We start from the raw sequence: 51,720 nt of genomic DNA on the forward strand, positions 1-51,720 counted from the left end.
TGCTACCCCTAAGTTAAAATGAACCTTCTGCCTCTTTTTTTCATCCCCCCAAATTAAAAACTTTTGAAATTACCTCTCCATATTATACTTGAAAATTCTGCGCAATCAAATATATTGTTCTTAGATTGTCGTATATAATTTCTGAACTTATCCCGATGAAAAATGTCCTTTGCGCGATGTGGCAGCCGCATGCGAGTCTGCTTGGCGAAATCTATGATTTCGGTTCCTGTCACAACTGGCAGATTGAACTGTGCGGCCGCCGTCTGCCGCCTGGCTGGGCGGGCGACGGGATCATCACCGACTATTTGCAATTGAGCGAACTGCGCATGATCCGTAATTTCGAGCGGACACCGGTCGTTTCGCGAGAACTTCCGCCCGGCGGCAACATCCGGACCGTCGCATGCGACACCTCCCTGATGGCTTCCATGATCTCCGACTATTTTCGCGGCAAGGGGTTCCGGCGTTTCGCCGCCATTGATGCGCGCGAGTGGAGCGGAGTGTTCGACGGCCGCTGGCTTGATCCGGTCGTTGCGTTGCGCGAAGAGCTCAGCCGCCACGGCCTGCCGCTCGAACTCTGTTACTGGAATCCGGAACAACGCTCCGATGAATTGAGCGACTATCAATTGATTATGAAAAAGTTGCGACGATTTTTCCGGACCCTCCCGAAGCCGGTCGCGCTGCTCGTTCCGAACAGCATGTATCTTGCCGTGGTCTACCGCGTGCTCGATGCTCTGAAAATCAAGGTTCCGGAGGAGATCGCCGTACTCTGCAACACCGATAACGCGATGATTACGGAAAAGGCGTCGATTCCGACCACCCGCATCAACGGCGAGCTGCGTGAAGTCGGGCGGAAGATGGCCGAATTGCTGCACGACATGATGAATCACCGTCCCGTGCCCGAACGCACGGTTTACGTGACGCCGGCGGCGATTGTCTCGCGCCGCAGCTCCGATGTTCTGGCGGTGCCGGATGTGAAACTGGCAACGGCGGTTTCGTTTCTGCTGCGCAACTATATGAACTTCATCAGCGTGGAGGATGCGGCCGAGGCGGCCGGAATTTCCACGAGCATGCTGAACCGCCTCTTCCGGAAGCATCTGGACAAAACCCCGATGGCTTTTCTTCAGGAGCTGCGGCTGAACCGGATTCGCGATCTGCTTGACGGCACCGAACTCTCCCTGTCGGAAATTGCCCGCCGGAGCGGTTACGGTTCGAGCATGTCGCTTTCGCTGGCCTTCAAACGGGCCACAGGAACGACCCCCGGCGCCTACCGGCTCGCCCGCCGGAAACATTGAGGGGGGGGCGTACCGGCTTCGCCTTGCAAAAAACATGACGCGATGTTATGTTACCCGGCGTTACTCACAAAGGAGTGTGAATGATGGCACAAAAAATATTGCGCGGTTTTTTCTGGTCGTTTCTGAGTGCGTTTCTCTGGGGAACGACCTATCTGGCAGGGCGCGCGTTGATGCGCGACGGCGGGGAGATCGATCCGGTGACGCTGTCGCTGATCCGGTTTTCCGGAGCGGGGGCGCTGATGCTCGCGGTCGGCGGGATTTCCGGACGGAAGATGTTCGCGTTTTCGCGTCTCGATTTCCTGCGCATGGTCTGCCAGGGGATGATCGGGATGGCGGGGATGAGTCTCTTCATTTTCTGGGGGCAGCAGACCACGTCGGCGGTCAACTCCTCGATGATTATGACGGCGGTTCCGGTGCTGATTCTGCTGGGCGGTCTGCTGACCGGGGAGAAGATCACTCCCGGGCAGTGGATCGGCATGGCGGTCGCGACGGTCGGCTGCGGAATCGTGATCGGCGTGGTGACGCCGGCTGGAGTTCGTTTCGACGCATTCCGTCCCGGTGATCTGCTGACGTTCGGCGCGGCGGTCTGCTGGACGGTCTACACGTTGTGGGGACGCAGGACCGTTCCGCGAGTGGGGGGATACGTCTATACGACCTGGGTGATGCTCGGCGCAGTTCCGCTTCTGGCGCTGCTCGCGCTGCTGCGCCCCGGTTCGGCGGCATTACCGGGGGCGCTGCCGGGGTGGCTGCTGGTCGGTTACATCACGGTGTTCCCGACCGCGGTGGCGTTTTTCGCGTGGAACGAGGCGCAGCGGCTGATCGGGCTTCCGCTCCTGAACATCATGCAGTATCTGACGCCGGTGACGGTACTGGTGCTCTCGTGGCCGCTTCTGGGGGAGGGGTTTTCGCTCTTTCAGCTGGCGGGGGCGGTTCTGGTGCTGCTCGGAGTCGGCCTCGATCCCTCCTTTCTCCCGCACAGAAAACGCCCCCCGGAAAACGAGGAGCACCCGGCCTGAAAACACCGACAGATGCTCCTCTTGTTTCGGGATTTTCTTTTCGTCACTGATAGACGCGGACGTAGTCGATGTAGAAGCTCGCCTCATTGAGTTCCGGCGGAATCTCGCCGGAATATCTCCCGAGCGCATGGTTCAGGATGATGTACTGCGGATTGTCCACGCACCACGGCTCGCCGGGCTTGCGCACCGCCTCGAACGTCTTGCGGTTGTCGATGAACCACTCCACCTTGTTTTCGTCCCAGATGACACTGTATACGTGGAAGCGACCCTCCATCGGTGTGCCGTCCTTCGTCTTGATGTTCCAGTCCTGCACGGCATGGTCTTTGCCGTCGTTGCCCGCTTTGTGCAGCGCCTGCGTGATGCGGTTGTTCGACTTGCCGAAATACTCCATGATGTCGATCTCGCCCTGTTCCGGCCAGCCGCCGGTCACGCCCATCGTCCAGAACGCGGGCCAGCGTCCGCAACCGGCGATGACCTTGATCCGCGCCTCGATCTTGCCGTACTGCCACGCGCCGGAGTAGAACGTGTCAAGCTGTGCGGAGGTGAACTCCGCCTCGGGACGGTTCATCCGCCAGTCCTCGGAGTTCGGATCGTAATATTTGTTTTTCCACTTCTCGCGCCGGGCGGTGATGGTCAGAATCCCGTTTTTGACCGAAATGTTCTCCTTCCGCCCGATCGTGTAGTACTGCGGCTCATAATTGCGCAGGAAACCTTCTTCGCCGCGCCACTTCGTCTCGTCGGGGAAACCGTCTTCGTTGAACTCCTCGCTCCAGACCAGCCGCCAGCGGTGCGGAGAGACCACCTTCTCCGCGAGCAGCGCCTTGACGGTCAGCCCCTTGAACGGGTTTCCGGCAAGCACCTCGACCCCATGCTCTCCTGCCGCGAGCGGAACGGCGGACGCGAGTTTGATCCGCAGGAAACGCCCGGGAGTGCGCGCGGTTCCCGGCAGATCGAGCGATGGAATCTCTTTCCCGTCGATCTGCAGCTTCACGCTGCTGCGCTCCACGGCGGCCATGTCGAAGTAGAGATTGTACTTCCCCTCCGCCGGAATCTTCAGCGTCGTCCGGAACACCTGCGCGGCGTCTTCCCATTTGAAATCGGTTCCCGGGATGCTGACTGCCGCATAGTCGAGTTTCCCGTATTCCACGGCGGGCAGGACAATCGCCGCCACCCCCGAGAAGAGCAGAAGAGTCAAAATACGTTTCACCATGAAAAATCCTCAAGTTTGATCGTTGTATCCATGTCGGTTCAGAACTGGAGCGTTCACTTCTGATAGCGCCAGTGCAGGTCGTTTTGAACCCATTCGTCAAATTCACCCGTACCGCTGATGGTTTCGACGTGTCCGTCTCCCAGAACCAGGTTGGCCATGTTGTCATTGTGCCTCAGGGCGATGCTTCCCTTGCGTCCGAGCGGAGCGGGGCCTTCGCTGAAGTCGAGGTAGGTGTACCAGATATCCCCGTCCTGATGTTCCCCGTGAATCACTTTCCCGGAGGGCGTTTTCATCTGGGTGATTTTGAAACTGCCGAAATCTCCGCCTCCGAGCGCGTTTCTGCCGTAGGAGAATTTCAGCGAGTCATTATTGAGACCGTAAATACGGGAAGGGCAGTGGTAGAGACTCTTCCAAGCCCAGCCGCCGCCTTCCTGATGGGCGTTGTAAGGTTCCAGAAACGCACCCCACCAGTGATCCCAGCTCGTAAGACTCCACGACTCCATGATCTTCGGCAGAAAATCGTTGTTGTCGTTGCAGTACATGAGATTCATCAGCCCGAGCTGCTTCAAATTGGAGGTGCAGTTGCTCGACTTTGCCCGTTCCCGCGCCTGGTTCAGCGCCGGCAGCAGCATCGACGCCAGAATCGCGATGATCGCAATCACCACGAGGAGCTCGATCAAGGTGAATTTCCGGTACGTTTTTGTTTCGAATCGCTCGAACCGTCTGTTCATGAAAATCTCCTTCTTTTTTTCAGAAACTACAGGCGCTTCTGCCGGTTGTTCCTGATTTCAACCATTGTCGTCAGCAGCGGAATTCTGTAGGAATCATAGGATTCCGTTTTTGAAACCATCTTAATTATACCAGAGAATACGGAAATTTGGAATTGATAAAAACTCCAATTTCTTGATAAATTCTCCCGATGTCCCGGTGGATGGAGCGGCTCAGCGTTCCGGCGTAATCTGGCGCCGGTAGGCCGCAGGGGTCATTCCGCAGGCTTTGCGAAAGGCGCGGTAGAAGTTTTCGAGGCTGGAAAAACCGCAGCGCACTGCAACCTCTTTGATCGGGAGATCGCACTCCGCCAGATTCATGCGCGCCCGATGGACACGCTGCTGAAGCAGATATTGATGGGGAGAGATTTCAAAATATTTCCGGAACAGCGCGTATAAACTGGATTCGCTCATGCCCGCCTCGTTCGCCAGCCGGGCGATGTCCCACTCCCGTTCCGGTTCCTCCATGAGCCGCATCTGGATCGTCTTCAGAGCAGGGGGAAGGCTGCTCGTCTCCGGCTGCCGTCCGCAGGAGACCCCCCAGACCAGCCGCCAGTAGAGCATCCGCCCGAAGAGCTTCCGGTCAAGGCCGTCCGCGTGAGCCTGGTAGAACATCTCCCGGCAGAACGAATTGAACTCCTCCCGGTCGTTCCAGCGATTGACCCGCGGCACACAGCGGGGCGTGTTTTCCGTCAGAAACGAGACGACGAAACAGCGATAAGGATCCTTCTGCACCGGACGGCAGACCGTGCATTCGCCCTCCCTGTGCCAGAAAATGGTTCCGGGACCGTACAGACTCTCTCTGCCGTTCTCTTCGAAAACCACCTTCCCGGCGATCAGCAATTCCAGTCGTTCCTCTCCCGGTTTGATCCAGTAGGGGGTCAGCGGCCGGTCCGGCGCCGCATAGTATCCCATTCCTGCAAAAATCTGTTCCATCGCAATCCGTTTCTTCAGTTGAGGCGGTGTTTCAGGATGAAGTCGATGATCGGGGTCGGATCTTCGAGTCCGTGCGGGTGGTGTTTCCCCGGATGGCGGATCACTTCGATCGTGCCGCCGAGAGCGCGGTAACGCGGTTCGAGCACATCGGTGTTTTCGCAGATCGGGACAACCTCATCCTCCGTCGCGGCCACATGGATGACCGGAATCCCGGCCGCGGCCAGCGGAGCGAGATTGTCGACCGGATTGTGCGGCCAGGCGAGCGCTTCGGCCTCATTTGCGAAGTGGTAGTCATTCAGGAGTTTATGCCAGTCCTCCGGGCTGCCGGGACCGACGCCTCTGCCGCCCGGCCAGCTTTTGAAGTCGCAGACCGGATTGTCCGCGTAAAGGCACGAGACCTTGTCCGTGTTCCGCGCACTCCAGTTGTAGATGTAAAGCCCCCCCCGGCTCAACCCGAAGAGAATTGTGCGCCGTGCAAAGCCGTGCCGTCCGGTCAACTCCCGGTAAAACGCATCCCAGTGTTTCAGCGCGTCGGGACAGCCGAAGGTGTTGCCGACCGTGATGAACACAAGGTAAAATCCCCGTTCCAGCATCGCGAGCTCAAAGGTCGGAAACGCTTCGAAAAGCTCCGCCTTCCAGATCCACTCCCGACCCGGGCGCGGGGTGTGCGGCTCGACCACCATGCACTCGCAGCCGTCGAAATGGAAACGGTGCAGCACATAACCGTGATAGGACTCCGTTTTTTCCGGAAAAGTCGAACACTCCATCTTCAACGCTCCTTATTTTCAACGGTGCGGCAGAAGTCAGGATCGCACCGTGCGGTTTTTCGGTTTGTTCCGGAAGAGTTTCCGGCAGACGAGGTAGAGATAATAACCGTTTGCGATTGCCGTGATTCCCCAGGTGATCGGATAGGAGAGCATCAGATTTCCCATCGTCGGGTGGACCGGAAAGACCGTGTAGACCCAGACGATCCGCAGAACGCACACTCCGATCAGTGTGATGACCGCCGGCATGACCGAGCGTCCGAGCCCGCGCAGCGCTCCGCTCATCACATCCATGATTCCGCAGAGGAAGTAGGTGGAAAAGAGAATGTTCATCCGCAGCATTCCCCAGTTGATGACCTCCGGCGTGGAGTTGTAGATCGACAGCAGGGCATGCCCGTTCAGGAAGAACCCGTATCCCATGACGATGCAGACGGCCGAGGAGCAGAGCGCGCAGTAGATGATGCTGCGGCGGATCCGGTCATACTGGCCGCCGCCGAGATTCTGTCCGGCGAAGCTCACCACCGTCTGATGAAAGGCGTTCGACCCGATGTAGATGAAGCCTTCCAGACTAACGACGGCCGTATTTCCCGCGATTGCAAGCGAACCGAAGGAGTTGACCGAGGATTGAATCGTGATGTTGGAAAGCGAGAAGAACATCCCCTGAATTCCGGCGGGCAGCCCGATCCAGAGCATCCGCTTCAGGATGACCGGGTCGATCCGGAGGTTGCGCATCCGGAGACGGCATGCATCCCGCGCATTGCGCAGGCAGCGGATCACCAGCGCCGCGGCGATTCCCTGCGACACCACGGTCGCGATCGCGACACCTGCGACGTCCATGCCGCAGACGAGGACGAAAAAGAGATTCAGAACCACGTTGACGATCCCCGCGAAGAGCAGATAGTAGAGCGGACGGCGCGTATCTCCCACGGCGCGCAGCACGGCGCTGCCGAAGTTGTAAAGCATGATGAACGGCATTCCGGCGAAATAGATCCACATGTACAGGCTCGATTTCCCGATGACGTTCTCCGGCGTGGCCATGATTCGCAGAAGCGGGGTGGCCAGACCGATTCCGATCACAGCCAGCACGATTCCGCCGACAATTGCCATGAGGATGGCGGTGTGGACCGTCCGGCTGACGTTTTTGCGGTCTTTCGCACCGAAGAAGTTCGCCACAAGCACGTTCGTTCCGACGGAGAGCCCCATGAACACGTTCACGATGAGCGCGGTGAGCGACGAGGTCGCACCGACCGCGGCCAGCGCCTCGTGCGAGGCAAAGCGCCCGATGACGATGAGGTCCGCGGCGTTGAAGAGCAGCTGAAGCAGCCCCGAGAGCATCAGGGGAACCGAGAAGAGCACAATCTGCCCGAACAGCGGCCCCCGGCACATATCGATCTGGTATTTGTTTGTCGTCTGCGGCATGGCCGGTTATCCTGCGAAACGGAATCCATCCTGCAGAAACCATTTCAAAGGAGATAATATATCTCCCGATGCCGGAAATGCAACGCGATTTTTAAAAAAACTGCCGGACGGCGGCGGGCTTTCTTCCGGCTTTCCCTCTTCCTGAACAGTTCGAGCCGGCCTGATTTTTTGAAAAAAAAACGTTTCGCTATTGACATTGAAACCCTTTTGTGGTATAATATTGATAGAGCGTGAAATCATCATGAGGAACCCGGGGATTCAGGGGGTGGATATGATTGCGAGAAAACAGCATGTGACATTGTCGGATGTGGCCCGTGAGGTCGGGGTTTCCCGGGCTCTCGTCGGGAAGGTTCTCGGGTCGTGTTCCGGGAACATCCGGGTGAGCGCGGAGACCGCGCGGATGATTCGTGAAGCTGCACAACGTCTTCATTATCAGCCGAATCTTTCCGCGCGGGTGTTGAGCGGTCAGCGAAGCGGGCTGATTGGCGTCCTCATTGACGCGCAGCCTCCGCCGGTCACGTTCCGGACGCTCGCCTATATCGATCAGTATGCGACGGAGAATGGATACCGGCTGCTGATCGGGGAGGCGCACGACAGCATCGACAGTCTTTACCGGCATTATACGAACTTCATGCAGTACAATGTCGACGGCGTCATCTGCATGGCTCACGATTATCCCGGGCAGGAGGTGAAACTCCGGGAGTTGTTCCGCAATGCGGAAAACATCGTTTTCGTCGAGAAGACGATTCTGGAGAACGTCTGCTGCGTTGAAGTCGATCGCGTAGCCGCCGTCGAAGCTCTTACGTCGCTTCTGCTCGAGACCCGCAAGCGGGTCGGCATCGTGTTGGAGAATCCGGTGTACCGCAGTGTACGCCAGCGGCAGGAGGGGTATCACCGGGCACTGGCGCGCGCCGGACGGGAAAATGAGGCGTTGACCTGCTATCTCTCCGATGAGGTCGCTTCTCCGGATGAGCAGATGGGTCGGGTGGTGGAAGAGTTTATTCTCCCGGAGAGGCTCGACGCCGTGATTGCCCCGAACGATCTTGCCGCTTCGCATATCGTGCGCAATCTGTTGCGTCGGGGGATCCGGATTCCGGAGGAGGTCGCGGTGGCAGGTTATGACAACGATCCGTTTTCCGAAAGTATTTATCCGAGTCTTACGACCATCGATGACCGGAATGAGGAGATTGGAAGACACGCAGTCGAATTGCTGCTCGAACTGTTTTCCGTGAAGGAGCCCGCTTCCCGGACAATTCGGGTTACTCCCTGCGTCGTTCGACGGGAGTCGAGCTAAAAAATTCTACTGTATTGATAGCGCGCTCTATCAATAAAAAATACTATGGTTTTATGCAAATAAATCGAAAAAATCGAAGAAAGGAAAGAAGAATGCGGTTATCCAATAGCTTTTCAGATTGCCTTTTTTTTCAAAATAAACAGAGAGGTGAACAAATGAACAGAAAAAGTAATTTTACATTGATCGAGCTCCTTGTCGTGATTGCGATCATCGCGATTCTGGCCGGGATGCTGCTGCCGGCGCTGAATAAAGCTCGTGAAAGCGCGCATATGAGTTCGTGCAAAAATAATATCAAACAAATTTCTTTCGGGGTTATCGCTTATACCGGGGATTATAATGACTTTTTGCCGCTTTGCAATCAGTCGAATGATGTGCAAAGCAGTGGCGGGCGTAAGGAAATGTACTGGATCCCGGAGATTTACCCCTATATCGGCGGAACTTATGATTCTACAGTTCCCGATGATTTCAAATTACTCGGAATATTCAACTGTCCGGGCGCAAACGAATCCGAAGTTTGGAAATCTGGAGATATTATCTGGTCTTCCTATTCTTATCCCGGTACATTTGGAGATATGCGTTATTATCCAGGAAATGGGGGATGGTATAAACCGAGGAAGATGACGCGCATCATGCATCCTACGGAACAGGGACTCATTGCCGATCTTGATGCGCGTAAAAGAGGGGCGAGAAACGAAGACTATAATGATATGAACGAAGATTATACGAATATTCCGTTAGAGCGTCATTCTGGCTGGACCAATTTCAGTTATGCTGATGGACATGTTGGAATGGCCAATTTCAGACAGAATGGTACATCTGAAGTCGACAATTATAATAAAGTTTTTCGTCATATTGTTAATCAGTGTGACGTGTGTTCAAAATAACACCTGAGATAGTATAAGGATTTTATTTTCATGCATCATTTCAGTAGGATACTGGTTGCATTTTGTCTCGCGGGAGCGGCGTTCGCCGCGGAGTCGGCGTTCGACGAGTACCGCGCCTGGCCGGCGGGGGACAACGGCGGTGTTGTCTATGAGCAGGATTTCGCCACGGGCGACCTCGCGGTCTTCACCTCCTATCAGGGGTATGAGATCGGGAAGTGGGGTTACAACGGCTCCCCCGGTCTCCGCGCCGAGCGCAAACCCGGCGAGAAATATGGCTTCGTCTCCGTTCCGATTCCGGGGCTGAAGGCGGGTAAGACCTACAAAGTCTCCATGCTCTGCCGCGGCGAGAACATCGAGGGCGAACCGCACGGATTCTGCATCGAGTTCTCCAGAAACGGGCAGTATGACGGCGGGCTCTATGACGCTCAGCCGATCACGAAGGAGTGGACGAAGATCGAACGCCCCTTCGTGCTCAAGGAGGGGCAGGAGGCGAAGGTTTCGCTTTACATCCGCGATAAGGCCTCCGGCACGCTCTATTACGACAATCTGCGCGTCGAAGAGGTCGGCAACCTCTGGTCGGTGCTGCCGACCCGGCTGACGGGACTCGCGCTCTGGACCGACGATTCGTCGTTTGACGTCCATGCCTCGATTCCCGCCGGCGCGAAGAATTTCGCGGTTCTTGCGACCCTCGATCTCAATGGGAAACGGTATGAAAAACTGCTCACCCCCGATGACAAGGGGTTCTGCAGCGGCGACTTCGGCGAACTGCCGGCCGGTTCCGGAAAGATCGACTTCACGCTGCTCGACACGACGGCGAAACGCCGCCTCTTCTCGGTCGCGTACGACATTCAGGTGCGGGATCGCAGCGCCGCTTCCGCGAACGCCGTCACCATCGACAAACATCACCGTCTGATCGTTGACGGGAAACCGTTCATGCCGATCGGCATCTACGGCGCCTGGCAGGGGTCGATGAAGGACGAGGATCTGAAACGCATCGCCGATGCCGGTTTCAACACGCTGCATCTCTATGGAATCGCGTGGCATCGCGGTCCGGGCAAATACGCCACCGACATGGAGGGGATCCGCGCCGGTGTCGACCAGGTCGCCAAATACGGTCTGAAACTCGTCCCGAGCATCAAGGAGATGCTGCATGGCTGGAATCAGAAGGTGGACGATGCGTTCGGCCCGATTCCGGTTGCGAAGAAAATCGTTGAGAATCTGAAAGACCATCCCGCCGTTCTGGTCTGGTACGTCAGTGACGAAGAGGCTCGTTCGCGCGTTCCGGACATCATCAAGCTGCGTGAAACCGTCGGCGCGATCGACCCCGATCATCCGACCTGGACTCTGACCTGTTTCTACGACGATTTGAACTACTACGCCACTTCGGGCGACATTCTCGGAATCGATCCGTATCCGATCAAGGCGACCCATGGCCCGCAGTCGCTGCGCGAATTGCGTGACGCCCTGGCCGCAGGACAGAAGACCGGTGCGACGATCTGGCATGTGCCGCAGGCGTTCAACTGGGCGATCATCGACAAGAACATGAGCGACGAGGAGTTCCGCAAAACCCGTTTCCTGACCCGCGAAGAGGTGCGTACCGCGCCGCTGCTCGGAGCGATCTACGGAGCGAAAGCGTTCGTTTTCTACGCCTATTACGACATTACCGCGATGGAGAAACGCGCCCCGGAACGCGGAGAAGAGGATTGGAACAACCTCAAGGAGACCGTGCAGCTGCTGCACGATCTTGAACCGTGGATCATGAGCACGGAAGAGGCTCCGGCCGTGACGGTGAACGGTGCCGGTGCCGGTGAAGTCTGTGCGCGGGCGTTCGTCAAGGACGGCAAGACGCGTGTGATCGTGGCGTCGCTCGGGGAGAAGTGCAATGTGCTTGTCACAGTTCCCGGGCAGCCTGATCTCAAATCCCGTTTCGGAAAGATCCGCAATCTCGGCGGCGGTTGTTATGCGTTCAGTGCGGACGCGATCGACTCCGACGTTCTGGAATAACAAGGTGTGAAAGATGAAGAACCTGTTTTTGATCATAGCGGCGCTCTTGTGTCTTGCCGGGGTTGTAACCTGGCTGACCCGCGCAGATCACGACGGCGGAACGACGCTCGTCTGGACGGCCGGACTTTCCGCGGACCGGATTGAACAGGTTGCCGCTTTCCACGAGTGGATGAAGAAAACCGGGCGGGTCGACGAAAAAGGAGAGCCGCTCTTCCGGATCCGGCTGGAGGCCGCCGACAATCAGAGTACATTGATTCAGGCGGTTTCCGGCATGGCGGGCGATCTGATCGACCACGTTCCGGTCAAGCGTTTCGCACCGATGGGGGTGTTGGAAGACATCACGGACTTCGCTCGTGAAAACGGGCTCGATCCCGGCAACAACTACGGTGCTGCGCGTGATCTTCTGATGTACGACGGCAGACAGTATGCCTATGCGTGCAATCTCGCCGCCTCGGCGCTGCTCTGCAATGTGGATCTCTTCCGGAAGTACGATATGGAAGTGCCTCCGGAGGAGTGGACTCCTGAAGAGTTCGAGAAGATCGGATTGGAATACATCAAGCGCGCGAATGCCGGAAAGAGTCGCCAGGAGGCGTTTTTCGCGGCGGCGATGCCGAATGTGATTCTGCCGATCGCGCGCAGCATGGGCAGCGACATGTTCAATGAGACGCTGACCGCGCCGTGTCTGACGGATCCGGCTTTTGTGAAAGCGCTCAAGATCTATCACCGCTGGGTCGACGAACTGCATCTGATTCCGAATGCGGCGGAGGTCGCCTCCGAGAGTGCGGATAAATCCAGCGTGAACAGCACGACCATTCCGCAGCTTGTTGCGGGACGGTACGCGATGATTTCGACCGGCCGGTATGTGAATATGGATTTGCGCCGGTTCAAGATTGAGCCGGTTCATCTGTCGTTTTCGCAGTATCCGGAGTATGATTTCAAGAATCTGGTGTTCATTTCGCGCAACACGGCGATTTACCGTGGTTCGAAACACAAGGAGTACGCGAAGATCTTCCTGCTGTTTCTGGCCAGTCGCGAGTACAACGAACTGCTGATCCGCAGTTCCGACGGATTGCCGCCGAACCCGAAATGGGCGGAGAACAACCCGGAATATCACAATCCCCCGGGGTACGAATACGAGGGCAATCTCCATACGAACGAACTCAAGTGGGCGCGGACGATCGCGTTGCCGGAGAGCCTGAGCCCCTATTATCCGCTGGCGGAAGATAAGATCCTGTACGCCTACGAGCGGGTCGCCGGCGGCCTCTCCTCACCGGAGGAGGCGTTGAAACTCGCCAATGACGGGATCGTTCATTCGATCGAGGAGACGGTGGACAGCGTCGCTTCTTTGCGCGACCGCTACCGGGAGGATTGCGAACTCCAGAAGAAGATCGATCAGTACAAGGCGGAGGGCAGAAAGATCCCGGCCGGGTGGATCAAAAATCCGTTCCATCTCCGCTATTATCGTGAAAAGAATATGCTTGAAGAGTAGAGATGTGACCATGAAAAAGTCTTTGCAGCCCCCGCGCTTTCATGCGCCGGGGGTGTTCGGCGTGCGGCCGGATAACGAATTTTTCTTCCCGCTTCCGGTGGAAGGGGAGGCGGTCAGTTTGAATTGTGTGAATCCTCCGCAGGGATGTGTGTTCGATGCGGTTTCCGGTACATTGCGTGGAAGAATTTCCACTCGCGGGGTGTATCGCGTCAAGTTCGAGGCGGAAAATCCGGCCGGACGTGCAACTTGTGAAATCAAGGTGGTCGCCGGTGAACAGATTCAGCTCACGCCGCCGATGGGTTGGAACAGCTGGTATTGTTTTTCGGAGGGGGTCAGCGACGCAAGAATCCGTACGATCGCCGACGCGCTCGTCGACCGCGGGCTCGCCGCCCACGGCTGGAACAGCGTGAACATCGACGACTGCTGGCAGGGCGGGCGTTCCGGAAAATACGGTGCGCTTCAGGGCAACGAGCGTTTCCCCGACATGAAGGCGCTGGCGGATTACGTGCACAGCCGCGGATTGCGGTTCGGCATCTATTCGACCCCGTGGATTTCCACCTATGCCGGATTCCGCGGCGGCAGTACGGACGGCGGGCGCGAGGAGCGGCTTTTTCTGCCCGGGACGCAGCGTCTTCAGCCCAATCAGGTGTTCGGACGTTACCCGGGACTGCATGAGCTCCGGGTCGACCGGACCGGCACCGTCTGGAAACTCGGAGACGACATCCGCCAGTGGGCCGAATGGGGGGTCGACTTTGTGAAAATGGACTGGAATCCGAACGATCTGCCGACCACGCGGCGAATCGCCTCCGAACTTCGGAGTTGCGGGCGCGACATCGTATTGAGTCTCTCCAACGACGCGGCTGAAGCGGATGCGCAGGCGCTGCTTTCGCTCGCGCAGCTCTGCCGAATTTCGCATGACATCAAGGATCTCTGGTCGAGTATTTCCTCGATCGGTTTCGGTTATTCCGCCGTCTGGCGCCGGGCGATGGGGCCGGGGCGTTTCCCGGATCCGGATATGCTGCAGATCGGTGCGATCGGGATTCCCAATACGCCGAATCCGACCTTTTCGCCGACCCGTCTGACGCTGGAGGAGCAGCGTTTGCAGTTCACGTTATGGTGCATTCTTTCCGCACCGCTGCTTTTGAGCTGTGACATCGCGGGGATGGACGAGACGACCTTCCGGCTGCTGACCAACGACGAACTCATTGCGATCGACCAGGATCCGCTGGTCGCTCCGCCGGAGATCCGCGACTGCGGCAACGGGCTTCTGGAATATCGCAAACCGCTGGCCGATGGCGCAATGGCGGTCGCTTTGTTCAACCGGAGCGACGACAAACGTGTCTGCCGGCTGGAGGAAGAGCGGATCGGTCGCGAACTCTGGTGTGGCGAGGAGCGGGAGTTGTGCGGGGAGTTTGCGGTCTTACCGCACTCCGTGCAGCTTTATCGCACCTCCTCGCCGCGCAGAAGAGAGTCCGCTTTTCGAAATACGGCGATGGGACAACCGTTTCAGGAGGCGGAAAATTTCGCTGCCGGCACCTGTTGAGATGCTGCAGTTCTGTCTGCATCCCGGAGGCTGCCGGAGTTTTCCGGAGCATCATCATGAATGAGGGTTCTTCACGACAGCGGGCTTTTGTTCCGTTGATTCCGATTCCGGGCATGATTTCGGAGAGGGAAACGGTTCTTTCCGGTTTTCTCGACTACGCGGATGGAAAATCCGTGGAGGAATCGTTGACGGATGTGAAAATTTTCCGGAGTGAGACGTATCTTTTTCTGAATGTTCTTGCCCGGGAGCCGTTGCACATCGTCACCGGTTCGCCGGGGGACGGCTATGCTGCGCTTGAGGGCGATCATCTTGAGATTTTCTTTGGAGAATCGGGCGACGATGGATGGTATCGTCATTTTGTCGTCTCGGCGGGGGGAGGCAGATTCAGCGAGTTTGCCGAGCTCTCCGAATGGGACGCGGAAGTGGTGTTGAGTCCCGACCGGTGGAGTGCGGAGATTCGAATTCCGCTTTCGCTGCTGCCGTTGAAGGGAGAGTCCGTCGGATTCAACATCGCCCGGCAGCGTTCCGCCGCGAAGCAGTTGCTGGTCTGGGCTCATACCGGTTCGGCGTTTCACAATATCGATCGGCTCGGGCGGTTGTACTTTCTGCCGCCGGAACCCGAGTGTGTCACGCATGGACCCTGGGTGTGCCAGCCCGGGTGCACTTCGGTCGAAATCGGCTGGGAGACTGCCGGCGCGTGCGCCGCGATGGTGGAGTACCGCCGGAAGGGAGAATCCGGTTTCAGGAAGGCGTATGCCGATCCGGTTTCCGGCACGATCCGGCGGGACAGAACCCTTCACCGTGCCCGTCTGGAAGATCTCACCCCCGGATGCGGATATGAGTTCCGGTTGAAAATGCTTTTCCCGGAATCCGGGAAGGAATCTCCTGTTACAGATATCTTCTCGTTTTGCACCAACGCCGGGACGGCGCGGGATTTCTCGCTTCTCATTGTTTCGGATCTTCATTGCCGGACCGATGAGCTGCTGCGGATTCTGCGGGGGAAAGAGGCGGAGAAAGCGGATTTCGGGATTCTGCTGGGGGATATGGTAACCGCTTCGCCCGGTCGGCGGATCTACTACGATGGATTTCTCGACGGGATGCTTCGGGAGTGGCGCAAGCCGTTCGTCATCACGACGGGCAACCACGAGTTCCGCGGCTGCGGAGCCGGGGCGTGGTTTGATCTTTTTGCCGGGGCGGACGGGAAGGGGTATTTCGCGTTTTCCCATGGCGGTGTTTTTTTCATTGTCCTGGATGTCTCAGGGGATTACAACCCCGCGCTGCCGGAACTGGAGAAGGCATATCGCTCCCGGCAGCGGGAGTGGTTGCGGACCGTTGCGGCCTCCGGGGAGTTTCTGCGGGCCGATTTCCGGGTGGTGCTGAGTCACGAGGCGCTGATTTCCCCCGAACTCGGATCGCATGCGGTTTTCGAGATGATCGATGGAATTCTGACCGGAGCCGGGGTGATCGACCTGATGATCGGCGGTCACGAGCACTGTTATGCTCGGAGCATGCCGGGGAAGAAGGAGATTTTCAGCAACTCTCCGAAATCAGGTCGATGTTCCGCCTGGGAGTTGCCGTTCCCTGTGGTGTTGAACGACTATGGCGCACATCTGGAATTGTCCCGGAAAGGGGATATATTGTTTGTAAAGGCATTCGATTCCGCCGGAGAGAACGTCGATTTCTTTCCGGTGCCGCGGAACGGTTTGGACGGAAACGAATTTCAGGAACGTATTGACAACGAGGGCGTGGTATGATTATCAGGGATTTTCGGAAGATTCTGCACGGCGGAGACTACAACCCCGATCAGTGGCTTCATGTGCCGGGAACGGTCGATCGCGATTTCGAGTTGATGGATGAAGCACACTGCAACACCTTTTCGGTTGCGATCTTCTCCTGGTCGCAGCTGGAGGTCGAGCCGGATCACTTTGAATTCGGCTGGCTTGACGATGTGTTCGACCGCTGTGCGAAGAGCGGGAAAAAGCTGTTTCTGGCAACGCCGTCGGCTTCCAAACCCGCCTGGCTGGCGCAGCGTTGGCCGGACAGTCGGAGGGCAGACCGCATGGGGCGGCGCGACTATTGGGGATCTCGGCAGAACAGCTGCTTCTCCTCTCCGGGTTACCGGGAACGGGTCCGGATCGTGAACCGCAAACTTGCGGAACGGTATGCGCATCATCCGGCGCTCGGCGGCTGGCACATCTCCAATGAATACCACGGGGAGTGCGGATGCGATCTGTGCCGGAGCCGTTTCCACGACTTTCTCCGGAAACGCTACGGAACTCTGGAGAAACTCAATCAGGCGTACTGGTCGGGATTCTGGGGGCATCGCCTCACGGACTGGAGTCAGGTGGAGCCGTTTGACTGCTCCATGGACGGCGCGGCGCTGGACTGGTGGAGATTCTGCACGGAGGTGATCGTCGACTTCTTCCGCATGGAGATCGAAGCCGTGCGGGAGTTTTCCGACGCGCCGGTGACGACCAATCTGATGGGGCTCTTTCCGACGCTGGATTACTGGAAATTTGCGCCGCTGTGCGACTTCATCAGCGACGACTGCTACCCGACCTGGTATGCGGGGGAGACCGAGCGGGAAGGGGCCTCCGTGTCATTCCGGCATGATATGCACTATTCGATGCGGAACAAGCCGTTTCTGATGATGGAGTCCTGTCCCGGCATTCCAAACATGATGCCGTACACGAAGCTGCGTCGGCCCGGCGAATTTGAGCGGGAAATGCTTCTGGCTCTCGGTCACGGCGCTGACGGCACGATGTATTTTCAATGGCGCAAGGGGCGGAACAACTGCGAGAAATTTCACGGCGCCGTGGTCGGGCATGACGGCAGCGACCGGACGATGGTTTTCCAGCGGGTCGCCTCCTACGGGGAGAAACTTGAACGGCTTTCCGGACTGGTTGACGCGGTGCGGGAACCGGAGGCCGCAGTCGTTTATGACTGGGAGTCGAACTGGGCGCTGCGGGAAAGCCATTTTGCCGGAGGAAACGAGGTCAAGAAGTGGGATGAGACGATTCTGAACCACTACCGTGCGCTGTGGAACCGCAACATCGACCTGGCGGTGATCGACAGCGACCAGGATTTCAGCCGTTACAAACTGCTGGTTCTGCCGATGCTGTTCATGTTCAAGCCCGGCGTGGTGGAGCGTCTGCGGAGTTTTGTCGAAGCGGGCGGGACGCTCGTTGCGACCTACTTCACCGGATACGTCGACGAGTGCAACAACTGTTCGGCAGGCGGCAATCCCGGCGGAGAAGCGGGGCGCAGGCTGTTCGGCCTCTGGAGCGAGGATTTCGACGGGCTCGAACCCGCGGCGCGCCAGAGCATCGTCTGGAACGGGAAACGTTATTCCGTGTCGGACTATGCGGAAATACTCCGGCTGGAGGGCGCGGAAGTTGAAGCGGTTTACGGAGATGATTTCTACGCGGGAACTCCCGCCGTTGCGCGCCGGAAACTCGGAACGGGCCGTGTCATCTACATAGGCGCGCGCACGGAGATGGATTTCCTGAATGATTTCTACGGTGCATTGCTTGACGACGCCGGCATCGAACCGGTGCTGCCGGGATTGCCGGAGTCGGTGCGGGCCGCCCGGCGGCGTGCGGTCGACGGCGGAGAGTATTATTTCCTCTACAATCTGAAGACGGAGGATCAGACCGTCAAACTTCCGCAGATGATGGAGGCGGTCTGGGAGAAGGGCGGGAACGTCGATGCCGTCACGCTCTCTCCCAACAGCGCAACGGTGCTTTTTTCGCGTGCCTCGGACGGGGAACGCTGAGTTTGTACAAGGGGGATTTCTTCCGGGAGGGGGCGTTTTCTGCGGCGCCTCCTTTTTTCTGTCAGAACACGGTTCGGCTCCCTGCTTCGGCGGCACTCCCGAAGGAATCCGCGGCGGCCGGATGTGACCGGAAAGGAATGAGTTCCGGGATTTTTCTTTGCCGTTTTCGGGATCAAATTCCGATAAAAATTCGGAAAAAGTTACGGGGGGAAACTTGTTATTTCAGCGGGATGGTGTATAAGTATGTAAATGAACCGTGCCTGTGAAAGCGGTTTTTCCTGCGGCCGGGACGGAAAATCCAGCCGGACGCAAAGGCGGAATCAACAGGGTTTACATAAAATAACGAGGTGGGATGTGGAGCGAAAAAGTGACATTCGCGCGGAAATCGACAATGCCAGACTGATGACGAAGTTATCGGTCATCGGCGGAATCATCACAGTGGTTGTGCTGCTGGTTCCTGTGCTGATTTTCGGCGTGATTAAACCGGAACTGATCGGGTCGGATGTGTTCGCACTCGGTGTGATTCCATACTCTCTGGCGGTTGTTTTCGCATTTGCGGCGATGATTTACGGCATGTTGTCAACCGCGGCCGCACAGGAGGCCGAGGAGAAGCAGCTGCTGGAAAAACGCAATGATACTCATGCGCTGAATGTCGAGGAGGATGTCCGGTTTACGGCCGGTCGTTCGTTTGAAAACTACAAGAAATACACGCCTTACGTTCTTTCGATTCTCGGCGCCGTGCTCGTTGCGGGATTGCTGGTCGCCTTTTCGCGTTACTGGGACGGGCGGCTGGAGAAACCGGTTGTGGCGGACACGGTCTACGGGCCGGTTGCCTCGGCAGTTTTCGCCGCGCTGAGTCTGTTTGCGGGAGCGTTTTTCGTCGGTCAGTCGCGTCAGCCGGCGTTCCGGTGGCTGCGGGCGTTCGGAGCATGGCTGCTGGCCGGGTTTGTCATCATGTTCCTCTCGATGATCGTGACGGTATTCGCCTCCAGCGGCGGGCGTCTGGACGCGGTGGTCGCGCGGGTGATCTTTGTGATCCTTGCGATTCTCGGGGCGGAGTTCATCGTGAGTTTCGTCATTGAATTCTACCGGCCGCGGACCATGCGTGAAATGCGGCCGATTTTTGAGAGCAAACTGCTTTCGCTCTTCACCGAGCCGGGCGGAGTGATGCGGAACATTGCTCTGGCGCTTGACTACCAGTTCGGATTCAAGGTTTCCGGAACGTGGATTTACAGTTTTCTGGAGAGATCGTTTTTCCCTGTGGTGCTGTTCTGGGCGCTGATTTTCTGGGCGTTCACCATGATCCACGAGGTCGGGCCGAGTCAGGTGGGCATCAAGGAGCGTCTCGGCAAGGTCGTGAGTGAAGAGCCGCTTGCGCCCGGAATCTACTGGACGCTGCCGTATCCGTTCGGTGAGGTCAAACGCTTCAGCTGCACGGAGATCTATCAGGTCGTGATCGGTGAACTCCATGCCGATGGCGAGGAGGCCGCCGAAGAAGTTGCCGACGACGGGCACGGGCACTCCCGGCCGCAGAAGAAGAGTTCCGGCGAAAAGCCGACTCCGGTCGTGCTCTGGACTGCCGCACACGGGAGCGATGCGAACAATTTCATCGTCGCGGTCGATCCTGGAGTCCGCGGGGCGGCAGGTGAAGCCGGCGCTGAGGAGAACGAGGATCGCAACGCCGCATCGATTGCGTTCATCCGGATGATGATTCCGATCGATTACCGGATTCGCAACGTGATGGATTATGCGTACCGCAATGCCGATCCGGTCGCGACGCTGACCCGGATCGGGCAGCAGGCGGCGACCGAATATCTCGCGAGCACTTCGATCATGGACATCATGTCCAGCGGGCGTGGGACAGCGCAGGCCGCTTTGAAGGAGCGGATTCAGAAACTGGCCGACGAACACCACATCGGCATCGAGATCGTGAAGGTGATGATTCTCGACTCCCATCCGCCGGTGGAGAAGGTCGCTCCCGCGTTTCAGGATGTGATCGGTGCCATGGAGGAGAGAGAAGCAACCGTGCTGAAGGCCCAGGGGTACAGCGCCCGCACGATTCCGGAGGCGGAGGCGCAGGCTGCGCGGATCCGTTCCGAGGCCAAGGCGTATGAGTATCGTACGACGACGATCGCCGAGGCCGAGGCCGGGCGGTTCAATACGCAGCTGTCCACCTATCGGATCATGCCGCGCATGTTCCGGTTGAAGGCGTATCTCGATCTGCTGGAGAACGACTGCAGGGACATTCGGAAATTCATCATCGCCTCGGGGCTTGACAATGAGGTGTATCAGTTGAACTTCGAGACCAAACAGCAGCTTGACCTCATCGATGTCGATGCAAGTGCTCTGGGTGGAAATTAAAACGGAATCGGATCAATATCATTTCACATAAAGGGAGGTTTTCCAGGTATGGCAACGGGTAATTTCTTCAAACATTGGCCGACGATGCTGTTGGGCGTGGTGGTCGCGGTGATTCTTCTGATCGCGGTATTCTCCTATCAGTTGAATCAGACGGAGAGCGCGGTGGTGACCACGTTCGGGAGTCCGGCGGCGGTGACGGAGCCGGGATTGCATTTCCGCTGGCCGTTCCCGTTCCAGAAGATTTATAAATTCGATCACCGGATCCGCTGTTTCGAGGGCGGCTCCGGCAAGATCGAGGAGACGATGACCCGGGACGGGCAGAACATCCTGGTCGGGATCTACATCAACTACCGGATCAGTGCGGTGGAGAAGTTCTTCCGCACGCTTGAGAACATGACGAACGCCGAAGAGCGGTTAAACAGTCTCATGCGGTCGGCCAAGAACACGATTTTCGGACAATATCAGTTCAGCCAGATCATCAACACGGATCCGAAGCTCATGAAACTTGCGGAGATCCAGGACAAGATTCTTGCGCAGCTCAAATCCGATACCGCCGAATACGGAGTTGAGATCATCAGTGTCGGGATCAATACGATCAATGTGCCGGAGCGGATTTCCGACAAAGTGTTCGACCGGATGATCGAGGACCGGAAGGCCGAAGCCGAGAAGTATCTGGCCGAAGGAACCCGGATCGCGTCCGACATCCGGATCAAGGCGGATCAGGAGAAGGCCGTGCTTCTGGCGAAAGCCGAGGCCGAGGCTCGTGTGATCCGTGCGCAGGGCGACGCGGCGGCGGCGGAATATTACTCGGTTTTCAAGGAGAATCCGGATCTGGCCGAGTTTCTGCGCAAGCTGGACTCTCTGCGGCAGGTCATGCAGGGGCAGACGGTTCTGGTTCTCAACACCGATGTTGCTCCCTTCGACCTCCTGAAACCCGGTGCCGAGATGCTCGGACCGGTGAAAAAGGCCGCGGATGCGAAGGATGGAGAATAAGTCAAGATGGAAGAAACCAAAAGCGTAATCAAAGGCGAGTTCGACCGCTCCGGACAGTATGATTCCGGCTTGAAGTCGCTGGTGAAGAGCCTGCAGTGGGCATTCGCCTTTCTTCTGGTGGTCATCATCGGGCTCATGGTCTACTTTGTGACGGCGGGGGGATACTTCTCCGTGGAGCCGCAGCACGCGGTGATCGTGATGCAGTTCGGCAAGATCGAGAACACCTACACGTCCGACGGTCACTGGTTTCTGCCGTACCCGGTCAACCGCTGGGTGAAGGTGCGGACCAACCAGCAGTCGTTGCAGGTTAACTTCCTTCCGGCGGAGACGCCTGACGGGGCTCCGCCGCAGGCGCTGGTTCCCGGTAAGGACTCCTACCTCATGACGGGGGATGCGAATATCATCCATTCGACCTGGCGGGTGACTTACCACGTGGCGAATCCCGCGAAATACTATGAGACGCTGGCGACGCCGTTCAATCCGACCGATCCGGACACGCAGGAGATGGATGTCAACGGGTTTGTCGGCACGCGCGGTCCTCAGACGCTGCTGCGCAATCTGTTTCGCGCGGCGGTGATTCGTGTGACCTCCGAGAACACGGTCGATTCGATGCTGTACGGAGGTCGGGCGGCCTATTCGGATGCCGTTCGCAACGAATTTGCCCGGCAGCTTGTGGCGATCGACTGCGGCATTGAGGTCGACAACGTCACGCTTGAGCAGGTTTTTCCGCCGTTGAAGACGAAGGCGGCGTTCGACGAGGTCGCCGCGGCCTCCAATACGGTCGATTCGCTGCGCAGCAAGGCGGAACAGTATGCGGTGCAGACCGGAAACGAGGCGCTGGCCTCCAAGACGGAGCTGATTTCGAGTGCAACGACCTACAAGGAGATGGTGGTTTCGGAGGTGAAGGCCGAAAGCATCTATTTCCAGAAGATTCTGGAGCAGTACCGGAAGGATCCCGACACGGTTCTCATGACGCTCTACACCAGTACGCTTGCCGATGTGCTGCAGAAGCAGCAGGGGAAATACATTCTCGGCTCCTCCGGAACCGGGACGAAGCAGGTTCGGCTCCTGCTCAATCATGAACAGAAGAAACAGCAGGCTCCCGCCGGTGACGCCGCGGAGGAGAAATAATCATGGCTGAAATTGTGAAAAACGGACATCAACACACGGAAAACTGCTCCTGCGGCTGCCATGACCACAATCATGAGCATGCACATGACCATGAGCATGAACACGAGCCGCGCGGCTACTGCCCCTGCGGGCATGATGCGGTCGATGGCGGAGTGGGGCACGACCGGGCGATGGGTCGGATCTTTTTTGCGATCCTCGGCGGTTTGCTGACGGTCAACTCGTTCCTGCTGGACTGGCTTCTGCCGGAGCAGGAGTTCGCATCGAAGATGAGTGCGCTGTTCGGCGCATTTGTTCTGGCGTTTCCGATCATCGTTACCGCGATCAAGGATCTGATCAACGGCAAAGTTTATATGAACGAGCTTGTTGCGCTTGCGATTCTGGCGGCGCTTGCGAGTGCGGATTTTCAGACGGCGGGCATCATCGCGTTCTTCCTGCTTCTGACGATCATCATCGAGACGCGGACTGCCAGCGGCGCGCAGCGGTCGATTGAAGAGCTGATCAAATTGACGCCGAACACGGCGCGCCGTCTCGACGGAGATACGCGGTCGGAAGTTGAGGTGCAGGTGACCGAGCTGAAGATTGGTGACCGCATCCGGGTCCGTCCCGGCGAAAACTTCCCTGTGGATGCGCGGATCGTTTCCGGCGAGAGTACGGTCAATCAGGCGTCGATCACCGGTGAATCGCTGCCGGTGGACAAGAGTGTCGGTGACGATGTGTTCGCCGGTACGCAGAACCTGACCGGCCTGGTCGATCTCGAAGTGACGAAGGTCGGCGAGGATACCACGCTCGGAAAAGTCAAGGAGATGATTCTCCAGGCGGAACAGAGCCGGACACCGGTGGTGCGGATCATCGACCGTTACGCGGGATATTACACTCCGACGGTGCTGATGCTGGCCCTGATCACCTGGTATTTTTCGAACGGGGACATGAACCGGGTCATTACTCTGATGGTGATCTCGTGCCCGTGCGCGGTGGTGCTTGCGACGCCGACGGCGGTGGTCGCTGCGGTTGCGGCTGCGGCCCGTCTCGGAATCTTCATCAAGAATGTGGCGCACCTGGAGCTTGCGAGCAAAATCACGGCATTTGTGTTCGACAAGACCGGCACGCTGACCGACGGTCTGCTCTCGGTGGTGAAGCTCAACCCGTTCGGCGATGTTTCACCGGCTGAGCTTCTGAAGGTTGCGGCTACGGCGGAGCAGTACAGCAACCACCCGACGGCGGTGGCGTTGCAGAAACTGGCGGAGGAGGCATCGCTTGATCTGGATTCCGCGAGTGATTTTCAGGAGACGCCGGGCAAGGGTGTGACTGCGAAGATCAACGGCATCGTCTGCATGGTCGGCCGCGCGAACTGGCTGGCCGAGCAGGGAGTGGTGCTTCCGGACAAACACGATGCCGATACCGAAGGCATGAGTGTGATGTACGTGGTGAGCAACGGCCGGATGCTTGGCTGGATCGGTTTGAAAGACAAGCTCCGCCGCGAATCTCCCGCGATGATCGCGGATCTGCGGCGTCTCGGCGTGCGGTTCATTGCGATGGTGACCGGTGACCGCAAGTCGGTGGCGGAGTCGGTGGCGTCCCAGCTTCAGATTGACGAATTCCGCAGCGAATGTCTGCCGGAAGGGAAGGTGGAGTTCGTGGAACGGATCAAGGAGAGTTCGCGGGTTGCGGTTGTCGGCGACGGTGTGAACGATGCCCCGGCGCTGGCTGCGGGAGATCTCGGCATCGCAATGGGCGCGATCGGCAGTGACGTGGCGATCAACAGTGCCTCGATCGCGTTGATGACCAACGATCTCCGGCGGATTCCGATGCTGGTGTACCTGTCGCGCAAATCGCGGATGATCATCAACCAGAACCTTGCGTTTGGAATGTTGTTTGTATTCGGCGGTATCCTGCTTTCGGTGTTCGGATGGATGACGCCGATCTGGGCCGCTGTATTGCATGCCGGCAGTACACTCATCATCATCTTCAACAGTGCGCGTCTGGTGCGTACCGGTGAGGAGCTGACGCTTGAGGAGCAGGCGCAGAGCCTGAATGATGCGGCGGAAGCGGAAGAATAATCCATATCTATCATTTGAGGAATCGATCATACGATGGCTGAACAGCGTGAATCAATCGTAAGAGCCGTTGGGCTCACCAAGGTGTTCCGGGATTTCTGGGGCCGCCCGAAGGCGAAGGCGGTGAACGACATCTCGTTCACCATTGAGCCGGGCGAAGTGATCGGTCTGCTCGGGCCGAACGGCTCCGGGAAATCGACCACGGTGAAGATGCTACTCGGGCTTCTGTACCCGACGGGGGGAGTTCTGAATGTGCTGGGGCGTTCGCCCCGTGCGGTTGAGACCAAGCGCGAGATCGGTTATCTTCCGGAGGAGTCGTATCTGTACAAATACCTGACGGCGGAGGAGACGCTGGACTTCTTCGGTTCGCTGTTCAATCTGTCGCGTGCGGACCGGAAGATGCGCATTGAGCAGTTGCTTGACATGGTCGGCATGGCGCATGCGCGGCGTCGCCGCGTCGGAGAGTTTTCGAAGGGCATGGCACGCCGGATCGGATTGGCTCAGGCGATGATCAACGATCCGGAATTTCTGATTCTGGATGAACCGACCTCCGGTCTTGATCCGCTTGGCTGCAAAGAGGTCAAGGATCTGATTCTGACGTTGAAAAAGCGCGGCAAGACCGTGTTGATCACCAGTCATCTGCTCAGCGATATTGAGGATGTCTGCGACCGGGTGATCATTCTTTACGGCGGCAAGGTTCGCGCGATGGGCGAACTCAATGATCTTTTGACGGTTTCGGACGAGAACCGCATTGTGACGCCGGCGCTTCCGGCCGCGGCGATGAACGAGGTTCTGCGGATTTTGCGGGAGAATCTTCATGGCGAGGAGTTCCGGGTGGATCATCCCCGCCGTACGCTGGAGGAGTTCTTCCTCGATGTGATTGCGAAGGCGAAGTCGGACAAGGTGGAGACCGCCGGCGTGGCCGGCGGCGGAAAAATCGCCGAATATCTGTCGCGCGGCGACGAGAAATCGGCTGTGCTGGAGTCACTGGTTCAGGAGGTTTCCGCTCCTGCGGCTGAGGCTTCGGCGCCCGCTCCCGCTGAGTCGGAAACGCAGCGGGAGGAAAACGTCGGGAAGAAACTTGAGCAGCTGACCGAAGAACCGAAGCCGGTTGTTCCGGAGCCCGAGAAGGCGGAAGTCAAGGAGGATCAGAACCTCAGGGAGGCCGATGCCAGGCTCAACGATATTCTGGGTAATCGTAAATGAAATCTTTCTGGGCAATTGTAAAACTGACCTTCCGCAATGCGTTGCGGTCTCACATCTTCCAGCTGCTGCTGCTGGTTTTGCTGTTGGCGGTCATCATCATTCCGTCGACGGTCTCCGGCGACGGAACAGCGGGAGGATTCATCCAGGTTTCTCTGTTGTACAGTCTGTCGGCAGTCAGCTGGATTCTCGCATTGTCGTCGATCTGGCTGGGGTGTTATGCGATGACGCAGGACATCGACAATTACCAGTTGCACATGGTGGTGACGAAACCCGTGTCGCGGCTTCGGATCTGGCTGGCGAAATGGGTGGGCGTTTATCTTGTGCATCTGATTCTGCTGCTGGTGGCTACGACTGCGATCTACTTTATCATTCTTTACAAGTACAATGCGCAGGATTTTTCGCCGGAGGAACGTGAAAAAATCCGCAATGAAGTGATGGTCGGACGACGGGTATTCTGGCCGGAGCGGGTCGATCTCGAAAAGGAGAGCCAGGAGCTGGTGAAAGCGAAGATTGCCCGGATGCGTGCCAACGGGCAGGATCCGGATACGTCGACATCCGCGCAGGACAAAATGCTCAAAGAGGCCCGTCTGGAGATCATGAGCCGGGATTCCGAGGTTGAATTCAACAAGCAGAAGGAGTTTGTCTTCAACGGCATTCCGCATGATTTGGATAAACCGCTGTATTTGCGTTACCGTCCTTACGTCGGCAAGATGTCGAGTGAGGGACAGCGTATGACCCGTTCCCTCTGGATTGTCGGTATTCCGAAGCGGGTCGAGGACACGGGGACGGCGGAGAACGTATTTGAACAGGCGAACCGCAAAGAGCGTTACATGTATGTGCCGCAGGTGATGTCGGAGTATCCTGAACAGGTCATGTCCGGTGAATTTCATGAGAAAGTGATTCCGCCCAGCTGGAAGGTGATCTCGTATGACGGAACCGTGTCGTTTGTGTACATGAATTTTGACGACTCGGGGGAAAAGCAGTATTTTCAGCCTGGAGACGGACCGAAGTTGCTGGTAGAAGTGACCGGGTTCTTTGAAAATTATATGCGTGCCGTGGCGGTTATCGCGCTTGAGTTGTTGATCCTTTGCGGGCTCGGGTGTGCGTTCGGCGGGATTCTGACGCTGCCGACGGCGATTTTTGTCGCGGTGTCGTACATGTTGTTCGGGAGTATTGCCATTGCCATGGTCAATCAGGAGTATCTGGCGGGGGTGGCGGATCATTTTGGACAGTTGATCGCCAAGGGGCTGCTCTTTATTGTGATTCCGCTGCAGGCGTTTGATGTTTCCGGACTGGTGGCGAACGGCGAGGTCGTGGAGTTGTCCTTCTTCTGGCAGCTGTTCAGGGATTATTTTATCAGCCGGGCATTGCCGCTGTTTGTGCTCGGGATGATACTGTACCGGCGGCGTGAACTTGGATTGGTGATACGCAAATGAGTAAATTCCGAACTCTTGTCATGTATTTCGTGCTGGTGTGCGTGACGCTCGTGCTTCTTTTCGGAGTGGGGCGGGTTGAGAACCGTCTTGACAAAGCCGTTGCGGAACACAATCTTCGTTTCACCGGTCAGATCAAAAACGCCCCCCCGCTGGTGACATTCACGACCGTGGCGCTCGGCAGTTTCCGGGGACTTGTGGCGGATTTGTTGTGGCTGCGCGCGGGCTCGTTGCAGGAGAAGGGCAGTTACTTCGAAATGGTTCAGCTTGCGCGCTGGATCACCGATCTGCAGCCGACCTTTTCCGGAGCGACGGCCTATCTGGCCTGGAATATGGCGTACAACATATCTGTGACATGTTCTAGTTTTGAGGACCGGTGGCGCTGGGTCAACGAAGGGATCAAGCTGATCCGGGATCAGGCGATCGAGTACAATCCTGAAGATCCAGTTCTCTACAAAGAACTGGCATGGATTTTCCAGCATAAGCTTGGAAACATCATGGATGACGCGAACCTCTACTATAAGAACCGGCTTGCCCTTCTGGTCACGAATGTGGTCGGGTTCAATCCGGACTGGGAGGGAATGGCTGCCGCTCCGGACAGTGAACGCGAGTTTCTGAAGGCGTATCCCGAGGATCATCGGATCTGGAAAGCGGCGAAAGCTGCCGGATATGAGAATTACGCGATGCTTTACGCCGCATTCAAATCCACGGAACCGGCGGCGCTGCCGCAGCCTTTCGTGAACCGCATTGCGGATGATGAGGAACTCGTCAAGAAGCTGAAGAATTATTTCCATGCGGAGTATCTGCGGGAAAAGCTCAAGCTCGACTCGAAACTGATTGTGGAGATCAATAAGGAGTACGGCGAGATGGACTGGCGTGTTCCCGAGTCGCAGGCGATTTACTGGGCGACGATGGGCATCAAACGGACGCCGGGTCATAAGGATCTCAGCTGCGACCGGGTCATTACGCAGTCGCTTTTCGAAGCGTTCCGCAGCGGCCGGATTCTGATGGTTGACGAGACTTCGTTCGAGACGATCACGCTTGTTCCGAACCTCAAACTTGTTGATGCCGTGTTTGACCGGTACAAGGAGGTGCAGGAAATTTACGAGAAGGACAACCAGTATTCGACGTTCCGCAGTGCCCGGATCAATTTCATCAAGGAAGCGATTTCGACCCTGTGGAACTACGGAAGTTTCAGCAAGGCGGCTGAATATTACAAGAAGCTGCAGACGGAGGAACCCAATTTGCACAAGCTGCCGCTGGAGGCGTTTGTCATGCAGCAGTGGGCGGAAGAGGTGCGTGATGCGAGCGTGAAGAAAGCCAGTGAAATTGTTTCCGGCCTGATCTGGCGGAGTTTGTACTATCTGATTTACAACGATCAGGATGCGGCGGTTGCGAATGAGCGCATGGCACGTTACGTCTACAACAAGTATCAGAAGGAAATGGGCGGAGATGCCCGTACGACTCTGCCGCCGTACAATGAAATGAAGAAATCGATGGTTGAGACGCTCAGCAAGACGTTGAACCCGGTTCTGGCGGAGATTTTGAAGCAGAGAGTTCTGGAGGATCAGGCGGCGGCTCCGGCGGTCGGCCCGCAGAAGTCGGATCAATAGCAGGGACGCGGGGAGCGGGAAAGGAATTCCGCCGGCAGTGCGGCCCGCTTTCCGGTTCGAATCGCCCGAGTCGGGCAGAAGTGAGAAAACGTTGGAGGAATGGTTTATATTTTTCGGGGCCATCGCGGTGGCGATGGTCATGTCGCACATCTGTTCTCTGATGGAAGCGGCACTGCTGAGCATCACTCCGAGCCAGCTTGCGGAGTTGCGGCAGAAGAGTCCGAAGATCGGGCAGATCTGCCAGGCTTTGAAGCATGACATCGAAAAGCCGATTGCGGTGATTCTGATCGTCAATACCGCGGCGCACACGATCGGCGCGGCTGTGGCGGGCGGTGCCGTCAGCGAGACGATCGGCAATCAGTACATGGGTGTGTTCACCATCCTCTTCACGCTTTTGATGGTGCAGTACACGGAAATTCTGCCAAAGACGCTTGGCGTGCGGTTCAACCAGAAGGTGATGCGTTACGCGGCCCGGCCGTTGCAGGTGTCGATCTGGATACTGCTGCCGTTGATCCGTCTTACGCATTTCATCAATCGACCGTTTGAGCGGCGGCGTCCGGAGCGCCCGAGCACGGCCGATGAGATTTCAGCGCTGGCGGCGCTGGCGCGCAGTTCACAGGTGATTTCGACGCGGCAGGAGCGGATCATCCGGGCGGTGCCGAGGTTGTCGGAGCGTACGGCTTCGAAGGTGATGCTGCCGGTGGAGAACATTTCCTTTCTGAGTTCCGACCAGACGGTTTCCGATGCGATCAGTGCGACCGGAACCGACTTTCACACGCGTTATCCGGTCTGCGACGAAGGGAATCGGGACAAGGTTCTCGGGTATGTGAACTTCAAGGAGCTGGTTGCAACGCAGCGGACGCATCCGGGGGCGCAGCCATTGACGGATATTCTGCGTCCCATCGCGTTTGCGGATCCGGATGACACGGCGTCGGAACTGCTCGAACGATTTGCCAGTCAGCACTGCCACATGACGATCGTGCGCGATCCGGAGAACGGGAAGACGCTCGGTCTGGTGACGCTGGAGGACATTGTCGAAGAGCTGCTCGGTGATCTGGATGACGAGTTTGATCCGCTGCCGCGGACGTTCTACTCGCCGAGCGAATTCTTCTGGGTGGTCGGCGGTGGTGTGCCGATGACGCTTCTGACGCGTGATACGCATCTTGATCTGCCGCGGAGAGCCGAGCCGGTTGCCGTCTGGTTTGCGCGGATGCTGAAGCGTCCGCCGAAGGTGGGAGACACGATCCGCCACGGCAATGCGGAGTTTTACGTGCGAAAGATCCGACGCGGGCAGGTGTGGGAGTTTAATTTGAAACGGATCAAATTCGAGGGATGAGTCGCATGGTTCGGAGTTTGCTTCTGACGGGATGTGTTGCGCTTTTTTGCGTTGCCGGGTGCATTGATTTCGAGTATGTCGGCCGTGAGTTTGAGCCGACGCCGATTTCGGATCCGGTCACTTACTATGTAAATCGCGAACAGTTGCCTCCGGGTGAGTTCCGGATCATGGGACGGGCCGAGATCTCCGCTCCGGACGGCACGGATGGATATGACATTCAGGAGCTGCTGCTGGAGAAGGCCCGGGCGTTCGGGGCGGACGCCGTCTGTCTGGTGAGCGCCCGGAAAGTCCCGGTTGGATATTATCCGCGCGAGGAGGTCAACCAGGGGCCTCAATTCCCGCTCGATCCTGCGAATGTGGATTTTCCCGGGGCGCCGGAACCTTTGGCTGCGGAGCTGCAGGAATTCGGGCAGCCGCAGACGCTGAGCAGCACGATGGGAACACGCCTTGAGGTGGAAGTCAAGGCGCTTTTCCTCAAGAAAAAAACGGAGCTGGAACGGTTGACCGCCGAGCAGGATCAGGAGCTGGACGAGATTCTCGGTGAACCTTCCGAACCTTCGCGTCAGGCTGTTCCGAAGAAGGATGTTCCGCCGGACGCGGAGGTCCCGGACGCGGAGGTTCAGGAAGCGGAGGAGGGGATTCCGGCCGCTTCTGCCGATGATGCGGCGCCGGTTCCGGTTCAGGAGTAGGATTCCAGCGTGCGCGCGACTTCGTCCGGGGAGAGTTCCCGGAACGCTCCCGACGGGAGGTCACCGAGTTCGAGGGCGCCGATTCGGATTCTTCGCAGTTCGATGGTGGGGGCGCCGACGGCGGCGGTGAGCCGCCGGATTTCACGTTTGCGTCCTTCGTTGAGAACGATCCGGTAACGGCATTTCCCGATGCGTTCTATTGAGATGACGCGGAGGAGTTCCCCCTGGTCGAAGATTCCGGATCGGATTCTGGAGAGTTCGGCCGCAGAGAGGTCGCGGGTGATGCGGACGAGGTAGGTTTTGAGGATTTCGTGTCGCGGATGAGTAATTTGTGCGACATAATCTCCGTCGTTGGAGAAGAGAATCATCCCTTCGCTCTCCTTGTCGAGCCGTCCTGCGGAAAAGAGGCGCACCGGCGGATTGAGCCGGATCAGGTCGACGGCTTTCAGAGGAGCGTGAGGGTCGGAGTTCGTGCAGACGTAGCCGCGTGGTTTGTTCAGCATGATGTAGTGAAATGTGGCGGTCGGTGTGACCGGTTTTCCGTCGAGGGAGACGATGTCGGCGGAAGAGACCCGGAAGCCGGGTTCGAGGACGCTCCTGCCGTTGACGGTCACGCGCCCCGCCTTGACGAGATCTCCTGCGGCACGGCGCGAGGCGACTCCGGACGCACTGAGGAATTTAACCAGTCGTTCCTGCTGTTCGGACATTGTTTCACGGCTCCTGTTTTGACATCGACATAGATTACACCGGAAAGCGGAATTTTGCAATGGAAAATGAAGGAAAACTTTATCTGGTCAGCACGCCGATCGGCAACCTTGAGGACATCACGCTGCGGGCGCTGAATGTGTTGAGGAGTGTAGACCTGATCGCGGCGGAGGATACGCGTCATACGCGGCAGTTGTTGACGCATTTCGACATTCACACCAGGCTTGAGAGCTTTCATGCGTTCAATGAACACCGCAAAACCGAGGGGCTCATTGCGCAGATCCGGGGAGGGCTCAAGGTCGCGTCTGTCTCGGACGCCGGAACCCCTTCGATCGCTGATCCGGGATTTTTTCTTGTGCGGGAAGCGGTTCGGAATGGAATTGTTCCGGAGGTGATTCCGGGGGTGTCCGCGTTGACATTTGCGGCGACCGCGTCGGCGCTGCCGGTGGACAAGTTTGCGTTTTTCGGATTTCCGCCGGTCAAATCAGGGCGGCGGAGGAAATTCTTTGAAGCGATTCGCGAGGAAGGGAAGACGGTCTTTTTCTTCGAATCTCCGCACCGGATTGCGAAGACGCTCCCGGAGCTGGCGGAAATCGTGGGCGGCGACGCGCAGGTCGCCGTCATCCGCGAGGCCACGAAACTGCATGAGGAGATTCTGCGCGGGAGTGCCGCAGAACTTGCGGCCGCTGCGGCCGGACGTCAGTGGCGCGGCGAATTCGTGATCGGGGTTCACCCTTCCGGGGCCGCCGAAACGGAGGAGGAGTCCGGTGAGTGACTCCCCCGGTACGGGGGGGCGCAGGAGTTCCGCACGACCAGCCGGGTGGGGAGGATTGTGCGCGGCAGCGGCGTTTTTTTCTGCAGAAACGCGTCGAGCGCTTCCGCGGCGAGATAGCCGGCCTGTTCCATGTCGTGCCGGACGGTTGTGAGCGGCGGCTCCAGAAAGACGGCAAACGGATTGTCGTCGAATCCGGTGATCGACAGCTCTTCGGGGATCTTTCTGCCAAGCTGGCGTGCGGCGGCCATGGCTCCCGCGGCGATTTCATCATTGGCGGCCATGACTGCCGTGATGTCGGGCGCATCCTTCAGCAGTTCGGTCAAGGCGTAACGGCCGTATTCCATTTCGTTGCAGCTTACCGGGCAGGAGTTGAGGTGGAGTTGCGGATCCGGATCCAGCCCGATTTCCGCAAGGGCGTTCCTCCACGCCAGAAATCGCTGCCGATGGTTTTCGGTCGGAGTCCGGCTGCCGAGACAGCCGATGCGGCGGTGGCCGATCCCGGTCAGAAAACGCGCCGCTTCGAGCGCTCCGGAGTAGGAGTCGTTATCGATGAACCCGCAACCCGGCAGCGAGGTCGTTTCGTCGACGAGCATGATCGGCAGCCCCGCGTCCGCAAGTTTCGGGAGTCCTTCGGCAAAATGGGCCGGTACAAGCAGAATCACGCCGGAACACTGCTGGTCGCGGATGAGATCGAGCAGTTTCCCCGTTTCCAATGTCGGATGGATCACCGCAGTGGCCGAGAGTGTTCCCTTTTGAACGTAGCGATAGATTCCGGAGAGCACGCCTGCCAGATACGGAGAGACCTCTCCCCGGCCCGATACCACCGCAATTCGCGGCAGTCGGCTGGCCGGATATGCCGGACGGAAATGGTATTTTTCAAGCAGCCCGGCAACTCTCGTACGCACGGTTTCACTGACACCGGCACGGTTGTTGATTGCCCGCGATACCGCCGACGGCGAAATTCCGAGTTCTGCGGCGATGCTTGTGACGCTGACTGTTTTGGGTTTTCTTGACATGCCATATACCATAACTGGATTTTGTCGTTTTTCAATTCTTTTGCGCAAAAAAAATCATTCCGATTTTAAATCCCCCTTGCAAAATGGGGCGGGAGCGGCTATACTAACCTTGATAACGATATTTTGCGCAAGAAATGGAGGTTGCGATGCAGTACATACCGGAGGGGGGATGGCGTCTCTCGTTCAGGCATCCGGGGAGTGGTGAGGAGATGACGATTCCGGCGCGGGTGCCGGGAAATATTGCGGCGGATCTGCATCGGGCCGGGGTGATCCCGGATCCTTATTTCGGCAGCAATGCGGATCTGCTGCGGGAGTGGGAGTTTGTTGACTTCACTTTCACGGTGGCGTTCCGGGTGACCGAAATTGCGCCCGGGGAGCGGCTTGCGCTGGTGTTTGAGGGGGTCGATACTGCGGCGGAAGCATTTTTGAACGGTGCTTCTCTGGGCAGAATGGAGAATATGTTCATCGAACACCGCTTTGATGTGACCGGAAAGCTCCATTGCGATGGAACGGACGAGCTTGCCGTCGTGATCCGCAGTGCCGTGAATTCCGCACGTAAATATCGGCGCTCGCCCGGGACGTTTGCCCAATTGTACAACTTTGAAGGATTGTATCTGCGCAAGGCGGGACACACGTTCGGGTGGGACATCGCGCCGCGCATTGTTCTCGGCGGACTCTGGCGCGGAGTCGGGATCGAGCGGATTCCGGAACACCGCTGGAGCGATGTTTTGCTTTACACCGTTTCTGCCTCGAAGAGCGTGGCGCGCCTGGCGCTCGACTGGAGTTTTGAGAGTTCCGCGGAACAGTTGACCGGATTTGAAGCGAAACTTACGCTGACGCATGGTGCGAAACGGTTCGAAAAACAATTTCGGCTTCTTTTCACAACCGGGCACACGGTATTCGACGTTCCGGAACCTGATCTCTGGTACACGCATGGTCTGGGTGAGAGCGCTCTATACGATGTGACGCTCGAATTGCTGCGCAACGGGGAAAGACTTGCCGAGAAGCGGTTCCGCACCGGGATTCGCACCGTGCAGCTGGAACGGACGGAAGCGCTCGCGGCGGACGGTTCGGGGCAGTTTCGCTTCCTGCTGAATGGGGAACCGCTCTTCGTTCTCGGTTCGAACTGGGTGCCGGTCGAAGCGATGCACGGCGAGGAGCGCGGGCGTGTGCGGAGGACGCTCGAACTTTTTACGGATCTGGGCTGCAATATGATCCGCTGCTGGGGGGGGGGTGTTTACGAAGATCATGAGTTCTTCGATTACTGCGATGAGAACGGTCTGCTTGTCTGGCAGGATTTCATGCTTGCCTGCGAGATTCCGCCGCAGGACGACGACTTCTGCCGTCGGATGGAAGAGGAGGCTGTCGCGGTTGTGACGAAACTGCGGAATCATCCTTCGCTCGCGCTCTGGTGTGGCGACAACGAGTGTGATGAGGCTGTGCTCTGGCGCGGGGATCAGATGCTTCCCTCCGAAAACCGCATCACGCGCGAAGTGCTCAAGCGGGTGGTTCGTTCTTACGATCCGGGGCGCGACTACCTGCCGAGTTCACCGTATCTTGTGGACGGCTCCGTCAAGATCGGCAGTTCGGCCGGGGCGCCGGAACAGCATCTCTGGGGGCCGCGTGACGAGTACAAGGGGGATTTCTACCGGTTGAACACGGCCTGTTTCGCGAGTGAAACGGGATACCACGGAATGCCGTGCACGGAAAGTCTGAAAAAATTTCTTTCGCAGGACCATCTTTTTCCGAAGGTCGGCGATCCGGAGTATCTCACTCACGCCGCACAGCCGTTTGGAGATCCGGAGGGGCCGTATGCGTATCGGATCAGGCTGTTCCTCGATCAGATCGTGAACACGTTCGGGGAGATTCCGGAAGAGCTCGAACGGCTGGTTGCCGCCTCACAGATCGTGCAGGCCGAGGCGCTGAAGTTCTTCATTGAGAACTTCCGCTTTCACAAATGGCGCAAGACCGGAATTCTCTGGTGGAATGTCGCAGATTGCTGGCCGCAGATTTCCGATGCGGTGGTCGACTACTATTATGAGAAGAAACTTGCTTATTTCTACATCAGAAACGTACAGCAGCCGGTGCTGCTGATGATGGGGGAACCGGCGGCATGGCAGTGCCCGCTGCGGCTCGACAACAATCTGCCGCGGGCGGTCTCGGGGGCGTACCGGGTCAGCGACCTGCTGACCGGTGAGGAGTTCGTCTCGGGCCGGTACGAATGCGCCGCAAACTCCGGCGCGGATCTCGGTGCGCTGCGGGTCTCGACCGGGGTTCACCGCATGTACCTGCTGGAATGGGAGGTGGACGGTGTGTGGAAACGCAATCACTACCTGCTCGGCCGGGCCCCGTACGATCTCGACTTTTACCTGCAGTGCCGGGAAAAACTCGCCATCGGATGAAAAAACGCCGCTACCCGGGAAGACCCCGGAAAAGCGGCGTTGATTGCCGGCGTCCGTAATTTACCCGGTCAGGGCTGAATCAGGACACGGTCATTTGCGAGCGTGGCGGGGAGGGGAAGTGTTCGGCCGTCCACCCAGCTTTGTCCGGTCTGACCGAGGAGGATTTCCGCACTTCCGTTGATGTCGAGCAGCCAGCCGTCTTTGCGGAGCAGTCCGGAAACGAATGCGCGCTCTTCAGCCCGGAACAGTTCCTTCCCCCTGGCCGCCATCGCTTTGGCGTTTCCGGTGAAGGCGATGAGTTCGCCCTTTTCGGAAAATACCGCGATCTGCGGGAAGCCAGGACGCGGTGAATCGATCCGCACGCCGTCGAGCTCGATGGTGTCTCCGGTATTATTCGGGAGAATCACGAGGTATTTCCGTTTCGCGGAGGTGAAAGAGACGGTGACCAGATCGTTGTTTTCTTCGATCTTCCCATCTCTGGCCCGGCCTTCCGGGGAGAGAAGCAGAACCGCATTGTGTTTCTCCGAGTCAAACACGCATCGGATCCGGCGCAGCTGCGGCAGTTGGATTTTCTTCTGCTCAAGGGCAAGCTCATTTTTGAAGTAAGGCTGGTACTTGGCCTTGTCTTCCTCCAGAGTGATCCCGAACGGAATCAGGCAGAGGTGGCGGCTCTTCTTGTCGGTCATGCTGTTCTGCCAGAAGTTGAAGCGGCCGTTTTCCTCCTGGAGCTTGTAGTAATTCACCACGGCAAGGTCATAACGGAGTCCGGAGAAGTCCGGCGCGGAGAAAAAAGCCAGAAGCACGTCGCCCGCCATCACAAAACTTTGCGTAACCTCCTGCGACGGGGTCGCGTTGAGTCCCGGCATGATCTGGCGCAGGACGTAGACACTCCCCCCCGCACCCGGATACATCGCACGGTGCATGGTCTGAGGCGCCCGGGTCAGGTCGACGGAGTTCAACCGCGGCATGCCGAGCGTGGCATCGGGGCAGACGTAGAGCTGGTTGTTCAACCCGAGATAGCGGAGATTGCCGCCGCTCTGCGTCACCGGAGGGGTTTCAACACCGAATTTTTTCTCATATTGTCCAGGGCTGAAGCGGCTGTAATCTCCGAACATGGCGGTTGCGCCGAGGTCTCCGGTCATGTAGCCTTTTTCCATGCCGGTATACCAGCCGAGCTGCTCGTCACGCTCCATCATCTGGCAGGCGAGGGAGGCGCAGCCGAAGAGATCGCCGTTCTTCGGAATTTCAGCGATTTTGTCGCGCTGCTTGTAGAAGCCCGTGAAAAAGGAGATCGAAGCCGGATCATGCAGCCACCAGCGCGAACTGAACCCCTTCTTTGCCGTATTGTTGACCAGAATTTCCGCATCTGCGGCGATTTTGCTGTTCGGCACCCGCCCGAGCAGCCCGGCGGAAAAAGCGCGGGCGCCGCCGCTGCGAATCCAGCTGGTGGACCGGGCGTTTTCGAGGCCGTAACCGTTGCCGATGATATTGTTGAGGCCGAGATCCGCAACTTTTTTCTTCTCCTCGAAGGAGAGGTCGTCCCAGAGGATGTCGGCTGCTGCGGCGAATGCCGGTTCGCCGACCGACTGATAACCGACGTCGACACCACCTTCGATCCAGAAGGACTGCTGGGTTTTGTCCAGAACCTGCCGATACTTCACGAGAGCGTCCTTGCGGATTTTGTCATCCTTGAGTTCTTCGGAGATCAGGGCGAGCGCAAGCGAGGCGAACGAGTCCTGATTGTTTGCGCGCAGATCGGCGTTGTTGGTGAGCGCGGTGGTGTAGGTCGGCAGATAGGCGGCGATTCCGCGGAGCCGGAGGCGGATGTCCTCCTTCACATCCGCCGGAATCACATCCCCCGCATCGCGAAGCGAGAAACAGAGCGTCAGAGCGATGGAGGTATTCATGAGGAAATCATAGTCGGAACGGTACAGCTGTTTCTTCTCATCCCAGAACTGGCTTGTAATGAAACGGTAATGGGTGAGCGCACGTTGCAGGCTCTCCTGATTGCCGTTGAGTTTTGCATCCATGAAATTCCAGTACATCATCGCGGAATCGTGGCTGCTGCGCCCCTTGAATATCTTGTCTTCCGGCTTGAACGGGGTATCGCCGAAGTGTTTTCCCTGCCAGTATTTCTCCTTTGATTCAGCGGCGCCCCGGGCGGCGATTGCCTTGAAGCTTTCCAGATAATCCTGAGCTGCGAGCAGGAGGCCGGCTCCGAGAGCCGCGCATGTGAACAGTGTTTTCAGTGACATTTGGTTTCCTCTGAGTTGTTTTCAGGTAAATGTTTTTGGGAGAGGAGGTTTATTTCAGCGGGCCGCCGAGGCGGTCATCAAGTCCGAGAAATTCGTTGAGGGAGTTTTTGGCCGCCGAGAGGTCGCCGAAAAGCACTGTGACGAAAAATGCGTCATGCAGAGGAATCTGTGGTTCAGCACCCGATCCGCTCGGACAGTATTTGTCTCCGGCCCGGGAGGATAGCCAAGTTTTGTGGTTGTCGGCGATCATCGGCGCCTGGCCTTTCACTCGATCGTGCTTGCTGTAGTATTTCGGATTGGCCGGGTCTTCTGTTGCGCCTTTTCCGCCGTTGTAGGGGAAGATGGTCATGTTGGCTCCGTAACTTGTGCCGCCTTTGGTGTTGCCCCAGGTGAAGGAGTCAGTCCCTTCGATTACGTCACGGGGGCAGAGAAACAGAGTCGAGACGCGACCATTGCAACCACGTTTGTCCGGCAGATAAAGGGAGAGATAGGTCATATAGTACTCCGCTGATGCCGCGGTCGCCTCCGGCCGGAGCAGCATTCCCCGGAACGGCGGCAGATATCCTTTGTAATCCATGGTGTAGAAACTGACGGCGCCGCCGATCTGCTTGAGCTGAGAAACGCATTTGATGTCTTTCCCGCTGTTGCGAGCACGGGAGAGCGCCGGCAGCAGTATAGAGGCAAGAATTGCAATGATTGCGATCACGACCAGGAGCTCTATGAGAGTAAACGGATTGTGTTTCATTGTGATTCTCTCCTTTTGTATTGTTTTTTTAGACCTGGGCAGAGTTATGATTCAGGGGAGCTTGAAGAACGTGTTTCGCCGAAAACGAGCGTGCACCGCAGCCGGTGCATCTGCGTCATGACGCCCGGCGTCACCTCGAATCGCAGTTGGAGGGTCGGATGCGGAGAGAACGCATTGACGCCACCCGGATTTCCGGGTGTCTGCGGCAGCGCAAGCGCTTTCACTTCCAGCCGGTCCGAATCTCCTCCGGAAATCCGGAGATCGCGGATAAGGCATTTTTCCTGCTCTCCCCAGCGGATGACGGCGGGGAGGGCGGTCAGTTGCTCAAGTGGCAGGAAGGTGTTTCCGTCCTCCGAAAATTCCGCATTCACCAGCGGAATGGGCACTACGAACGTCACTTTGTCACAGTAGTGTCCCGCCATGTGGCGCATGCCGAATTCGAGTTCGATCCGGTCGGCGTAGTAGCGGTTGTGAACGTGAAAGTCGATTTTGTACTGCCGCTCGCGTCGTTCCCAAACCGCTTCCAGGCAATCCGCGTTGCCGAGGAAGAAATTGCACGGCGGATCGTATGGATCGAAATCGGATGCCGTGAGCATTTCCCCTGTCGAACTTCTTACCGTCATTGCCGTGTGATCTTCCGGCGAGGTCGAACAGCTTACAAAACGACGGCCATTATGATCATCCACTTCCACGTGCCAGAGTGATGCCGCCGGAAAGCTTGCGGCATAGAAGAGTTCCTTTTTCCCGAACAGTGTCGCCAGCGGCGCACCGCCGATCAGCGTTCCGAGATTCGGATCTCCGTAGCGAGGCACGACCGGAATGTTGCGCAGACAGGTGTGTCCCGCAAATGAGGTTTCATAGGCGGGGGTGCTGATCCGGAGCCATTGCGCCTCCCACGCGTAAGAGCCGAAGAACGGCGGTTCGATCGTGGGAATTTCTTCTACTTCTCCGAATTCTGCGAGTGCCCGGGCAATTGATGCATAAAAACGTGCGGTCGCGAGTTGCGAGAACTGCGCTTCGATGTTGATTTTCTGACCGAACGGCTGAGCTTCAGGCAGGCCGCTTTCCGCATAGGTCGGACGGCTTTTGACGAATTCGATATAACGGTCGATGTACCAGCGGCAGTAGCCGGCAAGAGCCGTTTCCCCGAGTTCTGCGGCAACCATGGCCGATTCCAGCGGTAGCCCCTCAACCAGTACCGGACCGTACCAGGCACGGTGGATCCCGTACCCGTCAAGATCGCTGGCGAGATGTCCGCCGCGGCTGAGGTTGCGCAGCAGTCCGGCGATATAGTTCCGGCAGAAGTCGTCAAGCTCTTTCCTGCGTTCGGAGAAGCTGTTGCGCAAAGCGTGCAGATAGACGAACATGAAACCGTTCGGTTCGGTACAGTAATAGGCCGGGGTATGGGTATTGGTCGAGTGCTGGTCAGTGATTCCGCCGGTGCAGACATAGTTCCAGGTCCAGTCCGGATTCAGGCTCGGCTGGAGCAGCGGTCCGTCAATTGCCGCCGGAGTGACGTAATTTCGAAGGCCGTTTGCAAGCAGAATCTCAAATCGCTCCTTCCAGACCGGGTCGTCGGAGAGCTGTGCCATCCAGTAGTAGACCCGCAATTCGAAGCGGAGCTGTTGGGTTTTCCCCTGTGCGCCTTCCGGAAACCGCAGCCGCGGATGCCGTTCCGCCAGGCGGGTGAGGGCATCCATCACGGTTTTACGATTTTCGCCGTTGAGGCCGATAAGTTCCGCGTGAAAGAGGGCTGTCCCAAGAGCGTCTCCCATCGTGGAAGCGTAAGCCGGATGGTCGGTGACACCGTCATTGGTTCGGCAAAGCCCGTCTTCGCGCACAAGTCCGGCGAGCCAGAGCGCCAGGCGGGCGGCGCGGCCGGGAATCGCACTGCGGAGTTTCAGTTTTTCCGTGTAGACATGGTAGAAGACCAGCTGAGAGTTGACGCCGCCGGGATCGCATCCGGTCAGGCCGGTGGCGATCGGAAACTCCTCGTAATGATCAGAATTCCAGCACGTTTCGACATAGGCCGCAAATGGGCTCTCCTCCAGAAACTCACGCAGGCGGATGTGGTTCATTTCAGGGCTGCTCCCGGAAACGGATCCGCGCTGAATTTCACTTCTGCGACGTAGAGGTCGGCGGAATCGGCCTTGAGGTCATACCGGTAGGACTTGTCGCCTGCGGCCTTCGCCCACATGGTTCCTTCCCAGGCTTCCGCATGGCGGAAGAGGTTTCCCGAGAGGGGGAGGCTGCCGTTTACGGAGATGTCGCTGCGTTTGTTGTTGAAGTCGAGCTTCAGATCGATGACGGTCCATTCTCCGACCTTGAACGGGGCGACCGGAATCCATCTGACGTATCCTTTGCCGTCGCCGTTTGAGATGACGACCTGCGGTTTGTTGAAGTCGCCGACCAGACCGACAAATGCCGCGGCGCGGCCGTTCTGCTGCTGAAGCATGATCGATGCGTTGACTTTGTCGCCAAGTTTGTCGATCATCACTTTGAACCGGGCATAAATCACGCTCTGCTGGGCGTCGGGAACGTCGGCTGACCACTCGGAGGAGTTGATCTGCAATCCCTTCGTGATCTTGAGTGCTTTAGTACCGTTGAGGTCGACGACTTCACCGCCGACACTGTTTTTCTCGCGGGGCCACATGCCCCAGGTCGGACGATGCGACCGCTGTTTGCCGCTGTCATCGACGGTGACGAACTTGTCGCCGGGATTGTTTTTCGAGAGGTCGAGGCTGTAGAATTCCGCAGCGGTTCCGGCGAACGCTGCCAGAAGCATCGAGCAGCCGAGAAGAGTCTGTGTCATCATTTTCATCGCAAAAATACCTTTCCCGTTTTATTTGATCCGATCGACCATTTTGGTGTAGCTGTGTTTTAAACCGCGATGCGTCTCGAAACGGATTTCAAGACGAAGGTCGCTGCTGTTTTTCTGAGCGCTCTCCGGGAAGAGAAGGCGCATGGAACGACCCGGTTTGAGTTCATCTGCCCATTCCGAACTGATGACATCATCCGGTGAAACCAGATTGATGCTGACTTTGCGCAGCGGAGCGACATCCTGATTTTCGAATTTGATGGTGTTGTTTTCCTTCGTGAGTTTGAATGAAGCCATGATTTCCTGAAGAAACTCCCTGCCGCGCACATCGTTGAGTTCGCCGTGGTGAGCGTAGAGGAAGCCGCCGATAACGCCCGGGCACAGTCGCATGAGGCCGAGTTTTTCGCGCATTTCGTTTTCCCACTTCTCGACGTTTTCATTGCGGTAGCGGGTTCCTTTGGTTTCGTTTTCCGTGAAGCCCCATTCGCAGAAGACGATCGGCATTTTTGTCCGGTCGTAGATGCCGGCGACGAGGTTTTTGAATTCCGGGATGAACTGGTAGCTGTTGTAGCCGAGCACATCCTGTCCCGCGGTGAAGAACCAGAAGTTGCCGAAGGTGTCGAGATTCGCATAGGTGACGGGCCGTTTGTCGGGGTCGGCTTTGTGAAGCCGTTCGCGGGCCGCAGTCAGATAGCGGTCGATCAGCGCTTTGTCGTTGTAGCCGGCGGTGGGGTGGTTTTCGTTGCCGGAGTTCCAGAAGAGAACGTTCGGATATCCGTTCAGCTGCCGCGCCATCTCCTCGTGCGGATCCGTGGCGAAGGCCAGATCAGGATTGTCGAGGTTTCCAAGAGCCACTTCGGTGGTGTTGCAGGAGCCCGCCGCGTAGACCGGCATGACGAGGAAGCCCGCATCGAGTGCGTCCTGAATCTGCTCGGCTTTCACTCCCTCCATACGCAGAGCGTTAAAGCCGAGATTCTTGTAGAAGGCCAGACGATTCAACCAGCGCCGACGGGTCTGCGTTCGGTCGTTATCCCATTCGATTCCGGGATCGCCGTTGATGCCGCGGATCTGGAAGGGGTCGCCGTTGATGAAGAGCTTGTCCTCGCGGAACTCGATGACCGACCCGTTGAATTCGATGTTCTGAGCGTCAAACACCCGGCCGTTTTTGTCGATGGCGCTGACCGTGAAGTTGTAACGGTCGAAGTTTGCCGGGAGCGTCAGAGGAATCGAGAACGTGCCGTCCGCACCGGGTTTCCCTTCGGCGCGAAGGCCGTTGCCCGTGACGGAGACCGACGCGGTTCCCGGGCACACTTTGCCGGAGAAGGTACGAACAACCGTCCCATCCTCCGCCACTTTACCCGCTGCAACCGGATTCATCGCGACAAACGCGGCGACCGATTCAACGTAGAGATTCACGTCTCCGAGAATTCCGGCGACACCCTTGTGGTGACGATCCTCTCCGTTGCGGTAGATCCAGTAGCCGCGCACCGGGTTGTTGTAGAGCCGGACGGCAAGCGTATTGGTTCCCTCCTTCACCAGATCGGTGACGTCATAGACGTAGTTCCACGGATAGGCGCCGGTCATGATCGGCAGCAGCAGCACATCCTCATCGGGGATGGCTTTTTCATCAAAGGGAAATTTGATGCCGCACCGCTCGAAGTGCTGGAACTTCATCATTTCGCGGGCGGGTTTCCCCCAGAGCTGGGTCTGGCGGGAGCTGTTTTTGAGCATCCAGTCATTGCGGCGCCTGGCATTGGTCTGAGTTCCGACCCGTTCGCCGTTGACGAAAATTTCGGCGGAATCCGCCAGATCCTTGAACTGCAGATAGATCTTGCCGCCATCGGGCTTTTCGCAGGTGAAGTCGCGCTTATACCAGTAATGGCCGCCGGGCTGATCGGGGACGGCTTTTTCCGGGATCTGCACTTTTTTCGCATCGGCGAGGGGAGCGCCGGGACGGGCGGGAGCGTAGTCGAGCAGCTGATCGTATTTCCAGGTCAGGTCTCCTGCATAACTTTTGTCGAATTCGCCGTTGAGGGAAATTGCCTCGATGAACGGAGATGCCGTGACAGCAGCCGCAGGAACCAGCCGGTCGTATTTCCCGCGGTAATATTTGCCGAGATCGGGGAATTTCCGCCAGTTGTACTGCGTGCGGTAGCAGTCGGTCTTCTCCTGATTCCAGTTCGGAACGCTCTTCACGAGCTTCGAGTTGAGCATCTTGAATTTCGCTGCGCCCTTGGAATCGCCGCCGGTGTCATGCATCATCAGGAACAAATGGAAGTCAGGATTGTTTTTCGCACGGTCCGGGAGTTCATCGAAATAGAAGCGAAGGGTCTGCCGGCCGCCTTTCAGGAGTGCTTCGCCGGTGAGCATTACGCGGGTAGGCCAGAAACGGGAAGGAACGGCAACACAGGTTCCAAGTTTCAGGATCGGTTTATCAATGTCGATTTCGATTTCGAGGTATCCGCCCGGCAGATATTCCGCGAGGGGGAAAACTCCGAGGTCGACGAACATGTAATTGTCCGCATTGGACTGATCGATAAAGTCGACTGAGAGAACGCCGTCCCTGCTGACGACCGGGCGGAAGGCTTTCGTATCGCTGCCGTTATCGGAGGCTTTGAACGCCAGGTTGTCAGCTTGATAGACTTGAGCTCCGAAGCTGGAGATAAGACAACATCCGCTGAATAATGCGATTGTTACAGTTTTACGCTTCATAAATTTTCCTCAAAGGTGGTTTCGTTTATTACCAGCTGATAACGCCATGAAGATCATAATTTCTGGTCCCGGGGCTTGAGCCGGGGCCATAGCTGGTATTGAGAGTGTTAAACCAGCTTACGTGTCCATCCGCGTACAGAACGTTTACTCCGGAGTTGCTGTGAATCCAATAACCTTCAAATGCTCCCCAGTTCTTGCTGTTCAAGAATTTATCCCAGCGGCGGATCTCCGGCTTGTCAGCTCCGGACCAGGTGATGTAATTATCGGTCTGCACATAACGCAAACTTGGCTTTGTAATGCTTCCGAATTTTGGCCAGAGAGAATCTCGAACCTTGCAACTTCCGGACGGTCCCTCGGGAGTTCCATCATCTTTGACATAAGGGAGTACCCATTGATTGGAAGTATAGGTCATTCCATTTTTCACCTCTGGGTAATCTTGAGGCCGATCTCCGCTTCGAATCGGATATTTGTTGAGCACCGGACAGGCCACAGTCGCGCGATCCGGAAGATAATGTCCTTTATACAAAAGCCAGGCAAATCCCCTCTCTTCTCCTTCATCGTTCACATGGCATGGAGGCGTAAAGTCGCGGTAATCGGCAGAATATAATTGAAGCGATTGTCCGTTTTGCCGCATGTTGCTGATGCACTTTGCCGAATAGGCTTTGTCTCTGGCCTGATTCAGTGCGGGAAGCAACATCGAGGCGAGAATCGCGATGATTGCGATCACGACCAGGAGCTCTATGAGGGTGAACAAATTGCGTTTCATGATCCATCTCCTTCTAAGTTATATGGTTTTGATCGAATCACGCTGTTTCAAGACGCCGGGAATGCGGATCATCGAGGAGGTGTTCCGCTGGTGGATGCCGATCCCGTCGATGAGGTCGCACAATGTGCAGGTCGCAAAATGCGAAACCCGGTTGAACGGCATCGCCACCGACGAGAGCGTCGGTTTCAGAAGGTTGCAGAGGCTGCCGGTATCATCCATGCCGACGATGCTGAACTCGTCCGGAATCCGGATTCCGCGCGTCTGGCACGCCGTCAGAAAACCGAACGCCGCCCAGTCGTTCCCAAAAATCACCGCGGTCGGCCGTTCCGGCAGCGCCAGCAGCCGCTCAAGCGGGCCGGACATGTCCGGCGGAGTTTGTTCGGGGTCCACGGCGCGGCCCTCTTCCCGGTTCGGGGGGGAGAATTCAATGAGATATTCCGGCCGGAAATTTCCTGTCGACTTCATCACCTCCAGATAGCCGTTCGAGCGGGCGATGAACATCTCGTTGCACGCCTCGTGATTGACGAACGCGATCCGTCGATGTCCCTGCCGTAAAAGCTGTTCGGTCGCGATCACGCCGCCGGCGTTGTTGTCGACGATCACCTGCGGCAGCGGATCGAACGTGTGCGTCGCTCCGAATCCGACCGCGGGCAGAAGCGTGATGAGTTCCTTCAGATAATCAGGCAGCGGATTTTCCATTTTGATGAGGATTCCGTCCGTATTCCGGATGATTTCCCGAGAGATTTCCTCCCGGTTGGCCTCCGCCATGTACAATGTCAACCGACAGCAACGTTCCTGACATGCGGTTTCGATGCCGCACATGTAGCTTGTCCAGAGGTCGTTGCTTTTCCAGGCGGGACCCATGCCCGGTGAGATCAGCGCAAGGGTGTGCGTTCGTTCCCGCTGCGGGAGTGTCGACGTGCGCGATTCCGCCCGCCGTCCGCGGCGTCCGGAGCGGTAGTTGACTTGCCGGATCACCTCCATGGTACGCCGCCGGATCCCTTCGTCAACATTTTCCGCATGATTCAGGATTCGGCTCACGGTTCCGACCGAAACTCCTGCCATCCGGGCGATGTCACGTATGGAATATTCTGCCATTTCAACAATGTTTATTCAATGTTCATTCATTTTGTTCATCAATAGACATCATTAATTATACCAAAGAAATCAGATGTTGTCAAGGGGATTTCCTCTTTTTTCTGCATTTTTGTTGAACATTTTTCAATGCGATCGATGAACTTTAAAGTTCATCAAAAAAGGAAAAACTCCCGCTCAATCGGGAGAAAACGGTTTTCAGTTGCTTCAGCTGAGGAAAAAGGTTTCCAGCACATTCATGCTTTCCCGCAGTCCGCCTGCGCGGTTGCGCGCGAGCCACAAGTCGCGATGGCGGCAGATGACGTGACGCAGGGCGTCGTTCCATGCGGCACGGTCGATCCGTTTCCCTTTGCGTGCGGCCATCGATTCGAGGGCGAGACGTGCGAGAGAGCTGGAGTTTTCAAGCTCGTCGAGAACAAGCCGCGGCGCTTTTGGAGGATGGGTCTCGAACCGGTGCCGCAAGGTGGCGAGTTTGCGGAGAGCTCCGGCGATTTCCTGCGGGGTTGCCTGTTCGAGAAGTTCGCGGTTGCCGCGGCGGTCGGGCGCGTTCAGGATCGCCCAGAAGTTGTTGCAGTTCGCTCCGGGGTGGGCGAAAGCGTCGGGAATCCTGCCGTAGTCGAGCAGGGCAGTCCCGAGAGTGCCGTCGCCGTCGGGGTTGAAGGCAAGGTCAATGGCGGCTGGAATCAATCCTTCGATTTCGGCGGAGGCGTTCCAGCTCCAGCCGGCGGCAGCGGCGACGCCGGGCCATGAGAGCGGCCAGTATTGATGGTGGCCGCCGTCGCCCCAGTCGGTCAGCAGCATGCCTGCGGCTCCTGCTTTGCGGCCTTCGCGGGCGGCTGTGGCGATGTTTTGGAGCATATTGACGGTTCGTCCGGTGATGGAGTTCCAGCTGGACGTGCCGGGGCAGACGTAGAACGGGATTCCCGCGTCATGGAACTTCGCGCACTGCTCGCGGAACGGATGAGTCGCTTCGTATCCCCAGGCGAGCGCGGTGACTCCGTCGGGGATTTCCGGGATGAGTTCCGGCTCGTGCAGGATGATGTCGCCCCAGAACTGGATTTTCCGACCGTACTTTGCCGCGAGTTTGGCCAGTTCCGCGAGATGGTTCAGGTAGACGCGGTGGATACCGTGCTTTTCACAAAGTTCCCGACTGCGTCCGTGGCCGAGCTCCAGGGTTTCATCACAGCCGACGTTGAGTGTGCCGCTCGTGAAATTCGGGAGAATTTCGGCGTAGAGCCGGTCGATGAAGGCGAGAGCGGCTTCTCCCGGTGTCAGGGTCGATTGATACCACGCGTCCCACTCCTTGCAATACCATGGTTCGGGGCTTTCGGCAAGGTGGCGGTACTCCTTGAATTTGAGCCACCGCTCAAGGTGGCCGAAACTGTTGAGGTTCGGGACGAGTTCGATGAAACGGTCGCGGCAGTAGCGGTCGAGCTCCATGATTTCGGCGGGAGTAAGCGGGGTCGTGTCGTACCAGACCCGTTCATCCCCGGCGAAGGCAAAGGAGTGTTCCATATAGAGCTGCAACTCGTTGTAGCGGAGCAGGCTCATGGAATCGATCAATGACTTGAGCGATTCCATGGTCGGAATCTTGCAGCGGGAAACGTCGAGCATGTAGCCGCGGCGCGGAAAATCGGGCGCGTCCTCGATGAGCAGGCCCGGCACCTGCGACGGTTTTGCGAGCAGCTGCTGGAATGTTTGCACTCCGTAGAAGAATCCCGCATCGGCAGAGGCGAAGAGAAGCGCGCCCTCCGAAGTGGTCTCGAGGCGGTATCCTTCGGCCGGGAGTTCCGGATCGCGCGCCATCACGAGGAGACATTCCCCGCAGCCGGGAACCCCGGCTGTGACCTGGATCGGGGAGAAGAAATTCCGGGAAAGGGTCGCGGCCGTGCGGCGCGCGGCCTCCTTGAGTTCAAATCCCGCGCCGGGCGGCAGAAGCAGCCAGCGGCGGCGGGAGTAGTCCAGTTTGCCGTTCTGTTCGGAAACCTTGCGCGGCGGCGGAAAAAGCGTCATGATGCACCTCATTTTCGTTGACATCTGACGGATTACTATAAACCCGGTTCGGTCTTTTGCAATCCTGCGGATGTGCTTTTTCCGCAAAAACGCCGCAAATCAGAAGAGCGTCACTGTGATCGGATTTCCACCCACTGCGATTTTCAGGATCAGATCGCTGCCGTCGGGTCGGGACGGCACGTCGAAGCATTTTCCGGTGACGAGGTCGGTTCCGACTGTTTTCCCCGCCGACGCCGCGTGATTGCGGATCCGGATCACGGCTGTGCGTTTGGCGAACTCCTCCGAATACTGCTGGCCGGACCAGATGGCGAGCCGGAGTCCTCCGGCGGTTTCAAAGAGATGCGCATGAAGCGAGTTGTCGGCTTTCAGGAGCACTTTCCCGTTCATCTCCCAGTCGATGAGGATGTCACGCTTGCCGGCGCGCTGGAGCGGCTGCTCCTCGATTTTCACGAGTTGAGCGACTGCGGGCGTATATTTTGCGCCGTCGAAGAGCGTGGCGAGATTCTGCATCGCAAAGTAGGAGGGTTTCGGGGAGTAATCCGCGTTGAGGAGGCCGAAATTCGCCTCTCCTTCGAAGGGATTGCCCCCGTAGTCGTTCAATGCGTCGTACTGGACAACGGCTTTGATTTCCGGCATGGTCAGGCATTGCAGGAAACGACGCGTGATGTATGCGGCCTGCGCCGGCTCCGTGTAAGCCGCGAATCCGTAAGCCGACAGTTCACTCCTGCCGTTGTAGACATAGGTCGAATAACCGAATTCCGTGAAATAGAGCGAGAGGTCGCTCCGGTTGATCTTTGCGAACTGCTCCTTGTAAGCGTCCACGACTTCCGGGAGCGTGAGATTCGGGCCGCCCGCTTTCACGCCGTCGCGTTTGTTGAACGGAGTCCCGAACGCGAGCCGTTCCGGCGGCATCATAGTTGTGTATGGGTGATCCACTATGCCGTTAAGTTCCTGCGGGATTCCGGCCTGCAGATAACGGATGTTGGCAGAAGTTACACAACCGCCGCCGATGATCTTCGCCTCCGGGGCAAGTTCCCGGATCAGTTTGGCTGCTGCCTGTGTGTATTTTACATGTTCAAGCAGCCAGCGTGAAGTGGAGTTGTCGGGCTGTTTCGCATTCCAGGAACCTCCCGGGTACTTGGTGGTCCAACCGCCGAAATTGTGTGGTTCATTGCCGATTTCATAGATGGCGACGTAATCGCGTGTGTCGTTCACAAGCCCGCGTACCCCTTCAAGGAAATATTCGATGGTTTGATCGGCGAAAGTCGGGATGATCGCAATGACTTTGAACCCGTGCCGTTTTGCCGCTTTCAACCGCTCGAGTCTTTCGGACGTGATGCCGGGCGTACCGTCATCTCGCCGCGGCCAGAAATCGTCCCGGATGTACTTGATTCCGGCTACGGACAATTTTTTCAGTATGGTTTCATACTCATACCAACCCGAATTCCCGGAGTTGGGCTTCAAAGCCTGGTTGAAGTGGACGCCGGTTCCGATGATGGAGTTTTCGTCTGCTTCAGCGGTGGTGAGGCGGCGCGACCAGTCGGGGGAGTCCGTGCCGCGCAGTCGGGTTTCCGTCTGAGCCAGCACACGCCCGTTCCGTTCAAGGGCAACCGGAATGACATAAGTGTTGAAGGCGCAGCCGCCGAGCGATAGCGGGGCGGTATACTCGTGTGTGACGGTTTTGCCCGGCTTTATTTCGAACCGTTGGACCTTGTCGCGGTACATGTCGGGGAAGCGAAGCACGAGCCGGGTTCCCTTGTCGAAGGTGTCCGGAGCGGAGACCGTCAGTTTGAGTCTGGGATTTGTTCCATTCGTCCAGACACCGGTGACGTCGCAGCCGAACGCCGTAAAGCGGAAATCGTCTCCCCGGAACGGCTTCTCGTTGAGAAACGGCGCCTCCGCCTCGACTCCGTTGATGCGCAATGTAACTGCGGCGTCCGACCCGCGATTCACGATGAGATGGAGTGCTTTGAGCGGAAGTTTCGGCTGGTCGGTTTCCTGTTTTCCCCCCCATTTTTCCTGCCATTCCCCACGCAGGTTAAGACGGAGACGGGCTTCGTTTCCGGGGACGATCCGGGTTCGGCTGGTTTGAAAAACACGGTCTTCTGCATCGACGACACGGAAGGTCGATTCCACCTGTCGATCGGGGACGACCCGGAAATAGAATATTTCAACGTCTTCAGGAAGAACGGGCGTATAGACTGCTGCAACGTATTTGCTTTCTCCCGAGAATCCGACTCGGAACAACAGCTTCCCATTTTCTGAATCGGGTAAAATCTCTCCCGTCGCGCCCGGAAATTCCGGACCGGGAAAAATTTTCCAGTTGGAGGCAGTCTCTGCCGGATCGAGAAGAACCGTCCCCCCGTTAAGAGTTGCAAACGTAGCCGCAATTGCGGCAATCATGAGTGACAGGCGTTGAAAAATCATGAATGTCTCTGGGGTGGTTGATTTTTATTTGACGTCGTAACCTTTGCGCGTGTCAGCACTACTTTCATAAATGAACCAATTCAGGTCATAGCTTCCTCCAAGCGGATACAGCAGTGGCGCAGCATGAAGATCGCCGAACACAGAATTGAATTGAACCCGGGCAATGTTCGGCTGGCCGTTTTGCACCGCTTTGATGTCCGTGCCGTCATGGCGTGCGCGCGTATCGTACATGACCATCTGCCGGGAAGGCTTGGACAGCATTCCAAATGTGATTCCACGCATCTGACTGGCGCCGTCGCGAGCCATATTCCAGCGAACTCGATAACTGGTCTCATACCAGTAGGCATCCTCCAGCGTGGCAGGATATGGTTTCCGGACACCGTCAAGATTCGGATTTTCCGTATCTGACGGACAGATGCTGCATGCAAATCCTCCGGTATATGGTTTGAAAAGGGTCGGCCAGAAAAGGATTTTTCCCAATGCGGCAGCATCCGCAGCTCCAGTTCGGTTGGGAATCATGTCCTTATTGTCCATGGCGTACATCCCCAGTGTGACCCCATGTTGTTTCAGGTTGTTGATGCAACTGGCCATTTTACCCCGTTCACGCGCTTTATTCAGTGCCGGGAGCAGCATCGATGCAAGAATGGCGATGATCGCAATTACAACAAGCAATTCGATCAATGTAAAATAATTGTTCTTCATAACCTTTCTCCTATGATAAAATTCCACTTCGATGCCGGGAAAAACTCAATTTTTTACGAGTTTGAATTGAGTAAAATCCT

The 51,720-nt window shown here is 57.4% G+C and carries 37 protein-coding genes; 20 read left to right on the top strand and 17 right to left on the bottom strand.

Going from position 1 to position 51,720, the window contains the following annotated elements; genetic code table 11:
• Positions 1 to 155 precede the first annotated feature (155 nt).
• The gene (locus tag Q0K10_RS09205; protein ID WP_294506182.1) at positions 156 to 1,292 is read left to right on the top strand and encodes a substrate-binding domain-containing protein; all 1,137 of its coding nucleotides are present in this window, start codon (positions 156 to 158) and stop codon (positions 1,290 to 1,292) included.
• Positions 1,293 to 1,372: 80 nt separating this feature from the next.
• Positions 1,373 to 2,308, top strand: a complete 936-nt coding sequence (locus Q0K10_RS09210) for a DMT family transporter (RefSeq protein WP_294506184.1) — start codon at positions 1,373 to 1,375, stop codon at positions 2,306 to 2,308.
• A gap of 43 nt (positions 2,309 to 2,351) precedes the next feature.
• Here the strand turns inward: Q0K10_RS09210 and Q0K10_RS09215 are convergent, their stop codons facing one another.
• The 5 genes from Q0K10_RS09215 to Q0K10_RS09235 all read right to left on the bottom strand — a co-directional run bounded on the left by Q0K10_RS09215 (position 2,352) and on the right by Q0K10_RS09235 (position 7,404).
• Entirely contained in the window at positions 2,352 to 3,518 is a 1,167-nt protein-coding gene (locus tag Q0K10_RS09215) for a glycoside hydrolase family 16 protein (protein WP_294506186.1), read from the bottom strand.
• A gap of 53 nt (positions 3,519 to 3,571) precedes the next feature.
• Positions 3,572 to 4,249 carry a prepilin-type N-terminal cleavage/methylation domain-containing protein gene (locus Q0K10_RS09220; RefSeq protein ID WP_294506188.1) on the bottom strand — a complete coding sequence of 226 codons (678 nt, stop codon included), beginning with the start codon at positions 4,247 to 4,249 and terminating at the stop codon, positions 3,572 to 3,574.
• A 210-nt stretch (positions 4,250 to 4,459) separates the two neighbouring features.
• Positions 4,460 to 5,221: an AraC family transcriptional regulator gene (locus Q0K10_RS09225; protein WP_294506190.1), complete on the bottom strand. Its 762-nt coding sequence runs from the start codon at positions 5,219 to 5,221 to the stop codon at positions 4,460 to 4,462.
• A 14-nt stretch (positions 5,222 to 5,235) separates the two neighbouring features.
• Positions 5,236 to 5,988, bottom strand: coding sequence for a hypothetical protein (locus Q0K10_RS09230; RefSeq protein ID WP_294506192.1), 753 nt, complete (start codon positions 5,986 to 5,988; stop codon positions 5,236 to 5,238).
• A 36-nt stretch (positions 5,989 to 6,024) separates the two neighbouring features.
• On the bottom strand, positions 6,025 to 7,404 hold the full coding sequence (locus Q0K10_RS09235) for an MATE family efflux transporter (RefSeq protein WP_294506194.1): 1,380 nt from the start codon (positions 7,402 to 7,404) through the stop codon (positions 6,025 to 6,027).
• Positions 7,405 to 7,675: 271 nt separating this feature from the next.
• Here Q0K10_RS09235 and Q0K10_RS09240 point away from each other — a divergent pair, with 271 nt between their 5' ends.
• The 16 genes from Q0K10_RS09240 (at position 7,676) to Q0K10_RS09315 (ending at position 31,209) form a co-directional block, all read left to right on the top strand.
• Positions 7,676 to 8,698 carry a LacI family DNA-binding transcriptional regulator gene (locus tag Q0K10_RS09240; RefSeq protein ID WP_294506196.1) on the top strand — a complete coding sequence of 341 codons (1,023 nt, stop codon included), beginning with the start codon at positions 7,676 to 7,678 and terminating at the stop codon, positions 8,696 to 8,698.
• A 155-nt stretch (positions 8,699 to 8,853) separates the two neighbouring features.
• A complete protein-coding gene (locus tag Q0K10_RS09245) occupies positions 8,854 to 9,582 on the top strand; it encodes a prepilin-type N-terminal cleavage/methylation domain-containing protein (protein ID WP_294506198.1) in 729 nt (242 codons plus the stop codon).
• Between the two features lie 30 nt (positions 9,583 to 9,612).
• The gene (locus Q0K10_RS09250; RefSeq protein WP_294506200.1) at positions 9,613 to 11,586 is read left to right on the top strand and encodes a hypothetical protein; all 1,974 of its coding nucleotides are present in this window, start codon (positions 9,613 to 9,615) and stop codon (positions 11,584 to 11,586) included.
• A 13-nt stretch (positions 11,587 to 11,599) separates the two neighbouring features.
• Positions 11,600 to 13,075: an extracellular solute-binding protein gene (locus tag Q0K10_RS09255; RefSeq protein WP_294506202.1), complete on the top strand. Its 1,476-nt coding sequence runs from the start codon at positions 11,600 to 11,602 to the stop codon at positions 13,073 to 13,075.
• A gap of 10 nt (positions 13,076 to 13,085) precedes the next feature.
• Positions 13,086 to 14,618 (top strand): glycoside hydrolase family 27 protein, encoded by a 1,533-nt coding sequence (locus Q0K10_RS09260; RefSeq protein WP_294506203.1) that lies wholly within the window; start codon positions 13,086 to 13,088, stop codon positions 14,616 to 14,618.
• Between the two features lie 56 nt (positions 14,619 to 14,674).
• The gene (locus tag Q0K10_RS09265) at positions 14,675 to 16,372 is read left to right on the top strand and encodes a metallophosphoesterase (RefSeq protein ID WP_294506205.1); all 1,698 of its coding nucleotides are present in this window, start codon (positions 14,675 to 14,677) and stop codon (positions 16,370 to 16,372) included.
• Positions 16,369 to 18,393: a beta-galactosidase gene (locus tag Q0K10_RS09270; RefSeq protein ID WP_294506207.1), complete on the top strand. Its 2,025-nt coding sequence runs from the start codon at positions 16,369 to 16,371 to the stop codon at positions 18,391 to 18,393. Before Q0K10_RS09265 ends, Q0K10_RS09270 begins: the two co-directional genes overlap by 4 nt.
• Positions 18,394 to 18,747: 354 nt before the next feature.
• Positions 18,748 to 20,754, top strand: coding sequence for a hypothetical protein (locus tag Q0K10_RS09275; RefSeq protein ID WP_294506210.1), 2,007 nt, complete (start codon positions 18,748 to 18,750; stop codon positions 20,752 to 20,754).
• A gap of 48 nt (positions 20,755 to 20,802) precedes the next feature.
• On the top strand, positions 20,803 to 21,747 hold the full coding sequence (locus Q0K10_RS09280) for a protease modulator HflC (protein ID WP_294506212.1): 945 nt from the start codon (positions 20,803 to 20,805) through the stop codon (positions 21,745 to 21,747).
• A 6-nt stretch (positions 21,748 to 21,753) separates the two neighbouring features.
• A complete protein-coding gene (locus Q0K10_RS09285) occupies positions 21,754 to 22,878 on the top strand; it encodes an SPFH domain-containing protein (protein WP_294506215.1) in 1,125 nt (374 codons plus the stop codon).
• Positions 22,879 to 22,880: 2 nt separating this feature from the next.
• Positions 22,881 to 24,935 (top strand): cation-translocating P-type ATPase, encoded by a 2,055-nt coding sequence (locus Q0K10_RS09290; protein WP_294506217.1) that lies wholly within the window; start codon positions 22,881 to 22,883, stop codon positions 24,933 to 24,935.
• 33 nt (positions 24,936 to 24,968) lie between these two features.
• The gene (locus Q0K10_RS09295) at positions 24,969 to 26,138 is read left to right on the top strand and encodes an ABC transporter ATP-binding protein (protein WP_294506219.1); all 1,170 of its coding nucleotides are present in this window, start codon (positions 24,969 to 24,971) and stop codon (positions 26,136 to 26,138) included.
• On the top strand, positions 26,135 to 27,574 hold the full coding sequence (locus Q0K10_RS09300) for an ABC transporter permease (RefSeq protein ID WP_294506221.1): 1,440 nt from the start codon (positions 26,135 to 26,137) through the stop codon (positions 27,572 to 27,574). Before Q0K10_RS09295 ends, Q0K10_RS09300 begins: the two co-directional genes overlap by 4 nt.
• Positions 27,571 to 29,184, top strand: a complete 1,614-nt coding sequence (locus Q0K10_RS09305; RefSeq protein WP_294506223.1) for a hypothetical protein — start codon at positions 27,571 to 27,573, stop codon at positions 29,182 to 29,184. The genes Q0K10_RS09300 and Q0K10_RS09305 overlap by 4 nt, the downstream gene beginning before the upstream one ends.
• A gap of 37 nt (positions 29,185 to 29,221) precedes the next feature.
• A complete protein-coding gene (locus Q0K10_RS09310) occupies positions 29,222 to 30,520 on the top strand; it encodes a hemolysin family protein (protein WP_294506225.1) in 1,299 nt (432 codons plus the stop codon).
• 5 nt (positions 30,521 to 30,525) lie between these two features.
• On the top strand, positions 30,526 to 31,209 hold the full coding sequence (locus Q0K10_RS09315; RefSeq protein ID WP_294506227.1) for a hypothetical protein: 684 nt from the start codon (positions 30,526 to 30,528) through the stop codon (positions 31,207 to 31,209).
• Here Q0K10_RS09315 and Q0K10_RS09320 read toward each other — a convergent pair.
• Positions 31,200 to 31,916 carry a pseudouridine synthase gene (locus Q0K10_RS09320; protein ID WP_294506229.1) on the bottom strand — a complete coding sequence of 239 codons (717 nt, stop codon included), beginning with the start codon at positions 31,914 to 31,916 and terminating at the stop codon, positions 31,200 to 31,202. The genes Q0K10_RS09315 and Q0K10_RS09320 overlap by 10 nt on opposite strands.
• A 59-nt stretch (positions 31,917 to 31,975) precedes the next feature.
• Here Q0K10_RS09320 and rsmI point away from each other — a divergent pair, with 59 nt between their 5' ends.
• Complete coding sequence (gene rsmI / locus Q0K10_RS09325; RefSeq protein WP_294506231.1) at positions 31,976 to 32,689, top strand: 16S rRNA (cytidine(1402)-2'-O)-methyltransferase; 714 nt, start codon at positions 31,976 to 31,978, stop codon at positions 32,687 to 32,689.
• On the opposite strand, the gene Q0K10_RS09330 is transcribed toward rsmI, so the two are convergent.
• Positions 32,644 to 33,705, bottom strand: coding sequence for a LacI family DNA-binding transcriptional regulator (locus Q0K10_RS09330; protein ID WP_294506234.1), 1,062 nt, complete (start codon positions 33,703 to 33,705; stop codon positions 32,644 to 32,646). The genes rsmI and Q0K10_RS09330 overlap by 46 nt on opposite strands.
• Before the next feature lie 146 nt (positions 33,706 to 33,851).
• Between Q0K10_RS09330 and Q0K10_RS09335 the strand changes: the two genes are divergently transcribed.
• Positions 33,852 to 36,107 (top strand): hypothetical protein, encoded by a 2,256-nt coding sequence (locus Q0K10_RS09335; protein ID WP_294506236.1) that lies wholly within the window; start codon positions 33,852 to 33,854, stop codon positions 36,105 to 36,107.
• 68 nt (positions 36,108 to 36,175) lie between these two features.
• Here the strand turns inward: Q0K10_RS09335 and Q0K10_RS09340 are convergent, their stop codons facing one another.
• From Q0K10_RS09340 to Q0K10_RS09385, 10 genes are all read right to left on the bottom strand, one after another.
• Positions 36,176 to 38,362, bottom strand: a complete 2,187-nt coding sequence (locus Q0K10_RS09340; RefSeq protein ID WP_294506238.1) for a hypothetical protein — start codon at positions 38,360 to 38,362, stop codon at positions 36,176 to 36,178.
• A gap of 49 nt (positions 38,363 to 38,411) precedes the next feature.
• Positions 38,412 to 39,107 (bottom strand): prepilin-type N-terminal cleavage/methylation domain-containing protein, encoded by a 696-nt coding sequence (locus tag Q0K10_RS09345; protein ID WP_294506241.1) that lies wholly within the window; start codon positions 39,105 to 39,107, stop codon positions 38,412 to 38,414.
• Positions 39,108 to 39,151: 44 nt separating this feature from the next.
• On the bottom strand, positions 39,152 to 41,185 hold the full coding sequence (locus tag Q0K10_RS09350; RefSeq protein WP_294506243.1) for a hypothetical protein: 2,034 nt from the start codon (positions 41,183 to 41,185) through the stop codon (positions 39,152 to 39,154).
• The gene (locus Q0K10_RS09355) at positions 41,182 to 41,928 is read right to left on the bottom strand and encodes a hypothetical protein (protein ID WP_294506244.1); all 747 of its coding nucleotides are present in this window, start codon (positions 41,926 to 41,928) and stop codon (positions 41,182 to 41,184) included. Before Q0K10_RS09355 ends, Q0K10_RS09350 begins: the two co-directional genes overlap by 4 nt.
• Before the next feature lie 21 nt (positions 41,929 to 41,949).
• Positions 41,950 to 44,637, bottom strand: coding sequence for a glycoside hydrolase family 2 TIM barrel-domain containing protein (locus tag Q0K10_RS09360; RefSeq protein ID WP_294506246.1), 2,688 nt, complete (start codon positions 44,635 to 44,637; stop codon positions 41,950 to 41,952).
• A 28-nt stretch (positions 44,638 to 44,665) separates the two neighbouring features.
• Positions 44,666 to 45,403 (bottom strand): prepilin-type N-terminal cleavage/methylation domain-containing protein, encoded by a 738-nt coding sequence (locus Q0K10_RS09365; protein ID WP_294506247.1) that lies wholly within the window; start codon positions 45,401 to 45,403, stop codon positions 44,666 to 44,668.
• Positions 45,404 to 45,421: 18 nt separating this feature from the next.
• Positions 45,422 to 46,501 carry a LacI family DNA-binding transcriptional regulator gene (locus tag Q0K10_RS09370; RefSeq protein WP_294506251.1) on the bottom strand — a complete coding sequence of 360 codons (1,080 nt, stop codon included), beginning with the start codon at positions 46,499 to 46,501 and terminating at the stop codon, positions 45,422 to 45,424.
• A gap of 204 nt (positions 46,502 to 46,705) precedes the next feature.
• On the bottom strand, positions 46,706 to 48,511 hold the full coding sequence (locus tag Q0K10_RS09375; protein ID WP_294506254.1) for a family 20 glycosylhydrolase: 1,806 nt from the start codon (positions 48,509 to 48,511) through the stop codon (positions 46,706 to 46,708).
• A gap of 99 nt (positions 48,512 to 48,610) precedes the next feature.
• Positions 48,611 to 50,758, bottom strand: coding sequence for a hypothetical protein (locus Q0K10_RS09380; RefSeq protein WP_294506257.1), 2,148 nt, complete (start codon positions 50,756 to 50,758; stop codon positions 48,611 to 48,613).
• Positions 50,759 to 50,962: 204 nt separating this feature from the next.
• Positions 50,963 to 51,640 carry a type II secretion system protein gene (locus tag Q0K10_RS09385; protein WP_294506260.1) on the bottom strand — a complete coding sequence of 226 codons (678 nt, stop codon included), beginning with the start codon at positions 51,638 to 51,640 and terminating at the stop codon, positions 50,963 to 50,965.
• Positions 51,641 to 51,720 lie beyond the last annotated feature (80 nt).

The sequence above is a fragment of the uncultured Victivallis sp. genome (assembly GCF_944391105.1).
Lineage (GTDB): Bacteria > Verrucomicrobiota > Lentisphaeria > Victivallales > Victivallaceae > Victivallis.

Coding starts and splice junctions, on each gene's coding strand:
- Q0K10_RS09205 (WP_294506182.1), top strand. CDS start 156: ATGAAAAATGTCCTTTGCGCGATGTGGCAGCCGCATGCGAGTCTGCTT.
- Q0K10_RS09210 (WP_294506184.1), top strand. CDS start 1,373: ATGATGGCACAAAAAATATTGCGCGGTTTTTTCTGGTCGTTTCTGAGT.
- Q0K10_RS09215 (WP_294506186.1), bottom strand. CDS start 3,518: ATGGTGAAACGTATTTTGACTCTTCTGCTCTTCTCGGGGGTGGCGGCG.
- Q0K10_RS09220 (WP_294506188.1), bottom strand. CDS start 4,249: ATGAACAGACGGTTCGAGCGATTCGAAACAAAAACGTACCGGAAATTC.
- Q0K10_RS09225 (WP_294506190.1), bottom strand. CDS start 5,221: ATGGAACAGATTTTTGCAGGAATGGGATACTATGCGGCGCCGGACCGG.
- Q0K10_RS09230 (WP_294506192.1), bottom strand. CDS start 5,988: ATGGAGTGTTCGACTTTTCCGGAAAAAACGGAGTCCTATCACGGTTAT.
- Q0K10_RS09235 (WP_294506194.1), bottom strand. CDS start 7,404: ATGCCGCAGACGACAAACAAATACCAGATCGATATGTGCCGGGGGCCG.
- Q0K10_RS09240 (WP_294506196.1), top strand. CDS start 7,676: ATGATTGCGAGAAAACAGCATGTGACATTGTCGGATGTGGCCCGTGAG.
- Q0K10_RS09245 (WP_294506198.1), top strand. CDS start 8,854: ATGAACAGAAAAAGTAATTTTACATTGATCGAGCTCCTTGTCGTGATT.
- Q0K10_RS09250 (WP_294506200.1), top strand. CDS start 9,613: ATGCATCATTTCAGTAGGATACTGGTTGCATTTTGTCTCGCGGGAGCG.
- Q0K10_RS09255 (WP_294506202.1), top strand. CDS start 11,600: ATGAAGAACCTGTTTTTGATCATAGCGGCGCTCTTGTGTCTTGCCGGG.
- Q0K10_RS09260 (WP_294506203.1), top strand. CDS start 13,086: ATGAAAAAGTCTTTGCAGCCCCCGCGCTTTCATGCGCCGGGGGTGTTC.
- Q0K10_RS09265 (WP_294506205.1), top strand. CDS start 14,675: ATGAATGAGGGTTCTTCACGACAGCGGGCTTTTGTTCCGTTGATTCCG.
- Q0K10_RS09270 (WP_294506207.1), top strand. CDS start 16,369: ATGATTATCAGGGATTTTCGGAAGATTCTGCACGGCGGAGACTACAAC.
- Q0K10_RS09280 (WP_294506212.1), top strand. CDS start 20,803: ATGGCAACGGGTAATTTCTTCAAACATTGGCCGACGATGCTGTTGGGC.
- Q0K10_RS09285 (WP_294506215.1), top strand. CDS start 21,754: ATGGAAGAAACCAAAAGCGTAATCAAAGGCGAGTTCGACCGCTCCGGA.
- Q0K10_RS09290 (WP_294506217.1), top strand. CDS start 22,881: ATGGCTGAAATTGTGAAAAACGGACATCAACACACGGAAAACTGCTCC.
- Q0K10_RS09295 (WP_294506219.1), top strand. CDS start 24,969: ATGGCTGAACAGCGTGAATCAATCGTAAGAGCCGTTGGGCTCACCAAG.
- Q0K10_RS09300 (WP_294506221.1), top strand. CDS start 26,135: ATGAAATCTTTCTGGGCAATTGTAAAACTGACCTTCCGCAATGCGTTG.
- Q0K10_RS09305 (WP_294506223.1), top strand. CDS start 27,571: ATGAGTAAATTCCGAACTCTTGTCATGTATTTCGTGCTGGTGTGCGTG.
- Q0K10_RS09315 (WP_294506227.1), top strand. CDS start 30,526: ATGGTTCGGAGTTTGCTTCTGACGGGATGTGTTGCGCTTTTTTGCGTT.
- Q0K10_RS09320 (WP_294506229.1), bottom strand. CDS start 31,916: ATGTCCGAACAGCAGGAACGACTGGTTAAATTCCTCAGTGCGTCCGGA.
- rsmI (WP_294506231.1), top strand. CDS start 31,976: ATGGAAAATGAAGGAAAACTTTATCTGGTCAGCACGCCGATCGGCAAC.
- Q0K10_RS09330 (WP_294506234.1), bottom strand. CDS start 33,705: ATGTCAAGAAAACCCAAAACAGTCAGCGTCACAAGCATCGCCGCAGAA.
- Q0K10_RS09335 (WP_294506236.1), top strand. CDS start 33,852: ATGCAGTACATACCGGAGGGGGGATGGCGTCTCTCGTTCAGGCATCCG.
- Q0K10_RS09340 (WP_294506238.1), bottom strand. CDS start 38,362: ATGTCACTGAAAACACTGTTCACATGCGCGGCTCTCGGAGCCGGCCTC.
- Q0K10_RS09345 (WP_294506241.1), bottom strand. CDS start 39,107: ATGAAACACAATCCGTTTACTCTCATAGAGCTCCTGGTCGTGATCGCA.
- Q0K10_RS09350 (WP_294506243.1), bottom strand. CDS start 41,185: ATGAACCACATCCGCCTGCGTGAGTTTCTGGAGGAGAGCCCATTTGCG.
- Q0K10_RS09355 (WP_294506244.1), bottom strand. CDS start 41,928: ATGAAAATGATGACACAGACTCTTCTCGGCTGCTCGATGCTTCTGGCA.
- Q0K10_RS09360 (WP_294506246.1), bottom strand. CDS start 44,637: ATGAAGCGTAAAACTGTAACAATCGCATTATTCAGCGGATGTTGTCTT.
- Q0K10_RS09365 (WP_294506247.1), bottom strand. CDS start 45,403: ATGAAACGCAATTTGTTCACCCTCATAGAGCTCCTGGTCGTGATCGCA.
- Q0K10_RS09370 (WP_294506251.1), bottom strand. CDS start 46,501: ATGGCAGAATATTCCATACGTGACATCGCCCGGATGGCAGGAGTTTCG.
- Q0K10_RS09375 (WP_294506254.1), bottom strand. CDS start 48,511: ATGACGCTTTTTCCGCCGCCGCGCAAGGTTTCCGAACAGAACGGCAAA.
- Q0K10_RS09385 (WP_294506260.1), bottom strand. CDS start 51,640: ATGAAGAACAATTATTTTACATTGATCGAATTGCTTGTTGTAATTGCG.